This window comes from Spiribacter pallidus, assembly GCF_040838495.1.
Taxonomy (GTDB): Bacteria; Pseudomonadota; Gammaproteobacteria; order Nitrococcales; family Nitrococcaceae; genus Spiribacter; species Spiribacter pallidus.
Map to the genome: position 1 here is coordinate 228,496 of NZ_JBAKFM010000003.1, position 55,368 is coordinate 283,863.

Consider the following 55,368-nt stretch of genomic DNA (forward strand, 5'->3'; position numbering starts at 1 on the left):
TCGCGCCCTGCGGGCCTATGGCGACGCCGGCGGCCAGGCCCCGGCATTGCTCTTTCATGATGATGAATGGGGCAGCGAGGTGCTCGAGGCCTTCGCCGAGCGGTTGCCCGAGCGGTTGATACCCGTGCCGGTCGAGGATGTCGGCAGCATCGGACCGGACATCTGGCTCTCGGCGCTCGCCATGGGGGTGAGCGATGTCGTGGTGCTGCTCCCGGACGCGGTCGAGGGGGTCCTGGCCGAGACCGCCCGCACCCAGAAGGCGCTTTTCGATCCGGTTCTCGAGGCGCTGCAGCTCGACAGCGACCGGGTGCGTCTTGTCAGCGGACAGGCGGCGCTGGCTGTCTGGCTGGACGCGTCGCCGCTGCATGACGATCACGGCCGACGCGCCGGCAATTTCAGTATCGCCGGCGGCAAACGGGAGCGGCTGCAGATTGCTTTCAGCGAGCTCTACCGGCCCAATCGCGACGCGGCCACCACCGAGCTGCCGGCGGGGGCGCCGTTCGGCCAGATCCAGGTCGACCGCGACGCCTGCACCCTCTGCATGGCCTGTGCCGCAGTCTGTCCCGTCGAGGCGGTGACCAGCGGTGGCGGCGAGCCGAAGCTGTTGTTCGACGAGTCGCGTTGCGTGCAGTGCGGGCTGTGTGAACAGGCCTGCCCCGAAGACGCCATCACCCTCGAGGCCCGTCTGCATCTGCCCGCCTTTGCCATGCCCCAGACCCGGGTGCTCAACGAGGAAGCGCCCTTCCATTGCGTGAGCTGTGGCAAGGCCTTTGCCACCGAAAAGATGATCGGCCGGGTCGCCGAGCAGCTGGCCGGTCACTGGATGTTCCAGGACGAGCGGGCCCGACGGCGTCTGGAGATGTGCGAGGACTGCCGGGTCAAGGACCTTTTTGATGAAGAGGGCAACAGTCTGGGGCAGTAGGCGGCGGTTTCTTGCGGCAGCGCACCATAAAAAGTTTTTGGCATTGCAGTGATTCCAAGCTATAACGGGCACCGAGGAGAGAGGACATGTCTGTGCAGGAAAACAACATGACAGGCGCAGAGACCGTTTCGTCGACCGCTGCCCCGGCGGCAGAGGCTGACGACTGGGTTCGGTCGCGGGTCTACGGGCTGCTCGCCCGGGTGTTTGCCGACATCCCTGACCAGGCGGTGGTCGAGCTGCTGGCCTCGGTGGACGTCGAGGACGAGGACGGCCCTTTGGCCGAGGCCTGGCGCAATCTGTCCGAAGCCGCTGCCGCCGCCGACCCCGAATCCCTCGACATCGAGTTTCATGCCCTTTTCATCGGCCTTGGCCGCGGCGAACTGATGCCATTCGGCAGCTGGTACCAGTCGGGCTTCATCATGGGTCGGCCGCTGGTCAAGCTGCGCGAGGATCTGCGCGAGTTCGGGCTCGAGCGCGAGTCGGGTGTCCACGAACCCGAGGATCATGTCGCGGCGCTGCTCGAGTCCATGGCGCTGCTCAGCGGGCCCGAGGGCACGACGCTGGCCGCACAGCGGGTCTTTTTCAACGATCACCTGGCCGGATGGGTCGAGCGATTCATGCAGGATCTGCAGCAGGCCAAATCCGCCAACTTCTACCGTGCCGTGGGCGCTTTCGCCGAGCGTTTCATGGTGACCGAAAAACAGTACCTCGAGATGGTCTGAGGCCAGACAACTCCGGAGGAAGGCAGCCGTGAGCGAAAAGCACTCCAAACAGAACGATCCCAGCCGCCGCCGTTTCCTGAAAGGGATGGTGGTCGGTGGCAGCGTTGCCGGCCTGGCGGGCGGCAGCTCGGTAATGGCGGCAACGCAGACATCCACGCCTAGCAGCAAGGCCGGGGCTGAACCCACCCAACGCAAGGGCTATCAAGAGACGGCGCACATCCGGCGTTTCTATGATCTGGCCCGCGGCTGAATGGAGGTGGCGAGATGAAGCTCATCAAAAAGTCGATCGATTCGCAGAGTACCCAGAAAGGCGCTGGCGCATTTCCCAGCATCTTCTACACCGCCATGGATCGTCGCACCTTCCTGCGCCGGTCAGGGCTCACCGCCGGCGCAGCGGCAGTCGGGGCGGCACTGTCACCGACGATGATGCGTCGCGCCGAGGCGGCCACCGGCGAGCATTCGCGCAAGGAAGGCGTGCCGGTTGAGATCAAGCGCTCGGTCTGCACCCACTGCTCGGTGGGCTGCAGCGTTATCGCCGAGGTGCAGAACGGGGTGTGGACCGGGCAGGAGCCCGACTTCGACTCGCCCATCAACCTGGGCGCCCATTGCGCCAAGGGCGCGTCGCTGCGTGAGCACGGCATCGGCGAGAAGCGGGTCAAGTACCCGATGAAGCTCGAAGGCGGTCGCTGGCGGCGCATGAGCTGGGAAGACGCGGTCAACGAGATCGGTGACAAGTTCATGCAGATCCGCGAGGAGTCCGGTCCGGACAGCGTCTGGTGGTGTGGTTCATCCAAATCCAATAACGAGGGCAGCTACCTGCAGCGCAAGTTCGTGGCCTTCTGGGGGACCAACAACATCGACCATCAGGCCCGGATCTGCCACTCCACCACCGTGGCCGGCGTCGCCAACACGTGGGGCTACGGGGCGATGACCAACAGCTACAACGACATGCACAACGCCAAGTCGATGATCTTTGTCGGCAGCAATGCCGCCGAGGCGCATCCGGTGTCGATGCAGCATATCCTCCGGGCCAAGGAAAACGGCGCCAAGATGATCGTGGTCGATCCGCGATTCACCCGCACCGCCGCCCACGCCGATCAGCACATCAGCATCCGTTCCGGGGCCGACGTGCCCTTCATCTGGGGGCTGCTGTGGCACATCTTCGAAAACGGCTGGGAAGACCGCGAGTACATCCGTCAGCGGGTCTACGGCCTGGAGAAGGTGCGCGAAGAGGTCGCCCACTGGACGCCCGAGCGCGTCGAGGATGTGGCCGGTGTGCCCGAGGATCAGATGTACCAGGCCGCCAAGACTCTGGCCGAGAACCGGCCCGGGACCATTGTCTGGTGCATGGGCGGGACCCAGCATCACATCGGCAACAACAACACCCGTGCCTACTGCGTGCTGCAGCTGGCGCTCGGCAACATCGGTGTCTCCGGTGGTGGTGCCAATATCTTCCGCGGTCACTGCAACGTGCAGGGTGCCACGGACGTCGGCCCCAACTGCCACACCCTGCCGGGCTACTACGGCCTGTCCGAGGGGGCCTGGCGCCATTGGGCCCGGGTCTGGGACGTGGACTTCGAGTATCTCAAGGGCCGGTTCGACAGCGCCGAGTACGATGCCGGCGGCGGCAACATGACAAGCCCCATGCACATTCCTGGCATGCCGGTGTCGCGCTGGATCGATGGCATCCTCGAGGATCCGTCCAACCTCAGTCAGCGGGACAACGTCCGTGCGGTGTTCTTCCAGGGGCATGCGGTGAACTCTCAGTCCCGCGGCGTGGACATGAAAGAGGCCATCGAGAAGCTCGAAATGGTGGTGGTCTCCGACCCCTACCCGACCCATCTGGCGGTCATGAGCGAGCGCACCGACGGTGTCTACCTGCTGCCAACGACCACGCAGTTCGAGCAGCGGGGTTCGGTCACCGCCTCCAACCGCTCCATCCAGTGGCGCGAGCAGGTGGTGGAGCCGCTTTTCGAGTCCAAGACCGATGCGCAGATTCTGTATCAGTTCGCGCGTAAGTTCGGCTTCGAGGATCAGATGTTCAAGAACATCGCCATCGAAGGCGAGGACCTGCCGAGTCCCGAGGACACGCTGCGCGAGATCAACCGCGGCACCTGGACGATCGGCTACACCGGCCAGAGCCCCGAGCGGCTCAAGCTCCATCTGGAGAACAAGCACACCTTCGATACCACCAGCCTGCGTGCGGTGGGCGGTCCCTGCGATGGCGACTACTACGGTCTGCCATGGCCTTGCTGGGGCACGCCAGAGATGGGTCACCCGGGCACCCACGTGCTCTACGACCCGAGTCAGCCGGTCAAGGATGGCGGCCTGACCTTCCGCGCCCGCTTTGGTGTCGAGCGTGATGGCGAAAGCCTGCTGGCGGATGGTTCATACTCGGTGGATTCCGAACTCACTGACGGCTATCCCGAGTTCACCTTCGGCATCCTGCGTCAGCTGGGTTGGCATACCGACCTGCGGCGTGAAGAGCTGGAGGCAATCGCCAGTGTGGCGGGCATCCAGGCGAGTGACCTGCCGAGCAATATCCGCATGGCCAACGAGGCCACCCTCGAGCAGCTCGATGGCGTCAATTGGAAGACCGATCTCTCCGGCGGCATCCAGCGGGTGGCCATCGACCATGGCTGTGCCCCGTTCGGCAACGCCAAGGCCCGTTGCGAGGTCTGGCAGTTCCCGGATCCCATCCCGGTCCACCGCGAGCCGCTCTACACACCGCGGTATGACCTGGTTTCGCAGTATCCGACCTACGACGATGTCCGGGCGTCCTATCGTCTGCCGACGCGTTACGGCTCGATCCAGGCCACGGATTACTCCAAGGACTACCCGCTGATCTTCACCAGCGGCCGGCTTGTCGAGTACGAAGGCGGCGGCGAGGAGACCCGGTCCAATCCGTGGCTGGCCGAGCTGCAGCAGGAGATGTTCGTCGAAATCCATCCGGCCGATGCCAACGACCGCGGTCTCAAGGATGGCCAGACGGTCTGGCTGGATGGCCCGGAGGGCGGCAGCATCAAGATCCAGGCCATGGTCACCGAGCGGGTGCCGCGCGGCACGGTCTGGACGCCGTTCCACTTTGGTGGGCACTTCCAGGGTGAAGATCTGGTGGATCGTTACCCCGAAGGCACCGCGCCGCATATCCGGGGCGAGGCCTGTAACACCGCCACCACCTACGGATACGACTCGGTCACTCAGATGCAGGAGACCAAGTCGACGTTGTGCCAGATCCGCGCCGCCTGAGGCGGGAAACGTCTGAAGGAGAGCCAAAATGGCCCGAATGAAATTCCTGTGTGACGCTGAGCGGTGTATCGAGTGCAACGCCTGTGTCACGGCCTGCAAGAACGAAAACGAAGTGCCATGGGGCGTGAATCGTCGCCGGGTGGTGACCCTCAACGACGGCGTCCCGGGTGAGAAATCCATCTCCGTGGCGTGCATGCACTGCACCGATGCACCCTGTGCCGCGGTCTGCCCGGTGGACTGCTTCTACACCACCGATGACGGCATCGTGCTGCACGACAAGGACCTGTGCATCGGCTGTGGTTACTGCTTCTACGCCTGTCCCTTCGGCGCGCCGCAGTATCCGCAGCAGGAAGCCTTCGGCGTGCGCGGCAAAATGGACAAGTGCACATTCTGTGCCGGTGGTCCGGATGCCGATAACAGCGACGCCGAGTACACCAAGTACGGCGCCAACCGGGTCGCCGAGGGCAAATTGCCGGCCTGTGCCGAGATGTGTTCGACCAAGGCCCTGCTCGCCGGCGACGGCGATATGGTGGCGGACATCTACCGCGAACGTGTGATGCGTCGTGCTGGTCGCCCGCAGACCTGGGGTTGGGACAAGGCCTACGGAGCGGGCGTATGACGCCCGCCTCGCGCGGTAAAGAGGTTGTCGCGATGAGCCACAGTCATTCCCAATCCCATCGCCTGGTGGCCGCTGCGGTGCTCGCGATCGCCCTGCTGGGGCTGAGCGGCTGCTATGAAGATGCAGGCGAAGTCACCTTGTACGACCCCGGTGTCTACAAAGGCGAAGAAGACCCGCTTCTTGCCCGATCGGGCACCGACGAGCTTGAGGCCAAACTGCAGAACCGCTTTCAGGCCGGTCAGACCGACCGCTGATGCGGCATCGTGATTCCGCGGTGTCCTTCCGGGGCGCTGCATGGAGGATGCAGAAATGAAAGATCAGGATCACGCAAAGGCACGAAGCCGCCGGATTCACCGGCGCATCATGCTTTGGAGCCTGCTGCTCATCGGCCTGGGGGCCATGGTGGCGCCTCTGACCGGCTATCTCTTTGTCGAGATCGCCGGCGCCCAGAGCTTTGAAGAGGTCAACCCGCGCTCCGAGACCACCTGGCGGGACGTCCGCGAGGGGAACGGGGGTGTAACCACCATCCAGGGCAACGAGACCGGCGTGCTCATCCAGAATGGCGGCGAAAACTATCGCCAGCTGCGCAACGGGCCCGTCGCCAGCATCATGCCCTGGTTCATGGGCGCCGCATTGGCAGCCATCGCCCTGGTGTTTTTCATCAGGGGCCGGATGAAGATGGATCACACACCATCCGGGCGCGTCGTCCCCCGTTGGAAGCTCTGGGAGCGGGTGTTGCACTGGACCACGGCAACGCTTTTTATCGTGCTCTCGATCACCGGGCTGAGCCTGCTCTTTGGCCGGGCGGTGATGATTCCGGTGTTCGGCCCGGAGGGCTTTGCGGCCTATGCCTCGGGGGCGATGATGACCCACAACTACGTGGGGCCGTTTTTCACCATCTGCGTTGGCATCATGGCGCTTGCCTGGGCCTGGCATAACATCCCCAACAAGACCGACCTCGAGTGGTTCAAGGCCGGCGGCGGCTTTCTCAAGGGCGCACACCCGTCGGCGGGTCGGATGAACGGCGGCGAGAAGGTCTGGTTTTGGTTCATCGTCTTTGTCGGCGGTGCGGTCTGTGTGACCGGTGTGGTGCTGGACTTCCCGATCTGGGGCCAGACCCGCGAGACCATGCAGCAGGCCCAGTTGGTCCACGCCGTGGCAGCCATTCTCTGGGTCAGTCTGTTTTTTGGTCATGCCTACATCGGCACCCTGGGCACCGAAGGGGCCATCGACGGCATGACCACCGGCTATACCAGCGTCGAGTGGGCCAAGCAGCATCACGATCTCTGGTACGAAGAGGTCAAGGATCAGGAGATCGATGCCGACGAGATTGGCCTGACCAAGGGCGTTGCCGTCAACCGGGACTCGGGCGCGCCGACAAGCGGCTGAAAGCGGCTGATCGAAGCCCTCGGCCGTGACGGCGGGGGATTATCAACGGCCGATGCCCGGGCGGGATCGGCCGTTTTTTATGGGCGCTTGGCGGGTGCCGGCGCGGCGGCCCGCAATACACGACCGGTTGCGGCGTCGCGGATTTCGGACGGCCCCCGTTGGCCCCCGAGCGGTCCCGGCAGCAGCCAATCCAAATTGACCCCGAAGTCTTTCATGACCTGCCAGCGGCGCTTGCGCGCCGGACGGCCCGAGAAATTGGCGCTGGTCGAGACAAGCGCCGTTCCCGCCGCACGGCAGAGGCTGATTACCGGCGTATGATGGGTGACGCGCACGGCGATGGTGGGGCGTCCGCCGGTCAGTATTGCTGGCAGATCCGGAGCCGCTTCCATCACCCAGGTCACCGGGCCGGGCCAGGTTTCCGCCAGGCCCTGACGGACGGACGGACGGGTCGGCCAGCGCACCAGCCCGTCGAGCTGGTCCATGCCAGCAGCGATGACGATCAGGCCTTTCTCGCTGCCCCGGCCCTTGAGTCGGATGATCCGCCGGATGGCGGTCTCGTTGAGCGGGTCGCAGCCAAGCCCCCAGACGCCTTCGGTGGGGTAGGCGCCTACGCCGCCGGCAAGGATCTGGTCACGGATGCGGCGTAGCCGCACGGCAGACGGCGTCATGGCGGCTAAGAGGCGGACTGCCGCTTGCTGCGCGAGCCGGCCTTCTTGCCGCCACTACGGCTCCGTCCCTTAGGCTCGGGGGCCTCGGCGATCAGTGCCGCGCACTCGTCGCGACTCAACTCGGCGGCGTCCCGGTCCTTGGGTACCCGGGCTCGCTTGCGGCCGTCGGTGATGTAGGGGCCAAAGCGCCCCTTCATCACGGTCAGCGCGCCATCGTCAAAGGACTGGATCGTGCGCTTGGCGATGTTTTCCTTTTTCTCTTCCACCAGCTCCAGTGCCCGATCCCGGTCAATGGTGTACGGGTCGTCGTCTTTTTTGAGCGACGCGAATTGATCGCCAAAGCGGACATACGGACCGAAGCGGCCGATGTTGGCGCTAAGGGGCAGGCCATCCGGCGTTGTCCCCAGATCCCGCGGCAACGTGAAAAGCGCGAGCGCCTCGTCCAGGCCGATGGTATCGATGCTCTGACCCGGCCGCAGGCTGGCGAATCGGGGCTTTTCCTCATCCTCGCGGGTGCCGATTTGCACGAATGGGCCGTAGCGCCCCAGGCGGGCGGTCACCGGACGGCCGCTCTTGGGGTCGGTGCCCAGCTCGCGGGCTTTCATCACCTCGCCACGCGAGACCTGCTGCTTTTCTTCGACCCGCTCGCGGAAGGGCTCCCAGAATTCGCGCAGCACCGGCACCCAGTCGTTCTCGCCACGCGAGACCGCATCGAGCCGGTCTTCGAGCCGGGCGGTGAAGTCGTAGTCCACGTAACGGTCGAAATGCTCGGTGAGGAACTTGGTCACGACCCGTCCGGTATCGGTGGGCTTAAAGCGCCGGTTTTCCAGAGTGACGTAATTGCGCGCCTGTAGCGTCGAGATGATCGACGCATAGGTGGAGGGCCGACCAATGCCGTATTCCTCGAGGGCCCGCACCAGGCTGGCCTCGGAGTAGCGCGGTGGCGGCTCGGTAAAATGCTGTTCCGGCCGCAGTGCGGTCATCGGGATGCGATCGCCCTCGGCAAGCGGCGGCAGGATCTTTTCACCGCCATCGGCGGCGCCATCATCCTGGCCTTCGTTGTAGACCGCCATGAATCCCGGATCGCGGATGGTCGAGCCGCTGGCGCGGAAAATCGCCGTCTGGCCCGCTGCCAGGTCCACCGAGACGGTGTCGATGGTGGCGTGGATCATCTGACAGGCCACCGTGCGCTTCCAGATCAAATCGTAGAGCCGGTACTGGTCGTCGCTGAGCGAGGCCTTGAGCGACTCCGGGTGCCGGGCCGCGTCGGTCGGACGGATCCCCTCGTGGGCCTCCTGGGCGTTCTTGGCCTTGGTTCGGTACTGATGCGGGCTCCTGGGGAGCTTATCCTCACCAAAACGATCGGCGATCACCCCGCGCAGGCTCTGGATCGCCTCCTGGGAGAGGTTGACTGAGTCGGTCCGCATGTAGGTGATCAACCCGACGGTGCCGCTGCCGGTGTCCACCCCTTCATAAAGCTGCTGAGCCACCCGCATGGTCTGTTGCGCCGAGAAGCGCAGCTTGCGCGAGGCCTCCTGTTGCAGCGTCGAGGTGATAAACGGTGGCTGTGGGTTGCGGCGGCGCTGCTTTTTCTCGACCCGGGTGACCTCGAGCATCCCCCGGCCCGACTCGGGCAAGGGCTCGCCCAGGGGGGCATTCGCGGGGGCACCGGCGGCTTCCAGGATACGGCGGCCCGCATCGCTGGCTGTCGCCTCATCGGTGATGGTGAACTGCTCGACCTTGGTGCCGTCCAGTTGCTGGAGACGGGCCACGAAGGGCTGGGCCGACTGCAGTAGATCCGCCTGGATGCTCCAGTACTCTTTGGGGACAAAGGCCTCGATCTCGAGCTCGCGCTCGACGATCATGCGCAACGCCGGCGACTGGACCCGGCCTGCCGACAGCCCGCTGGTGATCTTGCGCCACAGCAACGGCGAGAGGTTGAACCCCACCAGATAGTCCAGCGCCCGTCGGGCCTGCTGGGCATTGACCAGGTCGTTCGACAGCCCCCGCGGATGCTCGATTGCCTCGCGGATGGCATCGCGGGTGATTTCGTAGAACACCACCCGGTGGACCGGTTTGTCTTCGAGGATGCCCCGGTCGCGCAGCAATTCGTAGAGATGCCACGAGATGGCTTCGCCCTCGCGGTCCGGGTCCGTCGCCAGATACAGAGAATCCGCCTTGCGGGCGGCCTTGGCGATGGCATCGACATGTTTGGCGTTGCGCTCCACCACGGTGTAGTTCATGGCGAAGTCCTGTGCCGGATCCACGGCGCCTTCCTTGGCCACCAGGTCGCGCACATGGCCGTAGGAGGCCATCACCTCGAAGTCGCTGCCGAGGTATTTGTTGATGGTCTTCGCCTTGGCCGGCGACTCGACGATTACCAGATGGTGGGCCATGGATCCTCAGTGTGTAACCGGGTTGGGGCTTTCAAAGAGCAGATTCTCCATCCAGGCACAGGCTTCCTCCTGTCCCGGTTGACTGAACAGCACCATTAAAACCACCCATTTGAGGGTGTCCAGATCGATGGGTCCCTCGTCCAGTGCCATGAGCCGGTCGATCACTACTTCACGATTGCCCGGTGTCAGGATGCCGATCTGCTCGAGATACAGAATGAAACCCTGACAGTCCGCATCCAGCCGCATGGTCTCGGCGGGGGTGTACACCCGCAATGCGGTCGGTCCATGACCCAGCTCGGGCATGCTGCGATGCTCGGCCAGGGCGTCGATCCAGTTGAGCGCATCGTGGACCCGCGAGCGGGTAAAGCCCGCGCCCAGCAACTCGGCCTCGATGTCATCGCGGTTGGGATCGACCTGGACAGCGTCGTGGAAATAGTGCTCGAACAGGTACATGAGGATGTCGAACACGTTTTCTTTCATCCGCCTGCCCGATGCCTGATTCGCGTGTAACGGCCGCCGTGACTGCTCTCGACGTACCCGTACATTTCCAGGCTCAGGAGCATGGAGGAAAGGATATCGGGCGTCAATCCGACCCGCTCGGCCAGGATGTCGAAGCCAATCGGGTCATAGCCCATGGCATCCAGCAAGGCGCCATAGGCCGGATCCTCATCGATCCAGTCACCGCCCCCGGCGGCGCTGGCATCAATGGCAAGGGCATCGGCGGCAGCCGTCTTTTGAAGATCCACCCCCTGGACGTGACGCAGCTCGTCGACCACATCCTGTGCCGCTGTCACCAGCTTGGCCCCGTTCTGGATCAGCTGGTTGCAGCCCCGGGCCAGGGGGCTGTGAATGGAGCCCGGAATGGCGAACACCTCGCGGTTTTGTTCCACGGCCCGTTGGCTGGTCTGAAGGGCGCCGCTCTGGGCACCCGCCTCCACCACCAGCACACCCACGGACAACCCGCTGATCAACCGGTTGCGACGCGGAAACAGCCCCCGGTCCATGGGCGTGCCGGTGGGCATCTCGGTGATCACCGCGCCCTGCTCGGCAATGGCATGCGCAAGGCCGTGGTTGTCGCGCGGATACAAACGCTCAGGTCCGGTGCCCATCACCGCGATGGTCTGGCCGCCCGCATCCAGGGCGCCGCGATGGGCGACGGCATCGATCCCGAGGGCCAGGCCGCTGGTGATGACAAGCCCGGTGGCGGCCAGATGCCGGGCAAAATCCGCGGCCGTATCGCTGCCGCTCTGCGAGGCGTTGCGGGTGCCGACCATGGCGAGCTGGGGCTCGCCCAGGGCCTCGAGCCGACCACGGACGAAGAGCACCGCCGGCGGGTCGGCGATATGTCGCAGCTGGGCGGGATAGGCCGGATCTGCCAGGGTGAGGATATGGCGGTCGTCGGCCGCTTCGAGCCAGGCCAGATCCTGGTCGACCCCCGCCTGGACGGCCTGCTGCCCGGCAACGGCTTCGGCAATCTTCTCGTCAAGACCGCGTCGACGGCCCTCCGGCGGGGTGGCCGCCAGATAGGCCGCCGGCTCTCCGAAGGCCTCGAGAATGGTTTGAAAGGCCACCGGGCCGATGCCGGGGAGTCGCCAGGTGGTCAGCCAGGGGCGCAGTTCATCGAGATCCATGGGGGGTCGGCCTGTCCTCTACGATTGCCAGCAGCGCATCACCGGGTCGCACGGCGCGCTGCGCCGACTCTACCCGAAGCAGGGCAGGCTCGCCGCTGCGCAGGACCCGAGCGGTGCCCACCAGGATGCTGAGCCGTTGTTGGAGGCGGTGGATCGGCCGGGTCTCCAGCGGTGGCCCCGGTCGCAACAGGTAGTAGCGCTGCGCACGGCGCCCGGCAAGGCCGTGGGCGAGGATCCGGTCACCGGGGCCGCTGAGCATGCGTCCCGCCTCGCCGGTGAGCACTCGAGGCATGGCTTGCTCCTGGGGGAATACCACCGGGGGTTGGGCCGTGGCGGTGGGCGCCAGGGCCAGACCGGCGATGAGCAGAACGATCAGGATGGACATTCGCTTGGTTGCCATTGGAACTTCCCTGTTGTGTCAGGCAGTTACTGGTGGTTATGCCGTCGGTTTGGCTATACTGCGGGCCTGATCCGAATACGCGAGGCTAGCAACGGCGAATTGCGGCCCTCAACGGAATATCCATGGCAAAACGCGAAATCCTGCAGTATCCCGATCCACGGCTGCGTACGACCGCTCAGCGGGTCGAGGTGATCGACGAGCGGGTCCGGGCGCTGGTCGATGACATGTTCGAAACCATGTACGACGCCCCGGGCATCGGGCTGGCGGCGACCCAGATCGATGTCCACGAGCGCATTGTGGTGATCGACATCAGCGATGCCGGCAACGCGCCGCAGGTGCTGATCAACCCAGAGATCATCGAGCGCACCGAGCGCTGCGACGTGGCCGAGGAGGGGTGTCTGTCCATCCCGGGCTATGCCGATGATGTGGAGCGTCCCATCGAGTTGCGACTGCGGGCGCAGGACCTCTCGGGCGAGGTTTTTGAGATCGAGGCCGATGGGCTGCTCGCACGCTGCATCCAGCACGAGGTCGATCACCTCGAGGGGCGGCTTTTCATCGACTATCTCTCGGATCTCAAGCGCAAGCGGCTCCGCCGGCGGTACGAAAAACTCGCCCGGCAGCACGCCTGAGTGATGCGCATTGTCTATGCGGGAACGCCGCAATTCGCCGTGCCCGCGCTGCGTCGGCTGATCGACGGCCCGCACACCATCGCCGCTGTCTACACCCAACCGGATCGGCCGGCGGGCCGGGGACGTCGGCTGACCGCCTCGCCGGTCAAGGCCCTGGCCAGTGAACATGATCTGCCGGTGCAACAGCCCGCTCGGTTGAGCGGGGCGGCCGAACAGGCGGTCCTGCGTGATCTGGACGCGGATGTGATGATCGTCGCGGCCTATGGCTTGATCCTGCCGCCGGCGGTGCTGGCGATCCCCCGCCACGGCTGTTTGAACATCCATGCCTCGCTGCTACCCCGCTGGCGGGGCGCGGCCCCGATCCAGCGAGCCGTCGAGGCCGGAGACCGCGAGACCGGCGTGTGCTTGATGGAGATGGCGGCCGGACTGGACACCGGGCCGGTGGTGGCCCGGCGCTCGACGCCCATCCGTGGTGAGGATACCGCCGCCAGTGTCCATGACCGTCTTGCCGAGGCCGGTGCCGCACTGCTGGTGGAGACACTGGATGACTGGGCGGCGGGGCGTTGTCCGGCGGTCGCCCAACCGGCAACGGGCATCACCTATGCCGAGAAGATCACCACCGACGAGGCCCGGGTGGACTGGCGGCAGCCGGCCGAAGTGCTGGCGCGCCGCATCCGTGCCTTCAATCCCTGGCCCGTGATGCGCTGTGGCTGGGCCGGGACCACCCTGAAGCTGTGGTTGGCCGAGCCGTTGAACGAAGTGGATGCCGATGCGCCACCGGGGACGGTGCTGAGCGCCGATGCACAGGGCGTCGATGTCCAGACCGGGTCGGGGGTGCTGCGGCTAAAACGCGTCCAGGCCGCCGGCGGGCGAGCCCAGGATGTGGATGCGTTCCTGCGCGGTCATGGCCTTCAGGCAGGCGAGCGGTTTGACTGATTCACGGCTTGTGGCCCTTCAGGTGCTCCTGGATGTGCTCGACAAGGGGCGTTCGCTCGATGCCGCGCTGGCCGGGCGCGAGACGGTGTTCTCCGAACCCCGGGATCGGGCCTTTTGCCGAACGCTCGCCTATGGTGTGCTGCGTGAGCACCGGCGGCTCGGGGCGTTGCGCGACCGGCTGCTGGCCAAGCCACTGCGCCGGCGCGATCAGGACTTGGCGCTGGTTCTGGAACTGGGGCTCTTTCAGCTCATCCACCTCCATACTCCGCCCCACGCGGCGGTCTCTGAAACCGTCGCCCTGACCCGGACCTGTCACAAGGCCTGGGCGGGCAAGCTCGTCAACGCGGTGCTTCGGCGTTTTCTGCGCGAAAAAACGGCGCTGACAGCCCGTGTCGATCGCACGCCGGCGGTGGCGGCCTCGCTGCCGGACTGGCTCTACCAGCGTCTGGCCACCGACTGGCCGCAGCAGCTCGAGTCTTTGCTCGCCGCCCAGAACCAGCATGCCCCGATGGTGTTGCGGGTAAACCGCCGCCGGTCCACCCACAAGGCCTACCAGGCGCGGCTGGCTGAGGCCGGCCTCGAGGCCCACCCGCTGCCCGGTTTTGCCGATGCCCTGGTGCTGGCACAGCCGACGCCGGTAACGGATCTGCCCGGTTTTGCCCAGGGCGATTGTTCGGTGCAGGACGGCGCCGCGCAGTTGGCCGCGGATCTGCTCGACCCCGCCGCGGGTGACCGGGTGCTGGATGCCTGCGCCGCGCCGGGTGGCAAGGCCGCGCACCTCCTCGAGCGGGCCGATGTGACGCTGGTGGCGCTGGATAGCGACCCATCCCGGCTGGAGCGCCTGGATGCCACACTCAAGCGGGTCGGTGTCGGTGCCCGGTCGATGGCCGCCGATGCCGCCGAACCCTCGAGTTGGTGGGACGACCAGCCCTTTGACCGCATCCTGCTGGATGCCCCGTGTAGCGGCAGCGGTGTCATCCGTCGCCATCCGGATATCAAATGGCTGCGACGCGCCGAAGATATCGCCCGGCTGACCGCGCTGCAGGGCCGGCTGCTGCATGCTCTCTGGCCGTTATTGCGACCCGGCGGGCGACTGGTCTACGCCACCTGCTCGGTCCTCGAGGCCGAGAACGAGGCGCAGGCGGCGGCTTTTGCCCGGGGACGGGACGATCTGCGGGTGGTCGAGCCGACGCTTCCCGTGGGCACAAGGCTTCGTTACGGTCAGCAGATCCGCACCGGCGAGTCCGGGGTCGATGGCTTTTACTATGCCTGTTTTGAAAAACACTGAACCGACGGTGGGCCGATGGATCCATCTGCTGTGGCTGTTGCTGGCGGTCATGCCGGCGATGGCCAAGGCGGATTTCCGTGTCCTCGAGCTCTCGCCCCGCTTTGAAGAGGGGGTGCTGGTGGCGGATGCACGGCTTGATTACCGTCTGACCGCGCCGGTGGTTGAAGCCCTCGAGAGCGGGGTGTCGGTGGTCATCTCGCAGACGCTGCGGCTGCAGCGCCTGCGCTGGTGGTGGCGTAACGCCCGTGTGGTACTCCATGAGCGGCGTCATCGGCTTCAGTACCATGCCATCTCGCGACGCTATGTCCTCACCCGGCTGGATACCGGCGAGAGCCGGAGCTTTCGCAATCTCGATGCCCTGCTGTTGCGGCTGGGTCGGGTCGAGGCCTGGCCGGTGATTGCCGGAGACCGGCTGGCGGGGCACAAGCGCTATCGCCTGGGCCTGTCCACGGCCCTCGAGACCGACCCCCTGCCCCGGCTGCTGCGCACCCGGGCGCTGATCGACGACCAATGGCAGATCGCCAGTGGCGTTCGCTACCAACAGGTGGCGCCATGATCCGCTGGCCGTCCCAGGGGCTGTTGCGAATCGGCCTGAGCATTCTGCTGGTGCTGTCGTTGTACCTGCTCAGTGCGGCGACCGAGAACTCGGCGCGCTTTGGCCAGCTCTATCTCTGGCTGCTGCTGCTCAACGGCCTGGTGCTGGTGGTGCTGCTGGGGGTGATCGGCAACAACCTCTGGCGGCTGATTCGTGCGGTGCAGGCACGAGAGGCGGGCAGTCGGCTGACGCTGCGATTGATGGCGCTTTTTGTGATGTTGGCCGTGGTCCCCGGGACGATTGTCTATGGGTTTTCGATGCAGTTTCTGCAACGCGGTGTGGATAGCTGGTTTGATGTGCGGGTGGAAAACGCCCTCGATGATGCGCTCGCCCTCTCGCAGGCCTCGCTCGATCAGCGCATGCGCGATATGCAGCAGCGACTGCAGGAAGCCGCCCGGGAGCTCAGCGATGTCGACGAGCAAATGGCGCCGATCACCCTGGGGGATCTGCGCGTGCGCACCAATGCCTCGGAGCTGGCGTTGCTGGGCGAGAACGGCCGGATCATCGCCGCCAGCAGCGTAGACACCGCCAATATCCTGCCCCATCGGCCCGAAGAGGGCATCCTTTTGCAGCTGCGGCAGGGCCGCCCCTATGTGGGGCTCGATCCCATCGAAAACGCCGGTTTGCATATCCGCGTCCTGGTGCCCGCCCCCGGCCCGGACGGGCCGGGCAGCAACCGGGTGTTGCAGGGGCTCTTCCAGGTCTCGCCGCGGATCAACGACCTCGCCGATGAGGTGGAAACCGCTTTTAGTGAATATCGCGAACTGGCTTATCTGCGCGGGCCGCTCAAGGACAGCTTCAGTCTAACCCTGTCGCTGGTGCTGCTGCTCTCGCTGCTCTTTGCGGTCTGGTCGGCCTTCTATCTGGCCCGTCGGCTGGTCGCACCGGTCAGTCGGCTGGCCGAGGGCACGCAGGCCATGGCCGCTGGGCAGTACGGCAAGCAGCTGCCGCCCGGGGGCAATGATGAGCTGGGTTTTCTGGTGCGCTCGTTCAACGAGATGTCGCGCCGTGTGGCCGAGGTCCGCGATGCCGCCCGACAGAGCCGGGATCTGGTCGAATCGCAACGGACCTACCTCGAGACCGTCCTCGGCCGGCTCTCCTCGGGGGTACTGGCGCTGGCGCCGGATGGCAGCCTGCGGACCTTCAACCAGGCGGCCTCGGACATCCTGGCGGTGTCCCTCGAACAGGGGGTGGGTCGACCCCTGGCGGCGCTGGTCCCGGACCATCCCAATTTTGAACCGTTCGTCGAGCTCATCGGCCGCCATCGCCAGCTGCCCGACGGCGAGTGGCGCGCCGAGCTGGCCATCGACACCCCGGATGGTCGGCGTTCGCTGATCTGCAGTGGTGCGCGTCTGCCCGGCGAGGGCGACCGGGGTGGCGAGGTCATCGTCTTCGATGATGTCACCACCCTCATTCAGGCGCAGCGTGATGCGGCCTGGGGCGAGGTCGCGCGGCGCCTCGCCCACGAAATTCGCAACCCGCTCACGCCCATTCAGCTGTCCGCCGAACGCCTCCAGCACAAGGTCGGTGATGGGCTGTCCGAAGACGAGGCCGCATTGCTGCAGCGCTCCACGGAGACGATCATCCACCAGGTCGAGGCCATGAAGGAGATGGTCCAGGCCTTCTCGGAATATGCCCGTCCACCGACGCTGCAACCCCAGGCGCTGGATTTGAATGCCCTGGTCCGGGAGGTGGTCGAGCTCTACCGCAACGAGACCGCCCGGCCATGGTTCGAGTTGCAGCTTGCAGACGGGCTGCCCCGGCTCGAGGCGGATCCGGGGCGGTTGCGGCAGTTGCTCAATAATCTGCTGCGCAATGCCATCGAGGCGGCAGGCGGCGAGTCCTGCCGCATTTCGGTGACCACCGCCGCCGGCCAGGGCCGCTTTGACGGCATGATCGAGCTGCATATCCATGACAACGGCCCGGGTTTTGCCCCCGAGATGCTCAGTCAGCTGTTCGAGCCCTACGTCAGCAGCAAGCCCCGGGGCTCGGGCCTTGGGCTTGCCATCGTCAAAAAGATTGTCGAGGAGCACAATGGCACGATCAGTGCCCGCAACACCGATGAGGGCGCCGGGATCAGCGTGCGGCTGCCGCGCCGGGCAGCCGGTGATGCCCGGGCAGGAGACAAGCCATGAGCAAAGCGTATGTGCTGGTCGTCGATGATGAGCCGGATATCCGCGATCTGGTCCGCGAGATCCTCGAGGATGAGGGCTACGAGGTGGCCACCGCCGAGAGCGCCGAGGCCGCCCGCGAGCAGCTGCGTGAGCGCCGCCCCGAACTGGTCCTGCTGGATATCTGGATGCCCGGCGAGGACGGCATATCGGTGCTCAAGGCCTGGGCGGCGGCGGGTGAGCTGAACTTTCCGGTGGTGATGATTTCGGGCCACGGCACCGTCGAGACCGCCGTCGAAGCAACCCGCCACGGCGCCATTGATTTTGTCGAAAAGCCCCTGTCCATGGGCAAGCTCCTGGCCACGGTCGAGCAGGCCCTCGCCCAGCATCCGGCAGCGCCCCGCCCTGCCCCGGTCACGCCGGTGGGCCGCAGCACGTTGATGTGTGATCTACGCGAACAGGCCGAGCGGACCGCCGCCGGCGATAGCTGGGTGCTGATCAGCGGTGAGCCCGGCAGTGGTCGTAAATGCCTGGCCCGATACATCCATGGCCTGAGTGCCCGGCGCAACGGACCGCTGGTCGAGGTCGCCGCGGGGACCATTGCCGGCTCCAGCGCCGCCGAAGAGCTGTTCGGCCAGGAAATCGCCGGCGCGACGCGCACCGGGCGGCTCGAGGCCGCCGCCGGCGGGACGCTGGTCATCGATGGGCTGACCGACCTGGATGCCGAGGCCCAGACACGACTGGCCTCGGCGATCGACGCCGGCGGCTTTCAGCGGGTGGGTGGCTCGGCCCAGGTGCCGCTGGATGTGCGCATGATCGCCATCACCCGCCATGATCCCGCCGACGCCGTCGCAGCGGGGGCATTCCGTCAGGACTTGTGCTACGCACTCAGCGTCATCCCGCTCGAGGTGCCGGCGTTGCGGGCCCATGCCGAGGACATCCCCGAGCTGGTGCGGTTTTTTGTCGACGGGATGGTCGAGGCCGAGGGGCTGAAGTACCGGCGCTTTACCGTGGCGGCCCAGAACCGTCTGCGCCACCACGACTGGCCGGGCAATGTTCGCGAGTTGCGCAACCTGGTGCAGCGGTTGCTGGTGCTCGGTGATGGCCTGGATATCGATGTCGACGAGGTGGAGGCCGCGCTGGCCACCGCGGGCCCGGGCCAGGCGGACGCCGGGTGGCCGCCATCGATCCCGCTCGAGTTGCCTCTGCGTGAGGCCCGCGAGCAGTTCGAAAGGGCCTATCTGCAGCAGCAGCTCGAGCGTGCCGGCGGCAGCGTTGCCGGGCTGGCCCGGCTGGCGGGCATGGAGCGGACCCATCTTTATCGCAAGCTGCGCTCGCTGGGCATCGACCCGCGCGAGGGCAGCGAAGCCGGCGGGGGCAGGGCATGAAGATCATCATCCTGGGCGCCGGTCAGGTGGGGGGCACGGTCGCCGCCAACCTGACCAGCGAAGACAACGACATCACCGTGGTGGATCGGGATCCGCAGATCCTGCAGGGGCTGCAGGACCGGCTCGATCTTCGCACCATCGCCGGCCACGCCACCCACCCCGAGGTGCTCCAGCGCGCGGGCGCCGATGATGCCGACATGGTGATCGCGGTGACCAACTCGGACGAGGCCAACATGGTGGCCTGTCAGGTTTCGGCGACGCTTTTCAACACACCCACCAAGATCGCCCGGGTGCGGTCGGTGGCATACCTCTCGCATCCCCAGATCTTTGCCCCGGATGCCCTGCCCATTGATGTTCTGATCAGCCCGGAGCAGTTGGTGACCCAGTATGTCCGGCGGCTGATCGAGCACCCCGGCGCGCTGCAGGTCATGGATTTTGCCGACGGCCGGGTCCGGCTGGTGGGTGTGCGCGCTTACTACGGCGGGCCGCTGGTGGGCCAGGAACTGCGGACGCTGCGCGAGCACGTCCCCGGCGTGCAGACCCGGGTGGCGGCCATCTACCGTCGCGGCAGCGCCATCATCCCCGAGGGCGATACGGTGATCGAGGCCGGCGACGAGGTCTTTTTTGTCGCCGCCCGCAAGAACATCCGCGCGGTCATGAGCGAGCTGCGTCGGCTGGACAAGCCGGTCCGCCGCATCATGCTGGCCGGCGGCGGCAACATTGGCACCCGGCTGGCCCAGTCGCTCGAGATGCACTATCAGGTCAAGATTATCGAGCATGACACCCAGCGCTGTCGGGCCATCGCCGATGACCTCAGAAAGACCATCGTGCTGCGGGGCGATGCCGCCGACGAGGACCTGCTGCTCGAAGAGAACATCGAAAACACCGATGTGTTTTGTGCGCTGACCAATGATGACGAGGCCAACATCCTCTCGGCCATGCTGGCCAAGCGTCGGGGTGCGCGGACGGTGATGGCGCTGATCAACCGCGCCGCCTATGTCGATCTGATCCAGTCCAGTGACGATATCGATGTGGCCATCTCGCCGCAGCAGGCAACCATCGGCAGTCTGTTGGCGCATATCCGGCGCGGTGATGTGGCCGCGGTCCACAGCCTCCGACGCGGGGCGGCAGAGGCCATCGAGGCGGTGGCCCATGGTGATGCCGGCAGCTCGGATGTCGTGGGCAAGCGCATCGATCAGATCCGCCTGCCGCGGGGGACGACCATCGGCGCCATTGTGCGCGGCGACGATGTGGTCATGGCCCACCACGATACGGTCATCGAGCCCGAGGACCATGTCATTCTCTTTCTGGTTGATAAATCCCGTCTGGCCGACGTCGAGAAGCTTTTCTCGGTGGGGACGGGCTTCCTTTAGGGGCCAAAGCCAATGCATCCCGATGCCGTCCAGCGAGTCCTTGGCGTATTGCTGATGGTCTTCAGTGTCACGATGCTGCCACCGGCGCTGTTGTCGATGGCGGTGGCGGACGGCGTGGCAACGGCTTTTTTCCTGACGTTTGCGTTGCTGCTCGGGCTGGGGGGACTGCTCTGGTTGCCGGTTCGCCAATCGCGGCGCGAGCTGCGGACCCGCGACGGGTTTTTTGTAGTGGCGATGTTCTGGGTGGTGCTGGGGGCCGCCGGCGCGGTGCCCCTGGTCCTTCAGGATGCGGCGGCGTTCTCGTTGGTGGATGCCTTATTCGAGAGCGTCTCGGGCCTGACCACCACCGGTGCGACGGCCATTGTCGGCATCGATGATCTGCCGCTTTCCATCCAGTATTACCGCCAGCAGCTGCAATGGCTCGGGGGCATGGGGATCATCGTGCTGGCGGTGGCTATTCTGCCCATGCTCGGCATCGGCGGCATGCAGCTTTATCGGGCCGAACTGCCGGGACCGGTCAAGGATGCCAAGCTGACCCCGCGGATCGCCGAGACGGCCAAGGCGCTGTGGTACATCTATCTGGGGTTGACCGTGGTCTGCGCCCTTGCCTACTGGGCGGCCGGCATGAGCCTTTTTGACGCCGTCAGTCATGCCTTTACCACCATCGCCACTGGCGGTTTTTCCACCCACGATGCCAGCATCGGCTATTTTGACAGCGCGCTGATCGAGATGATCGCCGTGGTCTTTATGATCATCTCGGCGCTCAACTACTCGCTGCATTTTCTGGCCTGGCGCCGCATGAGCACCGAGCCCTGGCGTTCCGACCCGGAACTGGTGACCTTTCTGACCCTGCTCGGTGTGGTGGTTTTTCTGGTCATGGGCGGGCTTTTGATCTACCAGGCCGCCCATAACCTGCCGCTCACCGAGACCTGGCACCATGCCATCTTCCAGGTTGTCTCCTTTGCCACCACCACCGGCTATACCACCGCCTCGTACTACGTCTGGCCGGCGTTTCTGCCCGTACTCCTGCTCTTCGTGGCGGTGATGGGCGGCTGTGCCAATTCCACCTCCGGGGGGTTGAAGGTCATGCGCGTGCTGCTGTTGTGGCGCCAGGGCGGCCGCGAAATCCTCCGGCTGATCCATCCCCAGGCGCAGATCCCGGTCAAGGTAGGCGACCGGGCGGTCAACGAGCGGGTTATCGACGCGGTCTGGGGGTTTTTTGCCGCCTATGTGGTGTTGTTCATCTTTTTGATGCTGCTGATGCTCGCCATGGGGCTTGACCAGATCACGGCGTTTTCGGCGGTGGCATCCGGTCTGGCCAACCTGGGGCCGGCGCTGGGTGAGGTGGCGGCCAACTTCGCCGCTGTCGGTGATGGCCCCAAGCTGGTGATGTGCCTGGCGATGATCATGGGCCGGCTAGAGATCTTCACCCTGCTGGTGCTCTTCACGCCGGCGTTCTGGCGGCGTTGAGCCCGGGATTGCTAGCCTGTGGGCCATGGATATCAACGCACTCCGCAAGATGATCGAGGGTGGGCGCGACGGGGCGATGCCCCGCCTGACGCTGGGTGAGGCGATGGCCCGCGAAGGCCAGACCGAAGCGGCCGTTGTGCACCTGCAAAAGGCCATCGAGTTCGACCCCGACTACTCCGCGGCCTGGCGCTCGCTGGGGCGTCTGCAACTCAAAGCCGGTGATATCACCGCGGCGGCGGAGACATTCCGCCAGGGGCTGGCGGCGGCCCGCCGCCGCGGCGACATGCAGATCGTGCGCGAGCTCGAGGTGCGGCTGAAGCGACTGGAAGGCCAATGATCGGCTTGCTCCAGCGGGTCACGCACGCCGAGGTGCATATCGCGGGCGAATCGGTGGCGGCCATTGGCGAGGGGCTGCTTGTGCTTGTCGGCGTCGAACGCGGAGATGACGCCGCAACGGCGGGACGGCTGCTCGAGCGTCTGCTCGGTTACCGGGTCTTTGCGGACGCCGCCGGGCGCATGAACCGAAGCCTTGCGGATACCGGCGGCGGTCTGCTGCTGGTGCCCCAGTTCACGCTGCTCGCGGATACCCGCAAGGGGTCGCGGCCCGGGTTCTCCGGGGGGGCGGATGCCGCTGAGGCGCAGTCGCGCTTTGCCGAGCTCGAGGCCGCCGCCCGGTCGCGGCATTCGCCGGTGGCCGCCGGGGTGTTCGGCGCCGATATGCAGGTGAGTCTGTGCAATGACGGGCCGGTTACGTTCTGGCTGCAGGTACCGCCCCGCGAACCCTAGCCCCCGGGCGTGCTATTCTGCGCGCCGTTATCAGCCACCGCGCGGCCCACCGATGAGCGAACGTCAAGCAAGCATCGAGCGCAATACCCTCGAGACCCGCATCCGCCTGTCTCTGGATCTGGACGGCACCGGCAGCGGCGAGCGTCACACGGGGGTGGGGTTTTTCGATCACATGCTCGATCAGCTGGCCCGGCACGGGCTGCTGGATCTGACGATCGCCGCCGACGGCGACCTGCAGGTGGATGCCCACCACACGGTCGAGGATGTCGGCATCGCCCTGGGTCAGGCCTTTGCCGGGGCGGTCGGCGACAAACGCGGCCTGATCCGGTATGGACACGCCTATTGTCCGCTGGACGAGGCATTGGCGCGGGTTGTGGTGGACCTCTCGGGTCGGCCCGGGCTTTTCTTTCGGGCCGATTTTCCGGTCGCCCGGATCGGCGAGTTCGATACCGAACTGGTGCAGGAATTCTGGCAGGGCTTCGTCAACCAGGCCGGTGTGACACTGCATATGGATGTGTTGAGCGGCGATAACGCCCATCACATGGTCGAGGCGCTTTTCAAGGCCGCGGCCCGGGCGCTGCGAGCGGCCTGCAGCCGGGACCCGCGCCTGGGCGACGATCTGCCCTCCACCAAGGGGGCGCTCTGAGTACGGCAAACGGCGGGCGACGGGTATGACCATCGCGGTAATCGACTATGGCATGGGCAATCTGCGCTCGGTGCAGCGGGCGCTGGAGCACGCCGGCGGCTGCGATGTACGCGTGACCGACGACCCCGGCGTGATCCGCTCGGCCGAGCGCGTGGTCTTTCCCGGCCAGGGCGCGGTGCGTGACTGCATGAGCGCGCTGCACCAGGGGGCGCTGGTCGATGTGATCGCCGAGGTTGTCGACACGCGCCCGTTTCTGGGCATCTGCATGGGGATGCAGGCGTTGATGACCCGCAGCGAGGAAAACCAGGGCACCGCCGCGCTCGATCACTTTGCCGGGACCGTGCGGCATTTTGCCGCGCTCACCGCCGGGGATGTCGCGAAAAAAATCCCTCACATGGGCTGGAACCGGGTCGAGCAGACCCGCGATCACCCGCTCTGGCGCGGGATCGAAGACGGCGAGCGTTTTTATTTTGTGCACAGCTACTATGTGGCGCCGTCGGATGCGGCGATTGTCACCGGCCAGAGCCATTACGGCGGCCCCTTTGCGGCGGCCATCGGCCGTGGCAACGTCTTCGCCACGCAGTTTCACCCGGAGAAAAGCCAGCAGCCGGGGCTGCGTTTGTTGCGCAACTTTATTGTCTGGGATGGAGCGGCATGCAGCTGATACCCGCCATCGATCTGAAAGACGGCAAGTGCGTCCGGCTGCGGCAGGGGCGCATGGACGACGAGACCATCTTCTCCGAGGATCCGCTGGCCGTGGCGGCGCGCTGGGTCGATGCCGGAGCCCGGCGGCTGCACCTGGTCGATCTGGATGGCGCGGTGGCCGGCTTTCCCCACAACGCCGATATCATCGGCCGGATCGCCGAGGCCCACTCGGGGCTCGAGATCCAGGTCGGCGGCGGGATTCGCAGCTTTGAGGTCATCCAGACCTATCTGGATGTGGGGGTGGATTTCGTGATCATCGGCACCCAGGCGGTGCGTGCCCCGCATTTTGTCGATGACGCCTGTCTGGAGTTTCCGGGCCATATCATTGTCGGCCTTGACGCCCGGGACGGGCGGGTGGCCACCGATGGCTGGGCTGAGGTCTCGGAGGCGGCGGCCAGTGACCTGGCCCGACGCTTCGAGGATGCCGGGGTGGAGTCGATCATCTTCACCGACATCGGCCGGGACGGGATGATGCAGGGGGTCAATGTCCAGGCCACCGCTGATCTGGCCGCGGTGGTCGAGATCCCGATCATCGCCTCCGGCGGGGTGACCGGGCTGGACGATATCAAGACGCTCTGCGACCGGGCTGATAGCGGGATTAGCGGTGCCATCGTGGGCCGTGCCCTGTATGAGGGGCGCATCGATCTGGCCGAGGCCCAGCGGCTGGCGGACCAGCGGACCGGAGCCCCCTAGTGGCGCTGGCGCGACGCATCATCCCCTGCCTCGATATCGACGCCGGCCGGGTGGTGAAAGGGGTCAAGTTCGTCGACATCCGCGACGCCGGCGACCCGGTCGAGATCGCCCGCCGCTATGACGAGGCCGGCGCCGACGAGCTCACCTTTCTGGATATCACCGCCAGCCACGAGCAGCGCGAGACCCTGGTCCATGTGGTCGAGGCGGTGGCCGATGAGGTGTTCATCCCGCTGACCGTGGGTGGTGGCATTCGTGCGGTGGCGGATGTGCGGCGCATGTTGAATGCCGGGGCCGACAAGGTGGCGATCAATACTGCGGCCATCCACGAGCCCGAGCTGGTGCAGGAGGCCGCCGAGCGGTTCGGCTCGCAGTGCATCGTTGTGGCGGTGGATGCCAAACGCCGTGGTGGAACCGATGACGCGCCCCGCTGGGAGGTGTATACCCACGGAGGCCGCCGTCCCACCGGGCTGGATGCCGTGGACTGGGCGGCCCGGATGGCCGCGGCGGGCGCCGGTGAGTTGCTGGTCACCAGCATGGATCGCGACGGCACCCGCATCGGCTTTGACAACGAGCTGAATCGGGCCATTTCGGACCGGGCCGGGGTGCCCATGATCGCCTCGGGTGGCGTCGGCAATCTCCAGCATCTCGTCGATGGTGTCATCGACGGGCATGCCGATGCGGTGCTGGCGGCGAGCATCTTTCACTTTGGCGAATATCGCATCGACCAGGCCAAGGACTTTATGGCCGCCGCGGGGGTCGAGGTGCGGCGATGAGCTGGCTCGACGCCGTCCAGTGGAACGCCGACGGCCTGGTCCCCGTCATCGCCCAGGATGTCTCGGACGGAACCGTGCTGATGATGGCATGGATGAACCGCGAGGCCTTGCAGGCCACCCTTCGCTGTGGCGAGGCGGTCTACTGGTCACGCTCGCGCCAGAGGCTCTGGCACAAGGGTGAGTCGTCGGGTCATGTGCAGCGCATCCACGCCATCCGTCTTGACTGCGATGGTGACACGCTGCTGCTGAGCGTCGAGCAGCTTGGCGGCATCGCCTGCCACACCGGGCGCCGGAGCTGCTTTTATAACGTGCTGGATAACGGCGACTGGCAGGTCACCGAGCCGGTCGTGACCGACCCGGCGCGCATTTACGGGAGTACCGATGATGAGCGATGACCTACTCGGGCGATTGGATGCGGTGCTGGAGCAGCGCCGGCAGGCCGATCCGCAGGATTCGTACGTGGCCAGTCTTCATGCCGCGGGGCTCGATCGGATCCTGCGCAAGCTGGGCGAAGAATGCACCGAGACGGTGGTGGCCGCCAAGAACGGCGAGGGCGAGAAGATCGTTTATGAAACCGCCGATCTGTGGTTCCATAGCCTGGTGATGCTCTCGCACTGCGGGCTTGATGCTGCGGCCGTGCTGGACGAACTGGAGCGCCGTTTCGGCCTGTCGGGCCACCAAGAAAAAGCGGCGCGAGACAAAACGGGTGGTGACGCCCGCTAAACCATCCTGGAGGTAGACGAGTATGGGTCCTGGAGGAATCAGTCCCTGGTCACTGTTGCTGATCCTGGTCATTGTGTTGCTGCTTTTTGGCACCAAAAAGCTGCGCAACGTCGGTACGGATCTGGGCGGTGCCCTGAAGGGGTTCAAGAGCGCCATGAATGATGGCGAGAAGGAAGCCAAAGAGGCCAAGGACAGCCTCGAGCAGGACGAGAGCAAGGAAGAGGACGCGCAGACGGCGCAGCGCGATCAGGTCGACGAGACCGAAAAGGACAAGCGCTGAGACGGCGGGACTGACGCGGCATGTTCGATGTCAGCTTCTGGGAGCTGCTCATTATCGGCGCCATCGCCCTGGTGGTGGTCGGTCCCGAGCGTTTGCCCCGGCTGGTGCGGACGGTGGGTCTGTGGGCCGGCCGGGCGCGGGCGTCGTTTCAGTCTATCCGCGATGAGGTCGAGCGCGAGGTCAACGCCGAGGGCTTGAGGGAGACCCAGAAGGCGTTGAAGCGCCAGGCGCGCGAGACCGAAAAAACCGTCAGTGACGCGGTGGAGACACCGGCGTCGACGGTCAAATCGGCGGCCAAGGAGGCCACCGACGCCGATCGCCCGCGCACCGGCACCGACGGAGAGCAATCGTGAGCAGCGAGGCGCCGGGGCAGGAGGATTATCAGGACGAAGACCGGCCGCTGCTGAGCCATCTGCTCGAGCTCCGGACCCGGCTGATGCGGGCGGCGGGCGTGGTCCTGGTGTTGTTTCTCTGCGTCTATCCCTTCCGTGAGACGGTCTATGCGGCGCTGGCCGGGCCATTGATGGCGGTCCTGCCCGAGGGCACCTCGATGATCGCCACCCAGGTGGCGACACCGTTTCTCATTCCGTTGAAGGTGGCGCTGGTCGGTGCCTTCTTTCTGAGCATCCCCTATCTGCTCCATCAGCTCTGGGCCTTTGTGGCACCGGGGCTGTATCGGCACGAAAAGCAGCTCATCTGGCCGTTGCTGATTTCGAGCATCGCGCTTTTCTACATGGGCATGGCCTTTGCCTACTTCGTGGTCTTCCCGCTGATCTTTCAGTTCTTTGCCGCCGCTACCCCCGAGGGCGTGTCGATGATGACGGATATCGGCGAGTATCTGTCATTCGTCATGACGCTGTTCTTTGCCTTCGGCGCCTCGTTCGAAGTGCCCATTGCCACCATCCTTCTGGTGCGCACCGGCGCGACCACCCGCGAGGCGCTGGCGGCCAAACGGCCCTATGTCATCGTCGCCGCCTTTACCATCGGCATGGTCCTGACACCGCCGGATGTCATCTCGCAGGTGCTGCTGGCGGTGCCGGTCTGGCTGCTCTTCGAGCTGGGGATTTTCTTCTCACGGTGGTTCAGCCCGCCGTCCGCGGACGAAGAACCCGAAGATGACACCAACGCGCCGTGAGTGGGCGGGTAAGCGCGGGCAGATAACTGACCTCGAGGTAAGTTTGCTCGTCAGCCCGACCGGGTCAGGTTCGCTCGAATGCGCTCGAGGCCGCGTAAATGCCCGTGACTGTTGCGTATTCGCTTGACCGGGGTTATTGTCGGGCCAAACTCGTCTAGCGAGGTTTCCCGCCCGCAATGCCAGGTGACCCGTCATGAGTGGTGCTTTTGAGCAGTCTCTGAGCCGTTCGTATCTGAACGGCACCAACGCCAACTACATCGAAGCCCTCTACGAGCATTACCTCGCCGATCCGGATTCGGTGGAAAGCCACTGGCGCGATTATTTTCGCGATCTCGAGTCGATGGATCCCTCGCGGGTCCGGGACATCCCCCATGGCCCCATCCGCGAAGCCTTCGAGCAGCTCGGGCGCAGCAGCGCCCGGGGCCGGTCGGTGCTCGCCGGTGAGGGCATGGATGCCATGGCCGCGCAAAAACAGGCGGCGGTGCTGCGGTTGATCAATGCCTACCGGGTGCGGGGCCACCAGCATGCCGACACCGACCCGCTGCATCTGCGCGAGCGGCCGTCGGTTCCCGACCTGGACCCGGCTTTCCACGGGCTCACCGAGGCGGATCTGGATACACCCTTTAACACCGGGTCGCTGTTTGCCCCCGAGCGCCTGACGCTGCGCGAGATCATCGATCTGGTTAAAACCGTCTACTCCGGGCCCATTGGCTCGGAGTACATGCACATCACCGACACGGCCCAGAAGCGCTGGATCCAGCAGCGGCTGGAAAAGCCGCGTGCCGGTGCCCAGCTCAGTGCCGAGCAGAAAAAGGCGCTGCTGCAGCGGCTCACCGCGGCCGAGGGCATCGAGAAGTACCTCAACAGCAAATACGTCGGGCAGAAGCGTTTCTCGCTCGAAGGCGGCGAGGCGACCATCCCGGTGCTCGACGAGATGGTCCAGCGTGGCGGCGCCCACGGCGTTAAAGAAATGGTCCTGGGGATGGCCCACCGGGGCCGGCTCAATGTGCTGATCAATGTCATGGGCAAGTCACCGGCAGAGCTTTTCGCCGAGTTCGAAGGCGAGCACGCTCCCGAGCATGCCAACGCCGGCGATGTGAAATACCACATGGGCTATTCCTCGGATATCCAGACCGAGGGCGGACCGCTGCATCTGGCGCTGGCCTTCAACCCCTCTCACCTCGAGATCGTCAATCCCGTGGTGGAAGGCTCGGCAAGGGCCCGGATGCAACGTCACGGGGACGAGACCGGCAGCACCGTGCTGCCGGTGCTCATCCACGGCGATGCAGCCATGGCCGGCCAGGGTGTGGTGATGGAAACCTTCCAGCTCTCCCAGGCCCGGGGCTTTTACACCGGCGGGACCGTGCATCTGGTGATTAACAACCAGATCGGCTTTACCACCTCCAACCCGCTGGACACCCGCTCGACGTTCTACTGCACCGAAGTGGCCAAGATGGTTCAGGCGCCCATCTTTCACGTCAACGGTGACGACCCGGAAGCGGTGTTGTTCGTCACCCAGCTCGCCATGGACTACCGGCGCGAGTTCAACTCGGACGTGGTCATCGACCTGATCTGCTATCGCCGGCACGGCCACAACGAGGCGGACGAACCGTCGGCCACCCAGCCGATGATGTACAAAAAGATCAAGGCCCGGCCGTCGGTGCGCAAACTCTATGCCGACCAGCTGGCCGATGAGGGTGTGATCGGCAAGGACGATGCCAAGGGCATGGAGCGGGCCTACCGCGATGCACTGGATGCCGAACAGGTGGTTGCCCCCGGCGCCCTCGAAGAGCATGACAACGAGGTCACCGTCGATTGGTCACCCTATTTCGATTCCAGCTGGGATGAGCCGGTGGACACCTCGGTGTCAGTCGAGCGTATCCGACACCTACAGGATCGGCTCCAGCAGCTGCCGGCCGGGTTCGAGCTCAACCCCCGGGTGGCCTCGGTGATGGAGAGCCGGCGCAAGATGGCCGCCGGGGCGCTGGCCATGGACTGGGGCTTTGCCGAGACCCTGGCCTATGCCGCGTTGCTCGAGGAAGGTCATTCGGTTCGCCTGACCGGCCAGGATTCCGGCCGCGGCACGTTCTTCCACCGCAATTCGGTGCTGCACAACGCCGCGGATGGCTCGACGCACACGCCGCTCAAGACCCTGACCGACAACCCGGATGATTTTACCGTCATCGACTCGCTGCTCTCCGAGGAGGCGGTGCTCGGCTTCGAATACGGCTATGCCACCGCGGACCCGCAGACCATGGTCATCTGGGAGGCGCAGTTCGGCGACTTCGCCAATGGCGCCCAGGTGCTCATCGACCAGTTCATCGCCTCGGGCGAGACCAAGTGGGGCCGGCTTTGCGGGCTTGCGCTGTATCTGCCCCATGGTTATGAGGGTCAGGGCCCGGAGCATTCCTCGGCCCGCATCGAGCGGTTCCTGCAGCTCTGTGCCGAGCACAACATCCAGGTCTGTGTGCCTTCGACGCCGGCCCAGTTCTTTCACATGATCCGCCGCCAGATGCTACGCCACTGGCGTAAGCCGCTGGTGGTCATGACGCCCAAGAGCCTGCTGCGGCACAAGCTCTCGACCTCGGTGCTCGATGACCTCTCCAGCGGGCGGTTCCAGCTGGTGATCGATGACCCGGACGGGGTCAAGGCCAGTCAGGTCAAGCGGGTGGTGCTCTGCAGCGGCAAGGTCTACTACGACCTGCTGGAAGAGCGGCGTCGCCAGGCGCGCAAGGATGTCGCCCTGGTTCGCATCGAGCAGCTCTATCCCTTCCCCGAAGCGGAGCTCTCGGCGCTGCTCAAACGGCGCTACAAGACCGCCCGCGAGGTGGTCTGGTGTCAGGAGGAGCCGAAAAACCAGGGCGCCTGGTATCAAAGCTTCCACCATCTCAGCCAGTGCGTCACCCGCGAGCAGAAGCTCAGCTACGCCGGCCGCGAGCCTTCGGCCTCGCCGGCGGTGGGTTACGCCAAGGTCCATCATGAGCAGCAGCGGCGTCTGGTTGCCGATGCGCTGGGCAAGATTCACGGATAAAACAAGAGCGAGGAGTCGATGAGCACCGAAGTCAAGGTACCGGCGCTGCCGGAATCGGTGAGCGAAGCAACGGTTGTGACCTGGCACAAGCAGCCGGGGGACGCCGTCGAGCGCGATGAAAACCTGGTGGACCTGGAAACGGACAAGGTCGTCCTCGAGGTGCCGGCCCCGGAGGACGGGGTGCTTGGCGAAATCCTCAAACCCGAGGGCGAGACTGTGACCGCCGGCGAGGTCGTGGCCACCCTGGGCGAGGGAGAGGGTGCCGCGGCGCCGGCTGCTGCCGCCGAGTCGTCGTCTGCCGACGCCGCGCCCACCGTCGCCGAGCCCAACGCAGCGGCGGCGCCGGCCATGCCGGCCGGCGAATCGCCGGCGCTGAGCCCGGCGGTGCGTCATCTGGTGGACGAACATGGCCTCGATCCATCCCGGATCCCGGCCACCGGACGCAACGGGCGGATCCTCAAAGAGGACGTGTTGCGCTACATCGAGCAGGGCGGTGGTCAGGCCGAGGCGCCTTCAACCCCCGCGCCGGCGCCGGCTTCGGCCCCCGCCGGCGAGACGGCCGCTCCGGCTACGCCGACGGCCGCCATGCCCACCGGCGAGCGCGAGGAACGACGGGTGCCCATGACGCGGCTTCGGCAGCGGATTGCCGAGCGACTGGTCGAGGCCCAGCAGACCGCGGCCATGCTGACGACCTTCAACGAGGTCAACATGCAGCCGGTGATGGACATCCGCAGCCGCTACAAGGACCAATTCGTCAAGACCCACGACACCAAGCTCGGGTTTATGTCGTTTTTCGTGAAAGCGGCGGTCGAGGCGCTCAAGCGCTTCCCGGCGGTCAACGCCTCCATCGACGGCACGGACATCCTCTACCACGGCTACTACGATATCGGCATTGCGGTGTCCACCGAGCGCGGCTTGATGGTGCCGGTGCTGCGCGACGCCGATCAGCTTTCGTTTGCCGAAATCGAAGCGGCCATCGCTGACTTTGGCCAGCGCGCCCAGCAGGGCAAGATCGAAATCGACGAGCTCACCGGTGGTACGTTCACCATCACCAACGGCGGCATTTTTGGCTCGCTGGTCTCTACCCCCATTCTCAATCCGCCGCAGAGCGGCATTCTGGGGATGCACAAAATCCAGGAGCGCCCCATGGCCGAGAATGGACAGGTGGTGGTGCGACCGATGATGTATCTCGCCCACTCCTACGACCATCGCATCATCGATGGCAAGGAGGCGGTGCAGTTCCTCGTCACCATCAAGGACATGCTTGAAGACCCGGCACGACTGCTGCTCGAGGTCTGACCCAACCGAATTCGGGAGTGATCATGGCGGATTCATACGACGTTATCGTCATCGGCGCCGGTCCTGCCGGCTATGTGGCGGCCATTCGCTGCGCCCAGCTGGGCATGGGTGTGGCCGTGATCGACGAATACAAGCGCAAGGACGGTGAGCCGTCGTTGGGCGGCACCTGCCTGAACGTGGGGTGTATCCCCTCCAAGGCGCTGCTTGACTCCAGCGAGCACTACCATCGGGTCGAGTCCGAGCTGGCCGGCCACGGCATCAAGGTCGAAGGCGCCAGCCTGGATGTGCCGCAGATGATCAAGCGCAAGGACAAGGTGGTCTCGGACCTCACCGGCGGGATCAAACAGCTGTTCAAGGCCAACAAGATCGAGTGGCTGCAGGGGCATGGCAAGCTCATGGCCGAGCGGCAGGTCGAGTTCAGCCCCCACAAGGGCAAGGCACGTCAGCTCAGCGCCGAGCACATCATCCTCGCCACCGGCTCGCGGCCCATCGAGATCGGTGCCGCGCCCCTGGATGGCGAGCGCATCGTCGATTCCGCCGGCGCCCAGGAATTCCAGGAGGTACCGAAGCGGCTGGGCGTCATTGGTGCCGGGGTGATCGGGCTGGAAATGGGCAGTGTCTGGAACCGACTGGGCGCCAAGGTGGTGCTGCTCGAGGCCCAGGACAGCTTCCTCTCGCCGGTGGATCAGCAGGTGGCGCGGGAAGCGCGCAAGCTTTTCGAAAAGCAGGGCCTCGACATCAAACTCGGATGCCGGGTGACCGAGACCCGCAAGGGCAAGACCGTCAGTGTCCACTACGAAGACAGCGACGGTAAGCAGTCGCTGCAGGTGGACAAGCTCATCGTCTCGGTTGGCCGTCGCCCCAACACCGATGGCCTGGCCTCGGAGGATGCGGACCTGCTGACCGATGAACGCGGCTTTGTCCACGTCAACGACCACTGTGAGACCAACATCCCCGGTGTCTATGCCGTCGGTGATGTGGTGCGCGGGCCCATGCTCGCCCACAAGGGCTCGGAAGAGGGGGTGATGGTCGCCGAGCGCATTGCTGGCCACGCCGGGCATGTCAACTACGAGACCATCCCCTGGGTGATCTACACCGACCCCGAGATCGCCTGGGTGGGGCATACCGAGGCCCAGCTCAAGGCCGCCGGCACGCCTTATCGCAGCGGCAGCTTCGGCTTTGCGGCCACCGGCCGGGCCCGGGCCATGGATCGGGCCGACGGGATGGTCAAGATCATCGCCCATGCCGAAACCGACCGGATCCTGGGCGTGCACATGGTCGGGCCCCAGGTCAGCGAGCTGATCGCCGAGGCCACCCTGGCGATGGAATACGAGGCCAGCGCCGAGGATCTGGCACGAACGATCCACGCCCACCCGACGCTGTCCGAGGCGGTGCACGAGGCAGCGTTGTCGGTGCACAAACGGGCGATTCACAAGGCCAACTAACGGCCGCAAACAGCCAGGAGGAGGAGAGATGGCTGAGAATACCGCAGGACTGCGGGGGATCACGGCCGGCGAGACCGCATTGTGCACGGTCGGGCAGTCCGGTACCGGACTTACCTACCGCGGCTACGACATCCACGACCTCGCCGAGCATGCCGAGTTCGAAGAGGTCGCCTACCTGCTGCTGTACGGCCGGCTTCCCACCCGCACCCAGCTCGAGGCCTACCGCGAGCGGCTCCAGGGGATGCGCGAACTGCCCCAGCCGTTGCGTGAGGTGCTCGAGCGCCTGCCGGCGGATGCCCACCCCATGGATGTCATGCGCACCGGCTGCTCGGTGCTCGGCAATCTCGAGACCGAGGCGGATTTCAGCGAGCAGGACTGGCATATCGACCGCATGCTCGCCACCTTTCCGGCCATGATCACCTATTGGTATCGCTATGCCCGGGATGGCGAGCGCATCGACACCCGCAGCAGCGAGCCAAGCATTGGCGGGCATTTCCTCTCGCTTTTGCATGGCAAGCCCGCCGATCCGCTGCATGTCAAAGTCATGCATGCCTCGCTCATTCTCTACGCCGAGCACGAGTTCAACGCCTCGACGTTTACGGCGCGGACCTGTGCCTCGACCCTGTCGGATATTCATTCCTGCATCACCGGGGCCATCGGGACACTGCGCGGGCCGCTGCACGGCGGGGCCAACGAAGCGGCGATGGCCATGATCGAGCAGTGGCGGACCCCGGATGAGGCCGAGCGCGAGCTCATGGGCATGTTCGAGCGCAAAGAGAAGATCATGGGCTTTGGCCATGCCATCTACCGCAAGCAGGACCCCCGCAACGCCATCATCAAGGCGTGGTCCCGGCAGCTGGCCGAGCAGGTGGGCGATGATCATCTCTACCCCGTCTCCGAGCGGGTCGAGGCGGTCATGGACCGTGAAAAGGGGCTGTTCCCCAACGCGGATTTCTTCCACGCCAGCGCCTATCACTTCATGGGGATTCCCACGCCGCTCTTTACCCCCATCTTTGTGATATCGCGGCTGACCGGCTGGGCTGCGCATGTCAAAGAGCAGCGGGCGAAAAACCGCATTATCCGGCCCAGCGCCGATTATACCGGGCCGGAGCTGCAGCCGTGGGTACCGATCGAGGAGCGAGGCGAGTGATGACCGAAGTCAAAGTAAGAAGTGCCGAGCGGCCCGAACCGGACGCCCTGCTCCGGCAACTGGCGGACTATGTCACCAGCACACCGATTCAATCGGATGAGGCGTACAGCACCGCGCGCTACTGTCTGATGGATACGCTGGCCTGCGGCATGCTGGCGCTCGAGTACCCGGCCTGCACCAAGCTGCTGGGGCCGGTGGTGCCCGGTGCCGACATGACCGGCGGTGCCCGAGTGCCGGGGACGCCCTGGCAGCTCGACCCGATTCAGGCGGCCTTTAACATCGGGGCCATGGTCCGCTGGCTGGATTTCAACGACACCTGGCTGGCGGCCGAATGGGGTCACCCCTCGGATAACCTCGGCGCCATCCTGGCGCTTGCCGATTGGCAGGCCCGCCGGGCGGTGGCGGAAGGCCGCGAACCGCCGGTGATGCGTGATGTGCTCACCGCCATGATCCGCGCCCACGAAATTCAGGGCGTCATCGCGCTCGAGAACAGCTTTAACCGCGTTGGCCTGGACCATGTGCTGCTAGTCCGTCTGGCCTCGGCCTGCGTGAGCAGTGGTCTGCTGGGCGGCGATCACGAGGATGTGATGACCGTGGCCAGCCACGCCCTTCTGGATGGTGGGGCACTGAGGGCTTACCGGCATGCCCCGCAGGCCGGGCCGCGCAAGAGCTGGGCGGCGGGGGATGCCTCATCCCGCGGCCTGCGGCTGGCTTTGATCACGCAGACCGGCGAGATCGGCTACCCGGCGGCGCTTTCGGCGCCGACCTGGGGCTTTGAGGATGTGCTTTTCAAGGGCGAAACGGTCAACCTGGCGCAGCCGCTGGGCAGCTATGTCATGGAAAACGTCCTTTTCAAGATCAGCTTCCCCGCCGAGTTCCATGCCCAGACCGCCGCGGAGGCGGCGATGACGCTGCACCCCCAGGTCGCCCATCGCCTGGATGAAATCGATCGCATTGTCATCGAGACCCAGGAAGCCGGCGTGCGGATTATTGACAAGACCGGGGCGCTGGGCAATCCGGCGGACCGGGACCACTGTATCCAGTACATGACTGCCATCCCGCTAATCTTCGGCCGGCTGACCGCGGCCGATTACGAGGATGATGTGGCCGCCGACCCACGGATCGACCGGCTTCGCGACTGCATGGAAGTCCGCGAGAACGAGCAGTTCTCGCGGGATTACATGGATCCGGACAAACGCGCGATTGGCAACGCGGTGCAGGTCTTTTTCAAGGACGGCTCGCAGACCGATCGGGTGGCGGTGGACTACCCCATCGGCCATCGCCGCCGTCGCGACGAGGGCATCCCCGAGCTGGTGAGCAAGTTCGAGCGGGCCCTGGCGACCCGCTTTGCCCCGCGGCAGGCGCAGCGGATCGAGGCGGCCTGTGGAGATCAGAACCGACTCGAGGCCATGCCGGTCAACGAATTCATGGATCTGTGGGCGCAGTGACGGCATCCTTGCCGTCATGAGGATGTGGATCGGTAAACTCCTGGGCGCGGTCTTCGGCGGACTGGCTGGCGGCTGGGTCGGCGCCCTGATCGGGCTGATTGTCGGCAATTGGTTTGATCGCGCCCTGGCAAGGGGCGGTATGCGGGGTTTTGCCGGTGGCGGTGGCCACCGGCAGATGGTGCATGCGGCGTTCTTTCGCAGCGCCTTCGTGGTCATGGGCCATGTCTGCAAGGCCGACGGCCGGGTCACCGAGGCGGAAATCCGTGTGGCCGAGCAGGTCATGGATCGGATGGATCTCAACGCCACCCAGCGCCAGGAGGCCATCAGCTACTTTCGGGCCGGCCGGGATGGCGAAGCCGATCTGGACCAGACCCTGGAGGAATTCCGGCGCTATTGCCGCGGGCATGTGCAGCTTGTCCGGCTTTTTCTGGAAATCCAGATCCAGGCGGCGCTGGCGGACGGTGCCTTTGATGACGCCGAACGCGGGGTGTTGCGGCGGATTGCGCTGGCGCTAGGGCTCTCCGAGGCCGATTACGCTCGCCTCGAGACCATGATGGGCGGTCATGCGGCCGGCCAGACCGGCGGGGAATCCCAGCTCTCGGCAGCCTATGACACCCTGGGGGTGGGTGCGGACGCCAGCGACGCCGAGGTCAAGCGGGCCTGGCGCAAGCTCATGAGCGAACATCACCCGGACAAGCTCGTCGCCAAGGGACTGCCCGAGGAGATGATGCGCATCGCCAAGGAGCGGGCCCAGGAAATCCAGTCCGCCTACGACACCATCAAGCAGGCCCGGGGCCTGCGCTGAACCCTCAACCCGCTCGTCTGTCGGAACAAGTCATGATGCAGATTCGCAACTCCTCATCGCGCTGGGGGGCCGGGGCGCAGCTGCTGCACTGGCTCATGGCGCTGGGCATTGCCACGGCCATGGGGCTGGGCTGGGTGATGGTCAACCTGCCGATGGGAGCCCTCAAATTCCAGCTCTATGCCGTGCACAAGAGCCTTGGCATCACCCTGTTGGCCCTGGTGATGCTGCGGCTTGTGTGGCGGTGGCTCAACACCACGCCGCCGCTCCCGGGCCAGCTGCCCCGCCACGAGCGCTGGCTGGCTCATGGCGCCCATCGCGCGCTCTATGCACTGATGCTGCTGATGCCGCTGTCGGGGTATGTCATCAACTCCGCCGCCAATTTTCCGCTCAATGTGTTTGGCCTGGTCCAGATCCCCAACCTGACCCCGGAGAGCGAGGCGCTGGGCGAATGGGCCAGTCGCATCCACCTTGCCCTTTTCTGGGGGTTTGTCCTGGTGCTGGCCGGGCATATCGGTGGCGCGCTTCGGCATCACTTTATTCTTCGGGACGACATCCTGCGGCGGATGTTGCCCGGTCGCTCACCGCGCTAACCCTGGAGCATCGCCATGCGTGCGTACCGTTTCCTTGCCCTCGCCCTTGGTCTTGCCGCCATGCCGGCGCTCGCGGCGGATCGCTGGCAGATCCAGCATCCGGACAGCCGGCTCGGCTTCGAGGCCACCCAGCAGGGCGGTCAGTTCGAGGGCCACTTCGCCGACTACAGCGCGCAGATGCGCTTCTCGGCGGATGACCTGGCCAATAGCGGGTTTGATGTGCGCATCGCCATGACCAGCGTGGATACCGGCAGTGGTCAGCGGGACAATGCCCTGCCGGACAAGCCCTGGTTTCATACCGAGGTCTTTCCCGAGGCCCGCTATGTCACGCGGGAGATCCGCCGCACGGATGACGGCTACGAGGCAGTGGGCGATCTGACCATCCGTGACAACACCCACGAGGTGATCCTGCCGTTTACCTGGCAGGTGGATGGCGACACGGCGATGATGGATGGCTCGGTGGTCATCGACCGGACCCGGTTCGGGATCGGCCAGGGCGAGTGGCAGGATCCGCAGGTGGCTGGCCACGACGTCGAGGTGATCGTCGATCTGACCCTGGATCGCGTCGCGGATTGATTTCCCCAGCGGTGACCGCCGGTCGCCAGGCGGGCCTAATAAAGCCCCAGAAGCCAGGCCAGAAGCGGCACCAGCAGCGCGGTCAGCGCCGCGTTAAGCCCCATCCCCAGACCGGCATAGGCGCCGGCCTTGTCGCTGTGCTGAAACGCCCGGGCGGTGGCGATGCCGTGGGCGACGACCCCCAGGGCAAAGCCTTTGACATCGGCATTGCGCTCGCCGAACAGTCGCATCAATGGCACCCCCGCCACCGCGCCGGTGATGCCGGTAAAGATCACGAATACGGCCGTCAACGAGGCCTTGCCGCCGAGCTGTTCCGAGGTGGCCATGGCAATGGGGGTGGTCGCGGATTTGGGCATTAGCGAGATCAACAACGCCGGTTCGAGCCCCAGCATCCAGCCGATCGCCACCGCGGCGAGGATGGCGCTGACCGAGCCAACCACCAGGGCGAGGACCAGCGGCAACCACTGTTTCTGCAGTTGCCGGGCCTGGGCGTAGAGCGGTATGGCCAGCAACACCGTGGCTGGGCCGAGCATGAAATGGATGAACTGAGCGCCGTCGAAATAGGCGGTGTACGGGGTGTCGGTGAGTAGCAAAAGCCCAACGACACTGGCGACCGAGATCAGTACCGGATTGAGCAGGGGGAACTCGTGACTGGCCAGAAAAAGCCGGTGGGCGATGGCATAGATGCCAACGGTGACGGTCAGCCACAGCAGAGGCTGTTCGGCCAGATACACCCAGATGCCGACGAGCTCGCTCATCCGTGTTCACCCCGGCGTTTGAGCAGCAACCGCAGGGTCAGGGCGGTGACCAGGATGGCCACCAGGGTGCTGGCGATCAGTGTGGTGATCAACGCCAGCCAGCGATCGGCGATCAGCCCGAGGTAGGCGACCACCCCCACCCCGGCGGGGACAAAAAGCAGCCCCAGGTGGCCCAGCAGGGCGTTGGCAAGCCCCTCGAGGCCGGCCGGCGCCCGGCCGCGGATCACCAGCACGATAAAAAGCGTCAACATGCCCAGGACCGGCCCCGGAACCGGCAGCCCGGTCAGGCGCACCACCACCTCACCGGCGAGCTGCAGGGCAAGCACGATGGCAATGAGTCCGGCCATTGGACGTCAGTCCCCTTCAAGCAGACGGTCGCGGGCCTCGTTGAGGCGCGCGGCAAGATAATCGGTGCCCCCCCGGTCGGGGTGGAGTTTTTGCATCAATCGCCGGTGGGCGGCAAGGATGGTCTTGCGGTCGGCGTCAATCGCCACCCCCAGCATCTCGGCCGCTTCGTCGCGGGTCATGGGGCCATCCGTCGGCCGCGGCGCCTCGGCCGCGTTGCCATTCTGGCCCCGCGCCGCTGCCGATCCGCCCAGAAACCGGGTGATCCAGGGTAGAAAGCGTAACAGCGAGGCCAGGCGCCAGATAAAAGGCAAAGCCGCCCCCACGGCGGCAAAGATCCAGTTCAGCCGGCCTGTTGCGGCCAGGATTACCGCTAACGCGCCGATCCCGCCGAGCAGCAACATCGGCGCGCGTGCCCGCAGCCAGGCCCGGAAGCGCCCGGAGAGCATGAAGGCGAGAAAAAAGATAAGCAGTGCGGCGCTGAATAACCGGATCATGAGCGCTGGTCCTGTGATGACTGCAACGCCTTGCAACGCTCGCGCCACCGCTCCAGGCGCTGTTCGTAGAGATCGAACACGCAGGGGTCGCAGCCACTGCCGCAGCACTCGTCCAGATCCGGCTCGCGGGGCGGCGGCGGCAGCTTGGCGGGTTGGCGGGAGGCTCGGCTCATGGCATCAACCGGTCACAAAGGCATGGGCGTGACGTAGCAGGACCACGACCACCGCTGCGACGGGCAATGCCAGCAGCACGCCGGCAAAGCCAAAGAGCTGCCCGCCGGCGAGCACGGCAAATATCACCGCCACCGGGTGCAGGCCAATGCGGTCCCCCACGAACAATGGTGTGAACACCACCGATTCCAGCATCTGGCCGGCGCCATAGACAACCCAGACCAAAAGCACCGGGATCAACCACTCGGGGTGCTGGAATATGGCCGCAGCGCTCGCCGCAATGATCCCGACGATAAACCCCAGATAGGGCACCACCGCGGCCAGCCCCGAGAGCAGGCCGATCAACACCCCCAGATCCAGGCCGATCAGCCACAGCCCCAGGGCGTAGAAAAGCCCCAGGGCGATCATCACCAAAAGCTGACCGCGCAAAAAAGCGCCAACGACCTCATCGCATTCCATCGCCAGATGCCGCAGCGTGGGCTGCCAGCCCGTCGGGACGAGGTTGAGCATGCCGGCGAGGACACGCTCCCAGTCACGCAGCAGATAGAAGGCGACCACCGGGATCAGCGCGAGGGTGGCGATGGCGCCGGCCAGCGCCAGACCCGATCGGGTGACGCGCTCGAGGACAATCGCGGCCACGTTGCCGGTGGATTGCCAGTCGGCGGTCACCGCCTCGCGCAGCGCCCCCAGCTCGATGGCCCCGGCATCGATGCCCATGGTCTGCTCCAGCCATGGCAAAGCGCTGCCCTGCAGCCAGCCGAGCATGGCGGGCAGTTGGCCGCGCAGCGTCTCGAGCTGGCGGCCGATCAGGGGCACGAGCATCAGCATGGCCAGCAGCAGGATGAGGGTGAGCGCCAAAAAGACAACGCTGGTTGAAAGCGTCCGGTTCAAGCCCAGGCGCTCGAGCCGGCGGGCCAGGGGGTCGCCCAGGTACGCCAGCAGTGCACCGGCCAGAAACGGTGTCAGGATGGGTTGCAGCCAATAGACCAGCAATCCGGTGAGAACCACCAGGGCGAGCCCCAGCCCCAGGCGATAGCCGCGCAAAGCATCATTCATGGTTGGCAGGATAGCCCAGTGGGTCGCGGGACGCAGCCATGGGGGGTACATCACAGCGTCATCCGCGCTAGGGTAGTCTCATGGAAATACCCCAACGAAGGAGGTATGGCATGCGCAATCCCAATCGCGTGCTCACCTGGATCATGGTTTTTCTGGCCGCCGTTGCGGCGGCGGCCGGCGTGCTCTATGCACCGCTCAGCGAGGCGTTTCTGGCCAACCCGGTGTTCAACGGCATGATCATCGGGGTCTTGCTGGTGGGGCTGGTGATCAACTGCCGCCAGGTGCTGGTGCTCAAGCCCGAGGTGGAATGGGTCGAGCGCTTTCGCCATGCCGAGGCCGGCGATGCGCCGTCGCTTGCCGGCAGCCGGCTGTTGGGGTCGATGGCACAGATGCTCACCGGCCGCCGCGGTGATCGGCTCAACCTCTCGGCCATGTCGTTGCGTACGGTGCTGGACGGGATCCGCTCCCGGCTCGACGAATCCCGGGATGTGTCCCGCTACCTGATCGGGCTGCTGGTGTTTCTGGGGCTGCTGGGGACCTTTTGGGGGCTTTTGGATACCCTGCGCGCCGTGGGGGGCGTGATCGCCGGTCTGAGCTTTGAAAGCGGCGATGCCGGCGCGGTTTTCACCGCCCTGCGCGACGGGCTGCAGGCGCCACTGACCGGTATGGGCACCGCCTTTAGCTCATCGCTTTTTGGCCTCGCCGGTGCGCTGGTGCTCGGCTTTGTCGATCTGCAGGCCTCGCATGCGCAGAACCGGTTCTACAATGATCTCGAGGAATGGCTGGCGGGGCAGACGCGGCTATCCAGTGGTGCGATCAGCGGCGGCGACGAAGGCTCGGTGCCCGCCTATATCCAGGCCCTGCTCGAGAATACCGCCGATAGCCTGGATAAACTCCAGCGGGTCATGGCCCGGGGCGATGAGGAGCGGCGCAGCGTGGATGCGCGCATCATCGAGCTGACCGAGGAGATCTCGCGACTCGCCGAGCAGTCGGCCAGTGAACAGCGCGGGTTGATGGGGCTCACGCGTACCCAGGCCGAGCTGCAGGGGGTGCTCACGCGTCTGGCCGACGCCAGTGAGGCGGATGAAAGCCGCGAGGCCGCCCTCAGCGAGCAGCTCAAGGCGATGGCTCAGGGCCTGCAGGATCTGCGGGCGGAGCTGGCGAGCGATCGCGAGCGGCTCATCGGTGAGCTGCGCGATGAGGTCCGGCTTTTGACCCGCACGGTCTCTCATCTCAACGACAACGACCCGGATTGATCGGCCATGTTGGGCAGCCCTCGGCGTCAGCGTGATACGGTGAATATTTGGCCGGGATTTGTCGATGCCCTGGCCACCATCCTTTTGGCCTTTGTTTTTGTGCTGCTGCTCTTTGTGGTCGCGCAGCTCTATCTCAGCAGCCAGCTGAGTGACCGCAACGAGGCACTGGCGTCATTGCAAGCCGAGCTCGACGCGATGGCCGAAGCGCTGTCCCTCGAGCGGGATGAGCGTCGCCGCCTCGAGGAAGAGGTCTCCGGGCTTTATGCCGAGCTGTCGGCCACCCTGGCGCAAAGGGACGAGGCCCGTGAGTCGCTGGCGGTCTCCGAGTCAGCGCTGGCGGCGGCCCGGGAGCAGGTCGCCGCCGGCGAGGACGATCTGCGGGCGAGTCTGCTGGAGATTGCCACGCTGCAACAGAAAATCATCGACTTGCGCAGCGAGCTGGCGGGTGCCGAGGCACGCACCCGGGCCGCCGAGGAGACGGTGGAAGCCCGCGAGATGCGCATACAGGATCTGATCGCCGAAGTCGAAGAGCGTGAGCGCGCCTTGCGCGAGGAGCAGACCCTGACCGCCGATGCCGAGGCGCGAGTGGAGGCGCTTCGGCGACAGGTCCGCTCGCTTCGCGAGCAGATCAGTGCGCTTGCCGAGGCCCTGCGGATCGAAGAGCAGACCGTTGCCGAGCAGCGTACTCGCATCGACACACTGGTGGAGCGGTTGAACGTCGCTCTGGCCGAAGAGGTGCAAGAGCTCTCCAGCTACCGGTCCGAGTTCTTCGGTCGATTGCGTGAGGTGCTCGGTGATATCGAGGCGATCGAAATCGTCGGGGATCGCTTTCGCTTTCAGTCCGAGCTTTTCTTCGACACCGCCTCGGCCGAGATCGGCCCGGCGGGTGAAGCGCGACTGGCCCAGGTGGCCGAGACCCTGCGTCGGGTCGCCCAGCGCATCCCCGAGGAGATCGATTGGGTCCTGCAGGTCGAAGGCCACACCGACCGCCGCCCCATCAACACCGAACAGTTCCCCTCCAACTGGCAGCTCTCCACGGCAAGGGCCCAGTCGATCCTGGATTCGCTCATCGATGAGGGGATCCCGCCACAACGCTTGGCGGCGGTGGGTTATGGTGAGTATCAGCCCGTGGCCGAGGGCGACAGCCCCGAGGCGCTGGCCCAGAATCGCCGCATCGAGCTGCGGTTGAGCAATCGGTAAGGCGGCACGGGACGGGCATGAGACTGCAACGGTGGTTGGCTGTGACGCTACTGGGCGTGGTGCTGGCTGCTACCGTCCAGGCCACGTCCGCCCGGGCGGACACGGCCGTGACCGCGCCGGTGGATGGGTCAATCAGCCTGAACGACGCGGTCGCCTATCTGGAAGACCCCGCCGGCACCCTGACCATCGATGCCATTCGCACTGGCGAGGCCAGTGATCGGTTTCAACGGTTTGCGGGCGGTGATACCCCCAATTTCGGTCTGAGCGATTCGGCCTGGTGGTTCCGCCTCCGGTTGCAGGCACCTGCGGCGGCGTCGCTGTCCTACTGGCTCGAGATTGGCTACTTTGGTCTGGTGGATGTGCGGTTCTACGCCCCGGGGCAGCCGGTGATGGCCACCGGCTACAACCAGCCGGTAACGCAACGCCCCCGGGTTCACCGACATTTCGTCTTCCCGGTCGAGCTTTCCGTCGACCAACCCCGCACGTACTACCTGCGGGTGGCCTCCAACGGTTCGGTCACCGTCCCCCTGCGGCTGTGGACGCCGTCGGCCTTTGACTTGTCCGACACCATCCGGATTGCCGGGTTGATGGCCTACTTTGGTGTCCTGCTCGGGCTTTTGATCTACAACCTGTTCCTCTATGTTTCGTTGCGCGAGCGGCAGTACGGGATCTACTGCGTTTTCCTTGTCTTTGTGGGCCTGGCCATGCTGGTGCACAACGGCTTTCGAAGTTACCTGCTGTTGCTGTGGCCGGGTTGGCCGGACACCCTGGGGACCAATTCGCTTTTCTCGATGGCCGGGGTCTTTGCAGTCTGGTTTTTGCGGGATTTTCTCGAGACCCGACAGGCGCAGCCGATTATCGATCGCTGGCTTTTGGGGTTGATGGCGATTTTTCTGGGGATCGCCCTGCTGCCGGTGGTTGACGCGCCGGTTCGCGTCGGCTCGGTCTCGATCAGCGTCGCCGGCGCGCTGACCGGCCCCATCCTCTTGTGGGTGACGCTGCGCAGCTGGTTGCGCGGGTTTTCCGGGGCGCGTTACCTGATGCTGGCCTGGGCGGTTTTGTTGGTGGCTGCCACCGTCCAGGCCCTGCGCAATTTCGCGATCATTCCGACCAACGTGGTGACCGGCAACCTTTTGCAGATCGGCTCGTTGCTCGAGATGCTGCTGCTCTCCTTCGCCCTTGCGGATCGTATCCACAGCGAGCGCCGGGCCCGCGAGCGGGCCCAGCAGGAAGCCCTCGACAAAGAGCGGCAACTAGTCGAGGGCCTGCGCGCCTCCGAGGCCAAGCTTGAGAGCTTGGTCCAGCAGCGCACGGTAGATCTCTCGCGGGCGCTGGATCGGGAACGGACAACGCTGGAGAAGTATCGCCAGTTTGCCGGGCTGATTGCCCATGAGTTTCGCAATCCCCTGGCGATTATCCAGGGGCAGGCCCAGGTGGCCCGCAAAGAGCGGGACTATGGTGTGGGCGAGCCGTTGCAGCGTTTCGAGTCCATCGAGGGCGCTGCCGGCCGCCTCGAGCAGCTCTTCGAGCAGTGGCTCGAGAGTGATCGCATGGAAAAGGGCGAGCACACCATGCAGCGCCAGCGCCTGGAGCTCTCGGAGTGGCTGCCGAAGCTGCTGGCGCCGGGCAATCTGCGGGTGGATCACCCCCTCGAGCTGACAACACAGCAAGCCACGGTGCTGGCCGATGAGGCACTGCTGGGGAATGCCATCAACAACCTGATCGACAACGCGGCCAAGTACTCATCCAACGGCACCCCCATTCAGGTGGACGTTATCCGCGCCGACGGCGAAGCCGGCATCCGCGTGCGGGACCGCGGCGTCGGCATCCCGCCGGAGGAGCATAATCGGGTGTTCGAGCAGCACTACCGCTCGCCCAACAACATCACCGCCCGGGGCATGGGGATCGGCCTTTTCCTGGTCTCGCAGGTCATGCAGGCCCACGATGGCCGTGTCACGGTCGAGAGCAAGCCGGGCGCGGGGAGCGACTTTACGCTCTGGCTAAAAACGCTCTAGCGGCATGCCTAGACCGCATCCAGGCCATCGGCGGCGATAAAGCCCGGCCCGGAGCGGTCTGGCCCGGGGCGGTCGAGTCGATCGGGGTCGGCCTCGAAAAAGTCCGGGCGCATCATCTCGAGAAACCGCCGGGCTTGGGGTGAGAGAAACCGGCCGCGCCGGGACATGGCGCCATAGGTGCGCTTGGGGAAAATCTCGGGCAACGAGCGCACCACGATGCCGGGGTAGTCCTCGGCGAGGCAGACATTGCTGACAATGGCGATCCCGAAGCCCAGTGAGACATAGCGCTTGACCGCCTCCCAGCTGCCGACCTCGAGACGGATCCGATAGCGGATGGCGTGCTGCTGGAAGACCAGGCTGATCAACCGCCAGGTGGTCATGTTCTGTGGCGGGATGATGTAGTCCTCGACGGCCAGATCCCGCATGGTGATCACATCCCGCCGTGCCAGAGGATGGTCGGGTGGGGTGATCAGCGACAGGCCGTAGGAGTAGATGGCCCGGTAGCGAAGCTCATCGGGCATATCCAGGATGGCGCCAACGGCAAAGTCCACCTGGTCCTGGCGCAGGGCGTCCATGAGCTCGCCCACCGACAGATGGTGCAGCCGCACCTGGACATTGGGGTGGTGTTCCATGAACCGCTCCAGCGTCGGCGGCAGCAGGTAGAGCGTGGACGACTCGCCGGCACCGATATCCAGTCGGCCGCTGTCGAGTGGCCGGTTGCCCTCGGCAAAACGGTCGGCCAGCCCGTCGATGGCCTCGACCAGTTTGTGGCCCTCGGCATAGAGCTCTTCGCCGTCGGGGGTCAAGCGAATCCGTGGGCCCCGGCGTTCGAAAAGGGTGATGCCCAGTTCCCGTTCGAGGGCCTGGATTTGCAGCGACACCGAGGGCTGGGTGACGCCAAGGCGTTCGGCGGCGCGCGAGATGCTGCCGGCTTCGGCAGCAAAGCAGAAAGCACGCAACTGACGCAGGCGATCCTGGCGATAGGTCTGATCCAGTGGTACCGGCATGGTCGGGTCCAATTATTAATAAAAAAAATGCTATGTATTGAATACATTACCTTGTGCAATGCTGCGACGCCACATATGGTGCAGTGCGTAGACGGCCAGACCGTCCACGGCAATGACCAGGCCTTGAGGAGGGCGATCGACGATGAAAACCATGAAAACGGCAGCCGAGATCGAAAAAGACTGGGCCAGCAACCCCCGTTGGGCCGACGTTAAACGCCCTTATCCGGCCTCCGAGGTGGTTCGTCTGCGCGGCACCGTGCCGGTGGAGCACACACTGGCCACGTTGGGCGCCGAGAAGCTTTGGGATTACCTCACCAGCGGTGATCTCGACTACGTCAACGCCCTGGGGGCGATGACCGGCAACCAGGCCATGCAGCAGGTCAAGGCCGGGCTCAAGGCGATCTATCTGTCGGGATGGCAGGTGGCGGCCGATGCCAACCTGGCCGGCACCATGTACCCGGACCAGTCGCTGTATCCGGCCGACTCGGTGCCATCGGTGGTCGAGCGCATCAACAACGCCTTGATGCGCGCCGATGAGATCCATCATGCCGAGGGTGATGACAGCGTTGACTGGATGCAGCCCATCGTCGCCGATGCCGAAGCCGGCTTCGGGGGTGTGCTCAACGCTTTTGAGCTGATGAAAGGCATGATTCGCGCCGGAGCGGCCGGCGTGCATTTCGAGGACCAGCTGGCCTCGGTCAAGAAATGCGGGCACATGGGCGGCAAGGTGCTGGTCCCCACCCAGGAGGCGGTGCAAAAGCTGGCCGCGGCCCGGCTGGCGGCAGACACCATGGATGTCCCGACGCTGCTGGTGGCCCGGACCGATGCCCTGGCGGCGGATCTGATCACCTCGGATGTGGATGAGTACGATGCACCGCATATCACCGGTGAGCGCACGGTAGAGGGCTTTTTCCGCACCAACGCCGGTGAGGCGCAGGCCATCAGCCGCGGCCTTGCCTATGCGCCATTTGCCGATTTGATCTGGTGCGAGACCGGGACCCCGGACCTTGGCTTTGCCAAGCGCTTTGCCGAGGCCATCCACAAAGAGCATCCCAATACGATGCTGGCGTACAACTGCTCGCCGTCGTTCAACTGGCGCGGCAAGCTGGATGAGAAGACCATCGCCAGCTTCCAGAACGAGCTGGGGGCCATGGGCTACAAATTCCAGTTCATCACCCTGGCTGGCTTCCACAGCCTGAACTACTCCATGTTCGAGTTGGCCCGCGGCTACAAGACCCGCCAGATGGCGGCCTACTCCGAGCTGCAGGAAGCCGAGTTTGCTTCGGAGAAGGATGGCTACACCGCCACCCGCCATCAGCGTGAGGTGGGGGCCGGCTACTTTGACCAGGTCACCCAGACCATTCAGGGCGGGGTGTCCTCGGTGACGGCCATGACCGGCTCCACCGAAGAGGAGCAGTTCAAGTCTGCCTGAGTGGGTAGTGATCGCCACCCACTGACTTTACGGGGGCTTCGGCCCCCGGTTTTTTATCCGGCCGCGGCTCAGACGCCGTACTTTTCGTCCAGGGCCAGGTAATCATCGGTGCCAATCACCGCCTCCCGGCCCTTGAAGGTCACCATCTGCTCCTGCATCGCGGCGCTGTGGCCGTCACGACGGATCGCCGCCAGGGTCTGCTGCATCCCCCAGATGGCGGCACGCTGGGTGTCGCTGGGGATGATGATCAGACTATAGCCCAGTTCACCCAGCCGGTCGGCCGGCATAAGCGGCGTCTTGCCACCGTGGAACATGTTGATCAGCTTGGGCTGGGGCAGGTCCCGGGCGATCTGCTCGATCTGTTCTTCCGAGGTCGGCGCCTCGACGAAGATGGCATCGGCGCCGGCCTCCATGTAGGCGTGGGCGCGGGCGATGGTGGGCTCGTATCCCTCGACGGCCAGTCCGTCGGTGCGGGCGATCAGCACCATGTCGGGATCATGCAGGGCATCCTTGACCGCCCGGATCTTCTGCGTCATCTCGCGCTCGGGGACGATGGACTTGTCATCGTAGTGGCCGCATTTCTTGGGGAAGACCTGGTCTTCGAGATGGAAGCCTGCCACGCCCGCCCGCTCAAAGGCCCGGGCGGTTTTCTGGGCATTGAGCGCATTGCCGTGACCGGTATCCGCATCGGCGATCAGCGGGATGCCGGTGACATCCACCATCTCCTCGAGCCGACGGGTGATTTCATCGAGGCTCATCAAGCCCAGATCCGGCACACCGGTGCTGCGGGCGATGCCACCACCGGTGGCGTAAACCGCCGAGAAACCGGCCTGTTCGACCAGTCGCGCCGAGAGGCCATCAAAGGCCCCGGGGGCGACGACCGGTGAGTTGTCGGCGATGAGCTGGCGCAGTTGCTTGGCGGCTGACATGGGCTCCCTCCTGCTTTGTTTTGTTAGAGGGCCGGATTCTCGCCGATATCAGCCGGTGATGCCATCGCCGCTATGGCGTTCGCTTTATACTGATCGCTGGTTGACCCGCGCCGATACGGCCTCGGGGGTTTCCACCCGCTCGGAGTAGCGATCGACCAGGTAGTCCCGACAGCCGCGGGTCAGGCGGGTGAACTTCACGAGCTCTTCCATCACATCGACGATGCGATTGTAAAAAGACGAGGGTTTCATGCGCCCGTCCTCGTCGAACTCCATGAAGGCCTTGGGCACGGATGATTGATTGGGGATGGTGATCAGGCGCATCCACCGGCCGAGGATGCGCAGCTGGTTGACGGCGTTGAAGCTCTGCGAGCCGCCGTTGACCTGCATGACCGCGAGGGTCTTGCCCTGGGTCGGGCGCACGCCCCCCATGTTCAGCGGGATCCAGTCGATCTGCGCTTTCATGATGCCGGTCATGGCGCCGTGGCGCTCGGGGCTCGACCACACAAACCCATCCGCCCAGGTCGCCAGCTCGCGGAGTTCGGCCACCTTGGGGTGGTCGGCCTCGGCGTCATCCGGCAGCGGCAGGCCGCTGGGGTCAAAGACCCGGGTGTCCGCGCCCAGGCGACGCAGCATGCGTGCCCCCTCCAGCGCGGTGAGCTTGCTGTACGAGCGCTCGCGCAGCGAGCCATAGAGCAGCAGGATACGGATCGGTGCCTCGCCGGCGGGAGTCAGGAGCGAGGCATCGTCGATGGGCCTGAAGGCGGCCTCAACCAGGTTGGGTGTGGTCTCGTCACTCATGTTCCGCGCCTTTGTCGCACCGTGGGCGCCCGCTCGTACCAGGGCCGCGAGCGATTCACCAGTTTGACGAGGGCCAGCATGACCGGCACTTCGACCAGCACGCCCACCACGGTGGCGAGCGCGGCCCCAGAGTTTAACCCGAACAGGCTGATGGCAACGGCGACGGCCAGCTCAAAGAAGTTGGACGTCCCGATGAGCGCGGCCGGTGCCCCAATGCTAATGGGCACGTGCCAACCGCGGGCCCAGAGGTAGGCCAGCCCGAATATGCCGACGCTCTGGATGATCAGCGGGATCGCGATCAGCGCGATGACCAGGGGCTGGTTGAGGATGCGCTCGCCTTGAAAGGCAAATAACAGTAAGACCGTGACCACCAGGCCCATGACCGTGATCGGCTTGATGCGCCCGGTGAATCGATCGACCGCGGTCTGTCCCCCCTGGCCGAACAGATGCCGTCGGGTCAGGGCACCGGCAATCAACGGGATCACCACGTAGAGGCCGACCGACAGCAACAGCGTCTGCCAGGGCACGATGACCTCGGCCACCCCCAGCAAAAGGGCGACCAGTGGGGCAAAGGCAAAGATCATGATGAGGTCATTGATTGCGACCTGGACGAGCGTATAGGTCGCATCGCCGTCGGTGAGCTGGCTCCAGACAAAAACCATCGCGGTACACGGCGCCGCCCCCAGCAGGATCATGCCGGCGATGTAGGCCTTGGCGTCGTCCGCCGGCACCAGGCCGGCGAAAAAGCCTTCGAAGAACAACAACGCCAGCCCGGCCATGGTGAACGGCTTGATCAGCCAGTTGATGACCAGAGTCACCGTGAGGCCTTTGGGTCGATCGCCGGCATGGCGTAGCGACGCAAAGTCCACATTGATCATCATCGGATAGACCATGGCCCAGATGAGCACGGCCACCACCAGGTTCACGTTGGCGATTTCAAGGCCGCTCAGCCATTCAAAGGCGGTCGGGAACAGCTTGCCGAGCGCAATCCCCGCCACAATGGCGAGCCCCACCCAGACGCTGAGATAACGCTCAAACCGGCCCATCACCTCGCCGGTGGCACGCCGGGCGGTCACGTCACATTGTGCAGTCATGACTCACACTCGCTTCGATTTCTGGCAATGGCACGGGTGATGTGGCGCACGTCATCGGCATGCGGTGCCTGGTCGGCCAGGGATTCACAGATGGCATTGAGGGTGGTGCGCAGCCATTCGGGTCGATCCCCGCAGAGTTGATAATGGATCCATTGCCCACTACGGCGTGTCTCCACCAGGCCGTTATCGCGCAGCGTGGCCAGGTGGCGGGACATCTTGGGCTGGCTGACCCCGAGCGCTTCGGTGAGCTCGCAGACGCAGAGCTCACCCCGACGGTTGAGCAGGACCATCGCACGCAGGCGGGTCTCATCGCCAAGCAGCCGAAACAACCCGGTGGGGGTCAGTGCATGGCCGGTATCGGTCTGACGGGCTTCCATCACTCGGTCTCCGGCCGGGTTTTGCCAATGGACTCGAGCTGGTCCTGGAGCTTGAGCCGATCCAGCGAAGCGATGGGCAGATTGGTGAAAAGGCCAATCCGGCTGCGCAACGCGATAAACGCATCGCGAAAGGCGCGCTGGCGGACTTGGTCCGGACCCTCGACCGCCGCCGGGTCGGGCAGGCCCCAATGCGCGGTCATGGGCTGACCCGGCCAGACCGGGCAGGGCTCTGACGCGGCCTGGTCGCAGACGGTGAACACGAAATCCATTTTGGGCGCGTCCGGGCCGCTGAAGGCGTCCCAGTTCTTGCTATGCAGCCCCTCGGTCGGGATCCGCATCTGCTCGAGGAGCTCGAGCGCCAGTGGATTGACCTGCCCGGCCGGGAAGCTGCCCGCGCTGTAGCCGGTGAATTGGGCCCCGGCCGTATGGTTGATCAATGCCTCGGCCAGGATGCTGCGGGCCGAGTTGCCGGTGCAAAGAAACAGTACGTTGTAATGCGCCATCGTGGGTTACCGTTGTCCATCGATGGCAGCATTGTATCTGCTTCCGCATATATACGGTGTTACAGATATATGACGCTATCGGGGCGCGAAATATCCGCCACTCCCACCGCCCGCGGGGAAGTTGCCGTCGGGGGCCGAGCCGGTGCTGGCGCAGGCGCTTAGAAGCGTGATAGCGATTAGGAGGATTGTCAGCCGACCCAATTTCATGATGATTTCCTCTGGCAAGAACGTCGCCATCGGACAAGTTGTTCGACTTCGTGTTCCTGATCGGCTGACGGCTTTTTATCCTCGCCCCAGATAAGGCATTTTTGTCGCCATCACAGTCATAAACTGCACATTGGCCTCGAGCGGTAAGTCGATGATGTAGCGCACCGCATCGGCTACATGCGCGACATCGATGACCGGCTCGCGCATCACGCTACCATCCGGCTGCGGGATGCCGGCCTTCATGGGCTCGGTCATGGGGGTTTCGGCATTGCCAATGTCGATCTGGCTGCAGGCGATGTCATGGGCCCGGCCGTCGAGGGTGATGGACTTGGTCAATCCAGTGATCGCGTGTTTCGAGGTGGTATAGGCAACGGAGTTGACCCGTGGTGCATGGGCAGAGATCGAGCCGTTGTTAATGATCCGCCCGCCGGCCGGGTCCTGCCCGCGCATCATTCGGAAAGCGCCCCGCGCCATCAAAAAAGCCCCATCCACATTGACGCCAAGCACCCGCCGCCAGTCGTCGTAGCTGACATCGGCGGTTTCGCTCGAGGCCATGAAAGCGCCGGCGTTGTTAAAGAGCACGTCCACACGCCCCCACTGACTGGCTACCTGCGCGTAGATCCGGTCAACTGCCTGCGGGTCCGATACATCGGCGGCGATGGGTAGCGCCTGATCCGGATGGGTGGCCGCGAGGGCCTCGAGAGGCTCGCAGCGGCGGGCGACGAGGGCCACCCGATGGCCATCGGCCAACAGCGCTTCGGCAACGCCCCGGCCAATGCCCTGACTGGCGCCAGTCACCACTGCCACCTGCTCAGTACGGGCCATGGGCGCATCTCCTTTTAGTGGCATCTTGCCGCGCAAGGCATCGAAAGTGGTGGGCCCACCAGGATTCGAACCTGGAACCAAAGGATTATGAGTCCTCTGCTCTGACCATTGAGCTATGGGCCCGCTGATCGGGCGGGAGTATACCGGCGAGCGTACAGGGTGTCGCCGTTACCGCCTTGGGCGATGCGGGCCTATTGCTCGTCGAGGAAGCTGCGCAGCCCATCCGAGCGGGTCGGGTGGCGGAGCTTGCGCAGTGCCTTGGCCTCGATCTGGCGGATGCGCTCGCGGGTGACGTCAAACTGCTTGCCGACCTCTTCGAGGGTATGGTCGGTGTTCATGTCGATGCCAAAGCGCATGCGCAGGACCTTGGCCTCGCGTGGTGTGAGCCCCGAGAGGACCTCGCGCACCGACTCGCGCAGCCCCTCGCGGGTCGCCGAATCCACCGGCGACATCACCGAGGTGTCCTCGATGAAATCACCCAGATGCGAGTCCTCGTCGTCGCCAATGGGGGTTTCCATCGAGATCGGCTCTTTGGCGATCTTCAGGACTTTGCGGACCTTGTCCTCGGGCATTTCCATCCGCTCGGCAAGCTCCTCGGGGTGGGGTTCGCGGCCCATCTCCTGGAGCATCTGGCGAGAGACGCGATTGAGCTTGTTGATGGTCTCGATCATGTGGACCGGGATGCGGATGGTCCGCGCCTGATCGGCAATGGAGCGGGTGATCGCCTGCCGGATCCACCAGGTCGCGTAGGTCGAAAACTTGTAGCCACGGCGGTATTCGAACTTGTCCACCGCCTTCATCAAGCCGATGTTGCCCTCCTGGATCAGGTCCAGGAACTGCAGGCCGCGGTTGGTGTACTTTTTGGCGATGGAGATGACCAGGCGCAGGTTGGCCTCGACCATTTCCTTTTTAGCGCGCCGCGCCTTGGCCTCGCCGATGGACATGCGGCGGTTGATCTCTTTGATCTCGGCCGGGGGCAGGCCGGTGAGCTCGCGAATGCGGATGAGCTCGGCCTGTTCATCCAGCAGCGCCTGACGGTGCTCGGCAAGCTTGTCGCTGTAGGACTCGCCGGATTGGATGACCTTATCCACCCAGCCCGTGTCGGTTTCGTGACCCGGGAAGGACTGGATGAAGGCCTTGCGCGGCATGCCCCCCTGCTTGGTGGCGACCCGCATGACCTCGCGCTCGGCAGCGCGGACGCCTTCGACGGCCTTGCGCAGATTGCCGGCCAGCCCCTCGATGACCTTGGGCACGAACTTGATCGCCAGAAACAGGCCGGTCATCTCTTCACGGATCGGCCCCAGCGCCTTGGCGTCCGGGCCCTTGTCCTCGAGCACCTCCACCATCTGGTAGTGGAGCACCTCGATGCGGTCGAAAATGGCGGCGGCGCGTTCCGGATCCGGTCCGGCGTCGCCGGTGCTGGCGGCTTCCTCTTCTTCGCCCTCGACCGCGTTCGCTTCGGCTTCGCGGGCGGCGGCCTCAATTTCGGCCTGCTGTTCGGCCACGACCTCGGGGACGTTTTCAACCAGCTCGCTGATATCGCGAAAACCGGCGACGACCTCGGCGAGCCGCAGTTCGCTGTTCTGGATGCCGTGATGCAGGGCAACGATGGTTCGGGAAGACTCCGGATAGCCGGACAGGGCCCGAAGCACCTGGTCGAGGCCATCCTCGATGCGCTTGGCCAGCTCGATCTCACCCTCCCGGGTAAGCAACTCGACCGTGCCCATCTCGCGCATGTACATCCGCACCGGATCGGTGGTGCGGCCAAACTCCGCATCTACCGCGGCGAGGGCAGCAGCAGCCTCTTCGGCTTCGTCCTCGTCGGTCGAAACCGCGCCATCGCTGAGCAGCAGCGTATCCGCATCCGGCGCCGTTTCGTGAACAGGGATGCCCATATCGTTGATCATGCCGATGATGTCTTCGATCTGCTCCGGCTCGACGATATCGTCGGGCAGGTGGTCGTTGACCTCGGCATAGGTCAGATAGCCCTGCTCCTTGCCGCGGGCGATGAGTTCACGAATCTGGGATTGCTGGTCTTGGCTTGCCATAAGTCGCTGATGCTCGGAGTTTTTCGGCGGGACCCTGTTTTTGTGCTGAACCGATTATGGTAGCACTTTTTTCTAGCGCTTCAATCGTGTCCATTCGTCCCATTCGGCGGCGGTAAGTTCCCCGGCCTGGAGCCGTTCGTTGAGGTACTGAAGCCGGCGGTCGGCCAACAACCGGCGCACGCGGGTCATGGCGTCGGCAAACTCGTCGGCCAACCCCGCCTCGGGCACCATGTGATCCCAGGTGGCTAGCTTCCAAAGCGCAACCTCGTATTCACTGTCCCGAAACCGCTCCAGTACCGCACTAGGGGTGATCTGGGGTTCATTTCGGCCCAATTCAAGCAGTTGCACCAATAACGGCAGGCCGGGCAGGTCGTCCAGGCCGCGCAGCGAGGCCACATCCTCGACCTCTGCGGCCAGCCCCGGGCGCTGGAGCAGCAGCGCAATGGCCAGGCGCACCGGTGTCCGCCGCACGGCGCTGCCGTCAATGCCCGGCTCGGCGGCACTGGCCTGACGCGAGCGCGTCAGCGTCTCACGGCCGTCGACGATGCCTTCCAGATAATCGCTCTCCAGCCGGGCCAGTCCGGCGACCCGCTCGATGAGCATGTGCCGGTAGACATCGGGTGGGAGTTTCTGCAGAAGCGGCAGGGCCTGTTCGATCAACCGTGCCCGGCCGTCCATGCTCTGCATGTCCACCTCGCGGGTGAGGCGATCGATGAGATAGTCCGAAAGCGGCGTGGCCTCGGTGAGCCGTTGATCGAATCCGGCTTTCCCCTCTCTTTGCACCAGACTGTCCGGGTCGTCGCCCTCGGGCAGGAACAAAAACCGCACCTGTCGGCCCTGACGCATGGCCGGCAGGGCGCTTTCGAGCGCCCGCCAGGCCGCCCGCAGCCCGGCCGCGTCGCCGTCAAAGCAGAAAACGATATCCGCACTTGCGCGAAACAACCGCTCGACCTGCCGTGTCGAGGTGGCGGTTCCCAGG

The 55,368-nt window shown here is 65.1% G+C and carries 57 protein-coding genes and 1 tRNA gene (2 of these 58 cut by a window edge); 38 read left to right on the forward strand and 20 right to left on the reverse strand.

Translation table 11 applies throughout. The annotated features are described in order from the left end of the window. The 7 genes from V6X73_RS07495 to V6X73_RS07525 all read left to right on the forward strand — a co-directional run. Positions 1-922 carry the 3' portion of a 4Fe-4S binding protein gene (locus V6X73_RS07495; RefSeq protein WP_367959109.1) on the forward strand. It extends 746 nt beyond the left edge of the window, so the window shows 922 of its 1,668 coding nt (coding positions 747-1,668); the start codon falls outside the window, past its left edge; the stop codon is at positions 920-922. An 86-nt stretch (positions 923-1,008) separates the two neighbouring features. Further along, on the forward strand, positions 1,009-1,644 hold the full coding sequence (locus V6X73_RS07500; RefSeq protein WP_367959108.1) for a TorD/DmsD family molecular chaperone: 636 nt from the start codon (positions 1,009-1,011) through the stop codon (positions 1,642-1,644). 28 nt (positions 1,645-1,672) lie between these two features. After that, a complete protein-coding gene (locus V6X73_RS07505; protein ID WP_367959107.1) occupies positions 1,673-1,894 on the forward strand; it encodes a hypothetical protein in 222 nt (73 codons plus the stop codon). Between the two features lie 14 nt (positions 1,895-1,908). After that, entirely contained in the window at positions 1,909-4,893 is a 2,985-nt protein-coding gene (locus V6X73_RS07510; protein WP_367959105.1) for a formate dehydrogenase subunit alpha, read from the forward strand. Positions 4,894-4,921: 28 nt separating this feature from the next. Then, a complete protein-coding gene (gene fdh3B, locus V6X73_RS07515) occupies positions 4,922-5,512 on the forward strand; it encodes a formate dehydrogenase FDH3 subunit beta (RefSeq protein ID WP_367959104.1) in 591 nt (196 codons plus the stop codon). A 32-nt stretch (positions 5,513-5,544) separates the two neighbouring features. Beyond that, positions 5,545-5,766 (forward strand): hypothetical protein, encoded by a 222-nt coding sequence (locus V6X73_RS07520; protein ID WP_367959103.1) that lies wholly within the window; start codon positions 5,545-5,547, stop codon positions 5,764-5,766. Between the two features lie 55 nt (positions 5,767-5,821). Next, positions 5,822-6,901 carry a formate dehydrogenase subunit gamma gene (locus tag V6X73_RS07525; RefSeq protein ID WP_367959102.1) on the forward strand — a complete coding sequence of 360 codons (1,080 nt, stop codon included), beginning with the start codon at positions 5,822-5,824 and terminating at the stop codon, positions 6,899-6,901. Positions 6,902-6,978: 77 nt separating this feature from the next. Here the strand turns inward: V6X73_RS07525 and V6X73_RS07530 are convergent, their stop codons facing one another. Genes V6X73_RS07530 through V6X73_RS07550 form a run of 5 tightly spaced genes read right to left on the reverse strand, consistent with a single transcriptional unit; the run spans position 6,979 to position 11,996 of the window. Beyond that, positions 6,979-7,569 (reverse strand): L-threonylcarbamoyladenylate synthase, encoded by a 591-nt coding sequence (locus V6X73_RS07530; RefSeq protein ID WP_367959101.1) that lies wholly within the window; start codon positions 7,567-7,569, stop codon positions 6,979-6,981. A gap of 5 nt (positions 7,570-7,574) precedes the next feature. Beyond that, on the reverse strand, positions 7,575-9,965 hold the full coding sequence (locus V6X73_RS07535; protein ID WP_367959099.1) for a DNA topoisomerase I: 2,391 nt from the start codon (positions 9,963-9,965) through the stop codon (positions 7,575-7,577). Between the two features lie 6 nt (positions 9,966-9,971). Then, positions 9,972-10,445, reverse strand: a complete 474-nt coding sequence (locus V6X73_RS07540) for a DUF494 family protein (protein WP_367959098.1) — start codon at positions 10,443-10,445, stop codon at positions 9,972-9,974. Next, positions 10,442-11,596, reverse strand: coding sequence for a DNA-processing protein DprA (gene dprA, locus V6X73_RS07545; RefSeq protein WP_367959097.1), 1,155 nt, complete (start codon positions 11,594-11,596; stop codon positions 10,442-10,444). Before dprA ends, V6X73_RS07540 begins: the two co-directional genes overlap by 4 nt. Next, the gene (locus V6X73_RS07550; RefSeq protein ID WP_367959096.1) at positions 11,583-11,996 is read right to left on the reverse strand and encodes a hypothetical protein; all 414 of its coding nucleotides are present in this window, start codon (positions 11,994-11,996) and stop codon (positions 11,583-11,585) included. Before V6X73_RS07550 ends, dprA begins: the two co-directional genes overlap by 14 nt. Positions 11,997-12,118: 122 nt before the next feature. Between V6X73_RS07550 and def the strand changes: the two genes are divergently transcribed. The 27 genes from def to V6X73_RS07685 all read left to right on the forward strand — a co-directional run bounded on the left by def (position 12,119) and on the right by V6X73_RS07685 (position 37,871). Then, complete coding sequence (gene def / locus V6X73_RS07555) at positions 12,119-12,625, forward strand: peptide deformylase (RefSeq protein WP_367959095.1); 507 nt, start codon at positions 12,119-12,121, stop codon at positions 12,623-12,625. A gap of 3 nt (positions 12,626-12,628) precedes the next feature. After that, positions 12,629-13,561: a methionyl-tRNA formyltransferase gene (fmt, locus tag V6X73_RS07560; protein WP_367959094.1), complete on the forward strand. Its 933-nt coding sequence runs from the start codon at positions 12,629-12,631 to the stop codon at positions 13,559-13,561. Continuing rightward, entirely contained in the window at positions 13,554-14,849 is a 1,296-nt protein-coding gene (gene rsmB / locus V6X73_RS07565; RefSeq protein ID WP_367959093.1) for a 16S rRNA (cytosine(967)-C(5))-methyltransferase RsmB, read from the forward strand. Before fmt ends, rsmB begins: the two co-directional genes overlap by 8 nt. A 7-nt stretch (positions 14,850-14,856) precedes the next feature. Beyond that, entirely contained in the window at positions 14,857-15,405 is a 549-nt protein-coding gene (locus tag V6X73_RS07570) for a DUF4390 domain-containing protein (protein WP_367991090.1), read from the forward strand. After that, entirely contained in the window at positions 15,402-17,579 is a 2,178-nt protein-coding gene (locus V6X73_RS07575) for a sensor histidine kinase (RefSeq protein ID WP_367959091.1), read from the forward strand. Before V6X73_RS07570 ends, V6X73_RS07575 begins: the two co-directional genes overlap by 4 nt. Beyond that, positions 17,576-18,943 (forward strand): sigma-54-dependent transcriptional regulator, encoded by a 1,368-nt coding sequence (locus tag V6X73_RS07580; protein ID WP_367959089.1) that lies wholly within the window; start codon positions 17,576-17,578, stop codon positions 18,941-18,943. Before V6X73_RS07575 ends, V6X73_RS07580 begins: the two co-directional genes overlap by 4 nt. Continuing rightward, positions 18,940-20,316: a Trk system potassium transporter TrkA gene (trkA, locus tag V6X73_RS07585; protein ID WP_367959088.1), complete on the forward strand. Its 1,377-nt coding sequence runs from the start codon at positions 18,940-18,942 to the stop codon at positions 20,314-20,316. The genes V6X73_RS07580 and trkA overlap by 4 nt, the downstream gene beginning before the upstream one ends. 12 nt (positions 20,317-20,328) lie before the next feature. After that, positions 20,329-21,786 (forward strand): TrkH family potassium uptake protein, encoded by a 1,458-nt coding sequence (locus tag V6X73_RS07590; RefSeq protein WP_367959087.1) that lies wholly within the window; start codon positions 20,329-20,331, stop codon positions 21,784-21,786. A 25-nt stretch (positions 21,787-21,811) separates the two neighbouring features. Beyond that, entirely contained in the window at positions 21,812-22,123 is a 312-nt protein-coding gene (locus V6X73_RS07595; RefSeq protein WP_367959085.1) for a tetratricopeptide repeat protein, read from the forward strand. After that, entirely contained in the window at positions 22,120-22,572 is a 453-nt protein-coding gene (gene dtd, locus V6X73_RS07600; RefSeq protein ID WP_367959084.1) for a D-aminoacyl-tRNA deacylase, read from the forward strand. The genes V6X73_RS07595 and dtd overlap by 4 nt, the downstream gene beginning before the upstream one ends. Before the next feature lie 52 nt (positions 22,573-22,624). Beyond that, the gene (gene hisB / locus V6X73_RS07605) at positions 22,625-23,218 is read left to right on the forward strand and encodes an imidazoleglycerol-phosphate dehydratase HisB (RefSeq protein ID WP_367959083.1); all 594 of its coding nucleotides are present in this window, start codon (positions 22,625-22,627) and stop codon (positions 23,216-23,218) included. A 25-nt stretch (positions 23,219-23,243) separates the two neighbouring features. Then, positions 23,244-23,882 carry an imidazole glycerol phosphate synthase subunit HisH gene (gene hisH / locus V6X73_RS07610; protein ID WP_367959082.1) on the forward strand — a complete coding sequence of 213 codons (639 nt, stop codon included), beginning with the start codon at positions 23,244-23,246 and terminating at the stop codon, positions 23,880-23,882. Then, entirely contained in the window at positions 23,873-24,616 is a 744-nt protein-coding gene (gene hisA / locus V6X73_RS07615; RefSeq protein WP_367959081.1) for a 1-(5-phosphoribosyl)-5-[(5-phosphoribosylamino)methylideneamino]imidazole-4-carboxamide isomerase, read from the forward strand. The genes hisH and hisA overlap by 10 nt, the downstream gene beginning before the upstream one ends. Then, a complete protein-coding gene (hisF, locus tag V6X73_RS07620) occupies positions 24,616-25,389 on the forward strand; it encodes an imidazole glycerol phosphate synthase subunit HisF (RefSeq protein ID WP_367959080.1) in 774 nt (257 codons plus the stop codon). Before hisA ends, hisF begins: the two co-directional genes overlap by 1 nt. After that, a complete protein-coding gene (hisI, locus tag V6X73_RS07625; RefSeq protein WP_367959079.1) occupies positions 25,386-25,784 on the forward strand; it encodes a phosphoribosyl-AMP cyclohydrolase in 399 nt (132 codons plus the stop codon). Before hisF ends, hisI begins: the two co-directional genes overlap by 4 nt. Further along, the gene (locus tag V6X73_RS07630) at positions 25,771-26,112 is read left to right on the forward strand and encodes a phosphoribosyl-ATP diphosphatase (RefSeq protein ID WP_407810442.1); all 342 of its coding nucleotides are present in this window, start codon (positions 25,771-25,773) and stop codon (positions 26,110-26,112) included. The genes hisI and V6X73_RS07630 overlap by 14 nt, the downstream gene beginning before the upstream one ends. A 22-nt stretch (positions 26,113-26,134) precedes the next feature. Then, positions 26,135-26,392: a Sec-independent protein translocase subunit TatA gene (gene tatA, locus V6X73_RS07635; protein ID WP_367959076.1), complete on the forward strand. Its 258-nt coding sequence runs from the start codon at positions 26,135-26,137 to the stop codon at positions 26,390-26,392. Between the two features lie 20 nt (positions 26,393-26,412). Continuing rightward, positions 26,413-26,745, forward strand: a complete 333-nt coding sequence (gene tatB / locus V6X73_RS07640) for a Sec-independent protein translocase protein TatB (RefSeq protein WP_367959075.1) — start codon at positions 26,413-26,415, stop codon at positions 26,743-26,745. After that, complete coding sequence (gene tatC, locus V6X73_RS07645; protein WP_367959073.1) at positions 26,742-27,527, forward strand: twin-arginine translocase subunit TatC; 786 nt, start codon at positions 26,742-26,744, stop codon at positions 27,525-27,527. The genes tatB and tatC overlap by 4 nt, the downstream gene beginning before the upstream one ends. A 193-nt stretch (positions 27,528-27,720) precedes the next feature. Next, a complete protein-coding gene (locus V6X73_RS07650) occupies positions 27,721-30,558 on the forward strand; it encodes a 2-oxoglutarate dehydrogenase E1 component (protein WP_367959072.1) in 2,838 nt (945 codons plus the stop codon). 18 nt (positions 30,559-30,576) lie between these two features. Next, positions 30,577-31,857, forward strand: a complete 1,281-nt coding sequence (gene odhB, locus V6X73_RS07655; protein WP_367959071.1) for a 2-oxoglutarate dehydrogenase complex dihydrolipoyllysine-residue succinyltransferase — start codon at positions 30,577-30,579, stop codon at positions 31,855-31,857. Positions 31,858-31,880: 23 nt separating this feature from the next. Further along, positions 31,881-33,302 carry a dihydrolipoyl dehydrogenase gene (gene lpdA, locus V6X73_RS07660; protein WP_367959070.1) on the forward strand — a complete coding sequence of 474 codons (1,422 nt, stop codon included), beginning with the start codon at positions 31,881-31,883 and terminating at the stop codon, positions 33,300-33,302. 28 nt (positions 33,303-33,330) lie between these two features. Beyond that, on the forward strand, positions 33,331-34,452 hold the full coding sequence (gene prpC, locus V6X73_RS07665) for a bifunctional 2-methylcitrate synthase/citrate synthase (protein WP_367959069.1): 1,122 nt from the start codon (positions 33,331-33,333) through the stop codon (positions 34,450-34,452). After that, positions 34,452-35,900 carry a bifunctional 2-methylcitrate dehydratase/aconitate hydratase gene (locus tag V6X73_RS07670; protein ID WP_367959068.1) on the forward strand — a complete coding sequence of 483 codons (1,449 nt, stop codon included), beginning with the start codon at positions 34,452-34,454 and terminating at the stop codon, positions 35,898-35,900. Before prpC ends, V6X73_RS07670 begins: the two co-directional genes overlap by 1 nt. Before the next feature lie 16 nt (positions 35,901-35,916). Continuing rightward, a complete protein-coding gene (djlA, locus tag V6X73_RS07675; RefSeq protein WP_367959066.1) occupies positions 35,917-36,705 on the forward strand; it encodes a co-chaperone DjlA in 789 nt (262 codons plus the stop codon). Between the two features lie 32 nt (positions 36,706-36,737). After that, a complete protein-coding gene (locus tag V6X73_RS07680) occupies positions 36,738-37,295 on the forward strand; it encodes a cytochrome b (RefSeq protein WP_367959065.1) in 558 nt (185 codons plus the stop codon). 15 nt (positions 37,296-37,310) lie between these two features. Continuing rightward, on the forward strand, positions 37,311-37,871 hold the full coding sequence (locus V6X73_RS07685) for a YceI family protein (protein ID WP_367959064.1): 561 nt from the start codon (positions 37,311-37,313) through the stop codon (positions 37,869-37,871). Positions 37,872-37,906: 35 nt separating this feature from the next. Here the strand turns inward: V6X73_RS07685 and V6X73_RS07690 are convergent, their stop codons facing one another. Genes V6X73_RS07690 through V6X73_RS07710 form a run of 5 tightly spaced genes read right to left on the reverse strand, consistent with a single transcriptional unit; the run spans position 37,907 to position 40,698 of the window. Next, positions 37,907-38,629, reverse strand: a complete 723-nt coding sequence (locus tag V6X73_RS07690) for an LrgB family protein (RefSeq protein WP_367959063.1) — start codon at positions 38,627-38,629, stop codon at positions 37,907-37,909. Further along, complete coding sequence (locus V6X73_RS07695; RefSeq protein WP_367959061.1) at positions 38,626-38,976, reverse strand: CidA/LrgA family protein; 351 nt, start codon at positions 38,974-38,976, stop codon at positions 38,626-38,628. Before V6X73_RS07695 ends, V6X73_RS07690 begins: the two co-directional genes overlap by 4 nt. A 6-nt stretch (positions 38,977-38,982) precedes the next feature. Beyond that, positions 38,983-39,471, reverse strand: a complete 489-nt coding sequence (locus V6X73_RS07700) for a J domain-containing protein (RefSeq protein WP_367959060.1) — start codon at positions 39,469-39,471, stop codon at positions 38,983-38,985. Continuing rightward, positions 39,468-39,644, reverse strand: a complete 177-nt coding sequence (locus V6X73_RS07705; RefSeq protein WP_367959059.1) for an oxidoreductase-like domain-containing protein — start codon at positions 39,642-39,644, stop codon at positions 39,468-39,470. Before V6X73_RS07705 ends, V6X73_RS07700 begins: the two co-directional genes overlap by 4 nt. 4 nt (positions 39,645-39,648) lie before the next feature. Further along, positions 39,649-40,698 (reverse strand): AI-2E family transporter, encoded by a 1,050-nt coding sequence (locus tag V6X73_RS07710; RefSeq protein WP_367959057.1) that lies wholly within the window; start codon positions 40,696-40,698, stop codon positions 39,649-39,651. Between the two features lie 110 nt (positions 40,699-40,808). Here V6X73_RS07710 and V6X73_RS07715 point away from each other — a divergent pair, with 110 nt between their 5' ends. The 3 genes from V6X73_RS07715 to V6X73_RS07725 are packed head-to-tail and all read left to right on the forward strand — an operon-like array spanning position 40,809 to position 45,169. Next, positions 40,809-41,954 carry a flagellar motor protein MotA gene (locus V6X73_RS07715; protein ID WP_367959056.1) on the forward strand — a complete coding sequence of 382 codons (1,146 nt, stop codon included), beginning with the start codon at positions 40,809-40,811 and terminating at the stop codon, positions 41,952-41,954. Between the two features lie 39 nt (positions 41,955-41,993). Then, positions 41,994-43,154 carry an OmpA family protein gene (locus V6X73_RS07720; protein WP_367959055.1) on the forward strand — a complete coding sequence of 387 codons (1,161 nt, stop codon included), beginning with the start codon at positions 41,994-41,996 and terminating at the stop codon, positions 43,152-43,154. Between the two features lie 17 nt (positions 43,155-43,171). Further along, positions 43,172-45,169 carry a sensor histidine kinase gene (locus V6X73_RS07725; RefSeq protein WP_367959054.1) on the forward strand — a complete coding sequence of 666 codons (1,998 nt, stop codon included), beginning with the start codon at positions 43,172-43,174 and terminating at the stop codon, positions 45,167-45,169. An 8-nt stretch (positions 45,170-45,177) separates the two neighbouring features. On the opposite strand, the gene V6X73_RS07730 is transcribed toward V6X73_RS07725, so the two are convergent. Then, positions 45,178-46,176 carry a LysR family transcriptional regulator gene (locus tag V6X73_RS07730; protein WP_367959053.1) on the reverse strand — a complete coding sequence of 333 codons (999 nt, stop codon included), beginning with the start codon at positions 46,174-46,176 and terminating at the stop codon, positions 45,178-45,180. Between the two features lie 142 nt (positions 46,177-46,318). Here V6X73_RS07730 and aceA point away from each other — a divergent pair, with 142 nt between their 5' ends. Continuing rightward, the gene (aceA, locus tag V6X73_RS07735) at positions 46,319-47,608 is read left to right on the forward strand and encodes an isocitrate lyase (RefSeq protein WP_367959052.1); all 1,290 of its coding nucleotides are present in this window, start codon (positions 46,319-46,321) and stop codon (positions 47,606-47,608) included. A 68-nt stretch (positions 47,609-47,676) separates the two neighbouring features. Here aceA and V6X73_RS07740 read toward each other — a convergent pair whose 3' ends face one another. The 9 genes from V6X73_RS07740 to dnaG all read right to left on the reverse strand — a co-directional run. Further along, positions 47,677-48,537 carry an isocitrate lyase/PEP mutase family protein gene (locus tag V6X73_RS07740; RefSeq protein WP_367959051.1) on the reverse strand — a complete coding sequence of 287 codons (861 nt, stop codon included), beginning with the start codon at positions 48,535-48,537 and terminating at the stop codon, positions 47,677-47,679. Between the two features lie 84 nt (positions 48,538-48,621). Then, positions 48,622-49,335: an arsenical resistance protein ArsH gene (gene arsH / locus V6X73_RS07745; RefSeq protein ID WP_367959050.1), complete on the reverse strand. Its 714-nt coding sequence runs from the start codon at positions 49,333-49,335 to the stop codon at positions 48,622-48,624. Further along, entirely contained in the window at positions 49,332-50,429 is a 1,098-nt protein-coding gene (gene arsB, locus V6X73_RS07750) for an ACR3 family arsenite efflux transporter (RefSeq protein ID WP_367959049.1), read from the reverse strand. The genes arsH and arsB overlap by 4 nt, the downstream gene beginning before the upstream one ends. Continuing rightward, entirely contained in the window at positions 50,426-50,806 is a 381-nt protein-coding gene (locus V6X73_RS07755) for an ArsR/SmtB family transcription factor (protein WP_367959048.1), read from the reverse strand. Before V6X73_RS07755 ends, arsB begins: the two co-directional genes overlap by 4 nt. Beyond that, positions 50,806-51,309 (reverse strand): arsenate reductase ArsC, encoded by a 504-nt coding sequence (locus V6X73_RS07760; RefSeq protein WP_367959047.1) that lies wholly within the window; start codon positions 51,307-51,309, stop codon positions 50,806-50,808. The genes V6X73_RS07755 and V6X73_RS07760 overlap by 1 nt, the downstream gene beginning before the upstream one ends. Positions 51,310-51,591: 282 nt before the next feature. After that, the gene (locus V6X73_RS07765) at positions 51,592-52,341 is read right to left on the reverse strand and encodes an SDR family oxidoreductase (protein ID WP_367959046.1); all 750 of its coding nucleotides are present in this window, start codon (positions 52,339-52,341) and stop codon (positions 51,592-51,594) included. A 47-nt stretch (positions 52,342-52,388) separates the two neighbouring features. Next, a tRNA-Ile gene (locus V6X73_RS07770) sits at positions 52,389-52,464 on the reverse strand. Between the two features lie 68 nt (positions 52,465-52,532). Continuing rightward, the gene (gene rpoD, locus V6X73_RS07775; RefSeq protein WP_407810441.1) at positions 52,533-54,389 is read right to left on the reverse strand and encodes an RNA polymerase sigma factor RpoD; all 1,857 of its coding nucleotides are present in this window, start codon (positions 54,387-54,389) and stop codon (positions 52,533-52,535) included. Positions 54,390-54,461: 72 nt separating this feature from the next. Next, on the reverse strand, positions 54,462-55,368 hold the 3' portion of the coding sequence (dnaG, locus tag V6X73_RS07780) for a DNA primase (protein WP_367959045.1). 833 nt of this gene lie beyond the right edge of the window; only the last 907 of its 1,740 coding nucleotides appear in the window; its start codon lies beyond the right edge, outside the window; the stop codon is at positions 54,462-54,464.

What these genes read in the sequence shown, in the direction of transcription:
- V6X73_RS07500 (WP_367959108.1), top strand. Translation starts at nt 1,009, where the DNA reads ATGTCTGTGCAGGAAAACAACATGACAGGCGCAGAGACCGTTTCGTCG.
- V6X73_RS07510 (WP_367959105.1), top strand. Translation starts at nt 1,909, where the DNA reads ATGAAGCTCATCAAAAAGTCGATCGATTCGCAGAGTACCCAGAAAGGC.
- fdh3B (WP_367959104.1), top strand. Translation starts at nt 4,922, where the DNA reads ATGGCCCGAATGAAATTCCTGTGTGACGCTGAGCGGTGTATCGAGTGC.
- V6X73_RS07520 (WP_367959103.1), top strand. Translation starts at nt 5,545, where the DNA reads ATGAGCCACAGTCATTCCCAATCCCATCGCCTGGTGGCCGCTGCGGTG.
- V6X73_RS07525 (WP_367959102.1), top strand. Translation starts at nt 5,822, where the DNA reads ATGAAAGATCAGGATCACGCAAAGGCACGAAGCCGCCGGATTCACCGG.
- V6X73_RS07530 (WP_367959101.1), bottom strand. Translation starts at nt 7,569, where the DNA reads ATGACGCCGTCTGCCGTGCGGCTACGCCGCATCCGTGACCAGATCCTT.
- V6X73_RS07535 (WP_367959099.1), bottom strand. Translation starts at nt 9,965, where the DNA reads ATGGCCCACCATCTGGTAATCGTCGAGTCGCCGGCCAAGGCGAAGACC.
- V6X73_RS07540 (WP_367959098.1), bottom strand. Translation starts at nt 10,445, where the DNA reads ATGAAAGAAAACGTGTTCGACATCCTCATGTACCTGTTCGAGCACTAT.
- dprA (WP_367959097.1), bottom strand. Translation starts at nt 11,596, where the DNA reads ATGGATCTCGATGAACTGCGCCCCTGGCTGACCACCTGGCGACTCCCC.
- V6X73_RS07550 (WP_367959096.1), bottom strand. Translation starts at nt 11,996, where the DNA reads ATGGCAACCAAGCGAATGTCCATCCTGATCGTTCTGCTCATCGCCGGT.
- def (WP_367959095.1), top strand. Translation starts at nt 12,119, where the DNA reads ATGGCAAAACGCGAAATCCTGCAGTATCCCGATCCACGGCTGCGTACG.
- fmt (WP_367959094.1), top strand. Translation starts at nt 12,629, where the DNA reads ATGCGCATTGTCTATGCGGGAACGCCGCAATTCGCCGTGCCCGCGCTG.
- V6X73_RS07575 (WP_367959091.1), top strand. Translation starts at nt 15,402, where the DNA reads ATGATCCGCTGGCCGTCCCAGGGGCTGTTGCGAATCGGCCTGAGCATT.
- V6X73_RS07580 (WP_367959089.1), top strand. Translation starts at nt 17,576, where the DNA reads ATGAGCAAAGCGTATGTGCTGGTCGTCGATGATGAGCCGGATATCCGC.
- trkA (WP_367959088.1), top strand. Translation starts at nt 18,940, where the DNA reads ATGAAGATCATCATCCTGGGCGCCGGTCAGGTGGGGGGCACGGTCGCC.
- V6X73_RS07590 (WP_367959087.1), top strand. Translation starts at nt 20,329, where the DNA reads ATGCATCCCGATGCCGTCCAGCGAGTCCTTGGCGTATTGCTGATGGTC.
- V6X73_RS07595 (WP_367959085.1), top strand. Translation starts at nt 21,812, where the DNA reads ATGGATATCAACGCACTCCGCAAGATGATCGAGGGTGGGCGCGACGGG.
- dtd (WP_367959084.1), top strand. Translation starts at nt 22,120, where the DNA reads ATGATCGGCTTGCTCCAGCGGGTCACGCACGCCGAGGTGCATATCGCG.
- hisB (WP_367959083.1), top strand. Translation starts at nt 22,625, where the DNA reads ATGAGCGAACGTCAAGCAAGCATCGAGCGCAATACCCTCGAGACCCGC.
- hisH (WP_367959082.1), top strand. Translation starts at nt 23,244, where the DNA reads ATGACCATCGCGGTAATCGACTATGGCATGGGCAATCTGCGCTCGGTG.
- hisA (WP_367959081.1), top strand. Translation starts at nt 23,873, where the DNA reads ATGCAGCTGATACCCGCCATCGATCTGAAAGACGGCAAGTGCGTCCGG.
- hisI (WP_367959079.1), top strand. Translation starts at nt 25,386, where the DNA reads ATGAGCTGGCTCGACGCCGTCCAGTGGAACGCCGACGGCCTGGTCCCC.
- V6X73_RS07630 (WP_407810442.1), top strand. Translation starts at nt 25,771, where the DNA reads ATGATGAGCGATGACCTACTCGGGCGATTGGATGCGGTGCTGGAGCAG.
- tatA (WP_367959076.1), top strand. Translation starts at nt 26,135, where the DNA reads ATGGGTCCTGGAGGAATCAGTCCCTGGTCACTGTTGCTGATCCTGGTC.
- tatB (WP_367959075.1), top strand. Translation starts at nt 26,413, where the DNA reads ATGTTCGATGTCAGCTTCTGGGAGCTGCTCATTATCGGCGCCATCGCC.
- V6X73_RS07650 (WP_367959072.1), top strand. Translation starts at nt 27,721, where the DNA reads ATGAGTGGTGCTTTTGAGCAGTCTCTGAGCCGTTCGTATCTGAACGGC.
- odhB (WP_367959071.1), top strand. Translation starts at nt 30,577, where the DNA reads ATGAGCACCGAAGTCAAGGTACCGGCGCTGCCGGAATCGGTGAGCGAA.
- lpdA (WP_367959070.1), top strand. Translation starts at nt 31,881, where the DNA reads ATGGCGGATTCATACGACGTTATCGTCATCGGCGCCGGTCCTGCCGGC.
- prpC (WP_367959069.1), top strand. Translation starts at nt 33,331, where the DNA reads ATGGCTGAGAATACCGCAGGACTGCGGGGGATCACGGCCGGCGAGACC.
- V6X73_RS07670 (WP_367959068.1), top strand. Translation starts at nt 34,452, where the DNA reads ATGACCGAAGTCAAAGTAAGAAGTGCCGAGCGGCCCGAACCGGACGCC.
- djlA (WP_367959066.1), top strand. Translation starts at nt 35,917, where the DNA reads ATGAGGATGTGGATCGGTAAACTCCTGGGCGCGGTCTTCGGCGGACTG.
- V6X73_RS07680 (WP_367959065.1), top strand. Translation starts at nt 36,738, where the DNA reads ATGATGCAGATTCGCAACTCCTCATCGCGCTGGGGGGCCGGGGCGCAG.
- V6X73_RS07685 (WP_367959064.1), top strand. Translation starts at nt 37,311, where the DNA reads ATGCGTGCGTACCGTTTCCTTGCCCTCGCCCTTGGTCTTGCCGCCATG.
- V6X73_RS07690 (WP_367959063.1), bottom strand. Translation starts at nt 38,629, where the DNA reads ATGAGCGAGCTCGTCGGCATCTGGGTGTATCTGGCCGAACAGCCTCTG.
- V6X73_RS07695 (WP_367959061.1), bottom strand. Translation starts at nt 38,976, where the DNA reads ATGGCCGGACTCATTGCCATCGTGCTTGCCCTGCAGCTCGCCGGTGAG.
- V6X73_RS07700 (WP_367959060.1), bottom strand. Translation starts at nt 39,471, where the DNA reads ATGATCCGGTTATTCAGCGCCGCACTGCTTATCTTTTTTCTCGCCTTC.
- V6X73_RS07705 (WP_367959059.1), bottom strand. Translation starts at nt 39,644, where the DNA reads ATGAGCCGAGCCTCCCGCCAACCCGCCAAGCTGCCGCCGCCGCCCCGC.
- V6X73_RS07710 (WP_367959057.1), bottom strand. Translation starts at nt 40,698, where the DNA reads ATGAATGATGCTTTGCGCGGCTATCGCCTGGGGCTGGGGCTCGCCCTG.
- V6X73_RS07715 (WP_367959056.1), top strand. Translation starts at nt 40,809, where the DNA reads ATGCGCAATCCCAATCGCGTGCTCACCTGGATCATGGTTTTTCTGGCC.
- V6X73_RS07725 (WP_367959054.1), top strand. Translation starts at nt 43,172, where the DNA reads ATGAGACTGCAACGGTGGTTGGCTGTGACGCTACTGGGCGTGGTGCTG.
- V6X73_RS07730 (WP_367959053.1), bottom strand. Translation starts at nt 46,176, where the DNA reads ATGCCGGTACCACTGGATCAGACCTATCGCCAGGATCGCCTGCGTCAG.
- aceA (WP_367959052.1), top strand. Translation starts at nt 46,319, where the DNA reads ATGAAAACCATGAAAACGGCAGCCGAGATCGAAAAAGACTGGGCCAGC.
- V6X73_RS07740 (WP_367959051.1), bottom strand. Translation starts at nt 48,537, where the DNA reads ATGTCAGCCGCCAAGCAACTGCGCCAGCTCATCGCCGACAACTCACCG.
- arsH (WP_367959050.1), bottom strand. Translation starts at nt 49,335, where the DNA reads ATGAGTGACGAGACCACACCCAACCTGGTTGAGGCCGCCTTCAGGCCC.
- arsB (WP_367959049.1), bottom strand. Translation starts at nt 50,429, where the DNA reads ATGACTGCACAATGTGACGTGACCGCCCGGCGTGCCACCGGCGAGGTG.
- V6X73_RS07755 (WP_367959048.1), bottom strand. Translation starts at nt 50,806, where the DNA reads ATGGAAGCCCGTCAGACCGATACCGGCCATGCACTGACCCCCACCGGG.
- V6X73_RS07760 (WP_367959047.1), bottom strand. Translation starts at nt 51,309, where the DNA reads ATGGCGCATTACAACGTACTGTTTCTTTGCACCGGCAACTCGGCCCGC.
- V6X73_RS07765 (WP_367959046.1), bottom strand. Translation starts at nt 52,341, where the DNA reads ATGGCCCGTACTGAGCAGGTGGCAGTGGTGACTGGCGCCAGTCAGGGC.
- rpoD (WP_407810441.1), bottom strand. Translation starts at nt 54,389, where the DNA reads ATGGCAAGCCAAGACCAGCAATCCCAGATTCGTGAACTCATCGCCCGC.